At 64.8% G+C, this 57671-nt stretch carries 52 protein-coding genes and 3 pseudogenes (2 of these 55 only partly in view); 31 read left to right on the forward strand and 24 right to left on the reverse strand.

Annotated elements, in window-relative coordinates:
* The 7 genes in view from KDW55_RS22370 to KDW55_RS22400 are tightly spaced (at most 35 nt apart) and all read left to right on the forward strand, a layout consistent with a single transcriptional unit that may run on beyond the window.
* On the forward strand, positions 1-390 hold the 3' portion of the coding sequence (locus KDW55_RS22370; RefSeq protein WP_212161133.1) for a hypothetical protein. Its footprint begins 336 nt before the window's first position; the window shows 390 of its 726 coding nt (coding positions 337-726); its start codon lies beyond the left edge, outside the window; its stop codon occupies positions 388-390.
* 5 nt (positions 391-395) lie between these two features.
* A complete protein-coding gene (locus tag KDW55_RS22375; RefSeq protein ID WP_144245335.1) occupies positions 396-638 on the forward strand; it encodes a hypothetical protein in 243 nt (80 codons plus the stop codon).
* Positions 638-1369: a hypothetical protein gene (locus KDW55_RS22380; RefSeq protein ID WP_349252610.1), complete on the forward strand. Its 732-nt coding sequence runs from the start codon at positions 638-640 to the stop codon at positions 1367-1369. Before KDW55_RS22375 ends, KDW55_RS22380 begins: the two co-directional genes overlap by 1 nt.
* A 5-nt stretch (positions 1370-1374) precedes the next feature.
* Positions 1375-1617 (forward strand): hypothetical protein, encoded by a 243-nt coding sequence (locus KDW55_RS22385; protein WP_212148002.1) that lies wholly within the window; start codon positions 1375-1377, stop codon positions 1615-1617.
* Positions 1617-2342 carry a hypothetical protein gene (locus KDW55_RS22390; RefSeq protein WP_349252611.1) on the forward strand — a complete coding sequence of 242 codons (726 nt, stop codon included), beginning with the start codon at positions 1617-1619 and terminating at the stop codon, positions 2340-2342. Before KDW55_RS22385 ends, KDW55_RS22390 begins: the two co-directional genes overlap by 1 nt.
* A gap of 35 nt (positions 2343-2377) precedes the next feature.
* Positions 2378-2635: a PAAR domain-containing protein gene (locus KDW55_RS22395; RefSeq protein ID WP_040139001.1), complete on the forward strand. Its 258-nt coding sequence runs from the start codon at positions 2378-2380 to the stop codon at positions 2633-2635.
* Positions 2632-4041 carry a hypothetical protein gene (locus tag KDW55_RS22400; protein WP_040139002.1) on the forward strand — a complete coding sequence of 470 codons (1410 nt, stop codon included), beginning with the start codon at positions 2632-2634 and terminating at the stop codon, positions 4039-4041. The genes KDW55_RS22395 and KDW55_RS22400 overlap by 4 nt, the downstream gene beginning before the upstream one ends.
* A gap of 83 nt (positions 4042-4124) precedes the next feature.
* Here KDW55_RS22400 and KDW55_RS22405 read toward each other — a convergent pair whose 3' ends face one another.
* Together KDW55_RS22405 and KDW55_RS22410 are read right to left on the reverse strand one after the other, a co-directional pair.
* Positions 4125-4544 (reverse strand): hypothetical protein, encoded by a 420-nt coding sequence (locus tag KDW55_RS22405; RefSeq protein ID WP_212161130.1) that lies wholly within the window; start codon positions 4542-4544, stop codon positions 4125-4127.
* 165 nt (positions 4545-4709) lie between these two features.
* Positions 4710-5111 (reverse strand): annotated as a pseudogene (locus KDW55_RS22410) (YqiA/YcfP family alpha/beta fold hydrolase); the annotation flags it as partial.
* A 1001-nt stretch (positions 5112-6112) separates the two neighbouring features.
* Between KDW55_RS22410 and KDW55_RS22415 the strand changes: the two are divergent.
* The 4 genes from KDW55_RS22415 to KDW55_RS22430 are packed head-to-tail and all read left to right on the forward strand — an operon-like array spanning position 6113 to position 10480.
* The gene (locus tag KDW55_RS22415; RefSeq protein ID WP_249174029.1) at positions 6113-7072 is read left to right on the forward strand and encodes a radical SAM protein; all 960 of its coding nucleotides are present in this window, start codon (positions 6113-6115) and stop codon (positions 7070-7072) included.
* A complete protein-coding gene (locus KDW55_RS22420) occupies positions 7069-8481 on the forward strand; it encodes an ATP-grasp domain-containing protein (RefSeq protein WP_249174028.1) in 1413 nt (470 codons plus the stop codon). Before KDW55_RS22415 ends, KDW55_RS22420 begins: the two co-directional genes overlap by 4 nt.
* Before the next feature lie 28 nt (positions 8482-8509).
* Positions 8510-9214: a 2OG-Fe dioxygenase family protein gene (locus tag KDW55_RS22425; protein ID WP_040139005.1), complete on the forward strand. Its 705-nt coding sequence runs from the start codon at positions 8510-8512 to the stop codon at positions 9212-9214.
* Positions 9215-9220: 6 nt separating this feature from the next.
* Positions 9221-10480: an MFS transporter gene (locus tag KDW55_RS22430; protein WP_212161129.1), complete on the forward strand. Its 1260-nt coding sequence runs from the start codon at positions 9221-9223 to the stop codon at positions 10478-10480.
* A 168-nt stretch (positions 10481-10648) separates the two neighbouring features.
* Here KDW55_RS22430 and KDW55_RS22435 read toward each other — a convergent pair whose 3' ends face one another.
* The 5 genes from KDW55_RS22435 to KDW55_RS22455 form a co-directional block, all read right to left on the reverse strand.
* Complete coding sequence (locus tag KDW55_RS22435) at positions 10649-11428, reverse strand: alpha/beta fold hydrolase (RefSeq protein ID WP_069242511.1); 780 nt, start codon at positions 11426-11428, stop codon at positions 10649-10651.
* Positions 11425-12549, reverse strand: a complete 1125-nt coding sequence (locus KDW55_RS22440; protein WP_212161128.1) for a DUF3182 family protein — start codon at positions 12547-12549, stop codon at positions 11425-11427. The genes KDW55_RS22435 and KDW55_RS22440 overlap by 4 nt, the downstream gene beginning before the upstream one ends.
* A gap of 340 nt (positions 12550-12889) precedes the next feature.
* On the reverse strand, positions 12890-13069 hold the full coding sequence (locus KDW55_RS22445; protein ID WP_212161127.1) for a hypothetical protein: 180 nt from the start codon (positions 13067-13069) through the stop codon (positions 12890-12892).
* 15 nt (positions 13070-13084) lie between these two features.
* Positions 13085-14263, reverse strand: a complete 1179-nt coding sequence (locus KDW55_RS22450; protein ID WP_209825709.1) for a chromate transporter — start codon at positions 14261-14263, stop codon at positions 13085-13087.
* On the reverse strand, positions 14260-15237 hold the full coding sequence (locus tag KDW55_RS22455; protein WP_212161125.1) for a chromate resistance protein ChrB domain-containing protein: 978 nt from the start codon (positions 15235-15237) through the stop codon (positions 14260-14262). The genes KDW55_RS22450 and KDW55_RS22455 overlap by 4 nt, the downstream gene beginning before the upstream one ends.
* A gap of 187 nt (positions 15238-15424) precedes the next feature.
* Between KDW55_RS22455 and KDW55_RS22460 the strand changes: the two genes are divergently transcribed.
* The 6 genes from KDW55_RS22460 to KDW55_RS22485 all read left to right on the forward strand — a co-directional run bounded on the left by KDW55_RS22460 (position 15425) and on the right by KDW55_RS22485 (position 22342).
* Complete coding sequence (locus tag KDW55_RS22460; RefSeq protein ID WP_069242515.1) at positions 15425-15697, forward strand: metal/formaldehyde-sensitive transcriptional repressor; 273 nt, start codon at positions 15425-15427, stop codon at positions 15695-15697.
* Positions 15698-15708: 11 nt separating this feature from the next.
* Positions 15709-17004, forward strand: coding sequence for a CDF family Co(II)/Ni(II) efflux transporter DmeF (gene dmeF / locus KDW55_RS22465; protein WP_212161124.1), 1296 nt, complete (start codon positions 15709-15711; stop codon positions 17002-17004).
* A 2-nt stretch (positions 17005-17006) separates the two neighbouring features.
* Complete coding sequence (locus KDW55_RS22470) at positions 17007-17192, forward strand: DUF1289 domain-containing protein (RefSeq protein WP_174554691.1); 186 nt, start codon at positions 17007-17009, stop codon at positions 17190-17192.
* A 7-nt stretch (positions 17193-17199) separates the two neighbouring features.
* A complete protein-coding gene (locus KDW55_RS22475) occupies positions 17200-18405 on the forward strand; it encodes an MFS transporter (protein WP_212161123.1) in 1206 nt (401 codons plus the stop codon).
* Positions 18406-18663: 258 nt separating this feature from the next.
* Positions 18664-19968, forward strand: coding sequence for a dicarboxylate/amino acid:cation symporter (locus KDW55_RS22480; RefSeq protein WP_209822119.1), 1305 nt, complete (start codon positions 18664-18666; stop codon positions 19966-19968).
* A gap of 439 nt (positions 19969-20407) precedes the next feature.
* Complete coding sequence (locus tag KDW55_RS22485; RefSeq protein WP_212198041.1) at positions 20408-22342, forward strand: SMP-30/gluconolaconase/LRE-like region family protein; 1935 nt, start codon at positions 20408-20410, stop codon at positions 22340-22342.
* A gap of 55 nt (positions 22343-22397) precedes the next feature.
* Here the strand turns inward: KDW55_RS22485 and KDW55_RS22490 are convergent.
* From KDW55_RS22490 to hchA, 3 genes and pseudogenes are all read right to left on the reverse strand, one after another.
* Positions 22398-22579, reverse strand: a pseudogene (locus tag KDW55_RS22490) (GNAT family N-acetyltransferase); the annotation flags it as partial.
* Positions 22578-23098: pseudogene (locus KDW55_RS29505) on the reverse strand (MFS transporter); the annotation flags it as partial. The pseudogenes KDW55_RS22490 and KDW55_RS29505, both read right to left, overlap by 2 nt.
* Positions 23099-23375: 277 nt before the next feature.
* A complete protein-coding gene (gene hchA / locus KDW55_RS22505) occupies positions 23376-24257 on the reverse strand; it encodes a glyoxalase III HchA (protein WP_040139019.1) in 882 nt (293 codons plus the stop codon).
* A gap of 341 nt (positions 24258-24598) precedes the next feature.
* Here hchA and KDW55_RS22510 point away from each other — a divergent pair, with 341 nt between their 5' ends.
* Positions 24599-26275 carry a fatty acid--CoA ligase gene (locus KDW55_RS22510; protein ID WP_212161120.1) on the forward strand — a complete coding sequence of 559 codons (1677 nt, stop codon included), beginning with the start codon at positions 24599-24601 and terminating at the stop codon, positions 26273-26275.
* A gap of 109 nt (positions 26276-26384) precedes the next feature.
* On the opposite strand, the gene KDW55_RS22515 is transcribed toward KDW55_RS22510, so the two are convergent.
* Positions 26385-26804, reverse strand: coding sequence for a nuclear transport factor 2 family protein (locus tag KDW55_RS22515; RefSeq protein ID WP_059548965.1), 420 nt, complete (start codon positions 26802-26804; stop codon positions 26385-26387).
* Between the two features lie 346 nt (positions 26805-27150).
* On the opposite strand from KDW55_RS22515, the gene KDW55_RS22520 reads away from it, so the two are divergent.
* Positions 27151-29916, forward strand: a complete 2766-nt coding sequence (locus KDW55_RS22520; RefSeq protein WP_212161119.1) for a LuxR C-terminal-related transcriptional regulator — start codon at positions 27151-27153, stop codon at positions 29914-29916.
* Between the two features lie 36 nt (positions 29917-29952).
* Here the strand turns inward: KDW55_RS22520 and KDW55_RS22525 are convergent, their stop codons facing one another.
* Positions 29953-30816, reverse strand: a complete 864-nt coding sequence (locus KDW55_RS22525) for a LysR family transcriptional regulator (protein ID WP_040140895.1) — start codon at positions 30814-30816, stop codon at positions 29953-29955.
* A gap of 194 nt (positions 30817-31010) precedes the next feature.
* Here KDW55_RS22525 and KDW55_RS22530 point away from each other — a divergent pair, with 194 nt between their 5' ends.
* The 3 genes from KDW55_RS22530 to KDW55_RS22540 all read left to right on the forward strand — a co-directional run bounded on the left by KDW55_RS22530 (position 31011) and on the right by KDW55_RS22540 (position 33595).
* Positions 31011-32048: an NAD(P)H-quinone oxidoreductase gene (locus KDW55_RS22530; RefSeq protein ID WP_059548967.1), complete on the forward strand. Its 1038-nt coding sequence runs from the start codon at positions 31011-31013 to the stop codon at positions 32046-32048.
* 133 nt (positions 32049-32181) lie between these two features.
* On the forward strand, positions 32182-33171 hold the full coding sequence (locus KDW55_RS22535; RefSeq protein ID WP_212161118.1) for a LysR family transcriptional regulator: 990 nt from the start codon (positions 32182-32184) through the stop codon (positions 33169-33171).
* A gap of 49 nt (positions 33172-33220) precedes the next feature.
* Positions 33221-33595, forward strand: a complete 375-nt coding sequence (locus KDW55_RS22540; protein WP_059548969.1) for a BON domain-containing protein — start codon at positions 33221-33223, stop codon at positions 33593-33595.
* A 139-nt stretch (positions 33596-33734) separates the two neighbouring features.
* Here the strand turns inward: KDW55_RS22540 and KDW55_RS22545 are convergent, their stop codons facing one another.
* Positions 33735-33890, reverse strand: a complete 156-nt coding sequence (locus KDW55_RS22545; RefSeq protein WP_040139026.1) for a DUF3309 family protein — start codon at positions 33888-33890, stop codon at positions 33735-33737.
* Between the two features lie 218 nt (positions 33891-34108).
* Between KDW55_RS22545 and KDW55_RS22550 the strand changes: the two genes are divergently transcribed.
* The 5 genes from KDW55_RS22550 (at position 34109) to KDW55_RS22570 (ending at position 38893) form a co-directional block, all read left to right on the forward strand.
* Positions 34109-34783, forward strand: a complete 675-nt coding sequence (locus KDW55_RS22550) for a histidine phosphatase family protein (protein ID WP_069242524.1) — start codon at positions 34109-34111, stop codon at positions 34781-34783.
* 20 nt (positions 34784-34803) lie between these two features.
* Positions 34804-35835 (forward strand): phosphotransferase, encoded by a 1032-nt coding sequence (locus KDW55_RS22555; protein WP_069243473.1) that lies wholly within the window; start codon positions 34804-34806, stop codon positions 35833-35835.
* A 76-nt stretch (positions 35836-35911) separates the two neighbouring features.
* A complete protein-coding gene (locus KDW55_RS22560; protein ID WP_069242525.1) occupies positions 35912-36676 on the forward strand; it encodes an SDR family oxidoreductase in 765 nt (254 codons plus the stop codon).
* A gap of 34 nt (positions 36677-36710) precedes the next feature.
* On the forward strand, positions 36711-37955 hold the full coding sequence (locus KDW55_RS22565; protein ID WP_040139029.1) for an acyl-CoA dehydrogenase family protein: 1245 nt from the start codon (positions 36711-36713) through the stop codon (positions 37953-37955).
* A 32-nt stretch (positions 37956-37987) separates the two neighbouring features.
* Positions 37988-38893 (forward strand): LysR family transcriptional regulator, encoded by a 906-nt coding sequence (locus tag KDW55_RS22570; protein ID WP_059548972.1) that lies wholly within the window; start codon positions 37988-37990, stop codon positions 38891-38893.
* Positions 38894-38908: 15 nt separating this feature from the next.
* Here KDW55_RS22570 and KDW55_RS22575 read toward each other — a convergent pair whose 3' ends face one another.
* The 7 genes from KDW55_RS22575 to KDW55_RS22605 form a co-directional block, all read right to left on the reverse strand.
* Complete coding sequence (locus KDW55_RS22575; protein WP_212161116.1) at positions 38909-40030, reverse strand: J domain-containing protein; 1122 nt, start codon at positions 40028-40030, stop codon at positions 38909-38911.
* Positions 40031-40167: 137 nt separating this feature from the next.
* Complete coding sequence (locus tag KDW55_RS22580) at positions 40168-42537, reverse strand: DNA polymerase II (protein WP_209822125.1); 2370 nt, start codon at positions 42535-42537, stop codon at positions 40168-40170.
* A 384-nt stretch (positions 42538-42921) separates the two neighbouring features.
* Positions 42922-44514, reverse strand: a complete 1593-nt coding sequence (locus KDW55_RS22585; protein WP_069242529.1) for an ATP-binding protein — start codon at positions 44512-44514, stop codon at positions 42922-42924.
* Between the two features lie 358 nt (positions 44515-44872).
* Positions 44873-46519: an EAL domain-containing protein gene (locus tag KDW55_RS22590; protein WP_212161115.1), complete on the reverse strand. Its 1647-nt coding sequence runs from the start codon at positions 46517-46519 to the stop codon at positions 44873-44875.
* A gap of 454 nt (positions 46520-46973) precedes the next feature.
* Entirely contained in the window at positions 46974-47498 is a 525-nt protein-coding gene (locus KDW55_RS29510) for a hypothetical protein (RefSeq protein ID WP_226209186.1), read from the reverse strand.
* Between the two features lie 597 nt (positions 47499-48095).
* Positions 48096-48530: a phosphatase gene (locus KDW55_RS22600; RefSeq protein ID WP_212161114.1), complete on the reverse strand. Its 435-nt coding sequence runs from the start codon at positions 48528-48530 to the stop codon at positions 48096-48098.
* 325 nt (positions 48531-48855) lie between these two features.
* On the reverse strand, positions 48856-50214 hold the full coding sequence (locus KDW55_RS22605; protein WP_209822128.1) for an NAD(P)/FAD-dependent oxidoreductase: 1359 nt from the start codon (positions 50212-50214) through the stop codon (positions 48856-48858).
* 100 nt (positions 50215-50314) lie between these two features.
* On the opposite strand from KDW55_RS22605, the gene KDW55_RS22610 reads away from it, so the two are divergent.
* A complete protein-coding gene (locus tag KDW55_RS22610) occupies positions 50315-51268 on the forward strand; it encodes a LysR family transcriptional regulator (protein ID WP_040139039.1) in 954 nt (317 codons plus the stop codon).
* A gap of 39 nt (positions 51269-51307) precedes the next feature.
* Here KDW55_RS22610 and KDW55_RS22615 read toward each other — a convergent pair whose 3' ends face one another.
* Positions 51308-51523: a hypothetical protein gene (locus tag KDW55_RS22615; protein ID WP_212161112.1), complete on the reverse strand. Its 216-nt coding sequence runs from the start codon at positions 51521-51523 to the stop codon at positions 51308-51310.
* Positions 51524-51715: 192 nt separating this feature from the next.
* Here KDW55_RS22615 and KDW55_RS22620 point away from each other — a divergent pair, with 192 nt between their 5' ends.
* Together KDW55_RS22620 and KDW55_RS22625 are read left to right on the forward strand one after the other, a co-directional pair.
* Complete coding sequence (locus KDW55_RS22620; protein ID WP_059548989.1) at positions 51716-52621, forward strand: AraC family transcriptional regulator; 906 nt, start codon at positions 51716-51718, stop codon at positions 52619-52621.
* A 294-nt stretch (positions 52622-52915) separates the two neighbouring features.
* Positions 52916-53809, forward strand: a complete 894-nt coding sequence (locus KDW55_RS22625) for an NAD(P)H-binding protein (protein ID WP_212161152.1) — start codon at positions 52916-52918, stop codon at positions 53807-53809.
* Positions 53810-53960: 151 nt separating this feature from the next.
* Here KDW55_RS22625 and KDW55_RS22630 read toward each other — a convergent pair whose 3' ends face one another.
* Both KDW55_RS22630 and KDW55_RS22635 read right to left on the reverse strand, forming a co-directional pair.
* Positions 53961-55169, reverse strand: coding sequence for a benzoate/H(+) symporter BenE family transporter (locus KDW55_RS22630; RefSeq protein WP_212198042.1), 1209 nt, complete (start codon positions 55167-55169; stop codon positions 53961-53963).
* 225 nt (positions 55170-55394) lie between these two features.
* Positions 55395-56420 (reverse strand): fatty acid desaturase, encoded by a 1026-nt coding sequence (locus tag KDW55_RS22635; RefSeq protein ID WP_212161109.1) that lies wholly within the window; start codon positions 56418-56420, stop codon positions 55395-55397.
* Positions 56421-56705: 285 nt separating this feature from the next.
* Here KDW55_RS22635 and KDW55_RS22640 point away from each other — a divergent pair, with 285 nt between their 5' ends.
* The gene (locus tag KDW55_RS22640) at positions 56706-57530 is read left to right on the forward strand and encodes a PhnD/SsuA/transferrin family substrate-binding protein (protein WP_212161108.1); all 825 of its coding nucleotides are present in this window, start codon (positions 56706-56708) and stop codon (positions 57528-57530) included.
* A 38-nt stretch (positions 57531-57568) separates the two neighbouring features.
* Here the strand turns inward: KDW55_RS22640 and dbpA are convergent, their stop codons facing one another.
* Positions 57569-57671 carry the 3' portion of an ATP-dependent RNA helicase DbpA gene (gene dbpA, locus KDW55_RS22645; protein WP_069242537.1) on the reverse strand. 1295 nt of this gene lie beyond the right edge of the window, so only the last 103 of its 1398 coding nucleotides appear in the window; its start codon lies beyond the right edge, outside the window; its stop codon occupies positions 57569-57571.

Genomic DNA, 57671 nt, shown 5'->3' on the forward strand with positions numbered 1-57671 from the left:
CCGCCAAGAGCTTTTTGCGGAAACGGCGAAAAAGGTTGCGCAGTACCTCTTTGGTACTCGACGAATGGCGGGAAAACCTTCGCTACGATGATTTACATCAACAACAGCTTCGACACCTTCGAGAATTCGAAAAACTATACGGTGGTGGTCACAAGCGATAGCGTTTTCATTTCAAAAAGAATCAGTGAAACAGTGGCGGCATTTGACACCGACCGCTATCCACTCATTCCTGGATTTGTATATGGAGCAGGACGACTGCCGTTTGGTAAGCGCATTGAGTCTGACGCGAAGATTCCCAGCAACCTTCGAACACCTTCAGGCCAAGACCGCATCACCTGCGATGCATCAATCAAGCCGACTAACCCCGATGCACCGTTGGTACCCCGGTGAGGCGCATGGCCTTCATCGCAATAAAGACCTTCATCATGAAAACACCCGTATGCCTGGGCGACGCAACGACGCATGGCGGCGTCGTGAAACTGGCCGACTGGACATGGGGCTATGACAATTATTTCGAAAGTGGGGCATCCCAAAGCATCATCAAGCCATCCTGTATCGATTGGACGACAGTCGCCGACGAACAAAGCAAGGCCGAAGCAGAACAACTCCGGCAGCAGCAATGGAAAGGAGGAGCGTAGTGAGATACGCCATTGGGATAATCGCGCTGGTCGCTTTCGTGCAGGGGTGCACGGCGCAACCTCCGCAGCGCTCGACCTTCGGGCTCGGAGATTTCATGAGTTCGGCACTCAAGGTATTGCCGTATGACTCGCCGCCCCAGGTCATCTATCGGATCGACGACCACCGCTTTGTAACGTTGGAACGTTACCGGGACTGTCATCACGGTGAATCGTACTATAACGATACCCGTGCGGGAATTCGAAAGTACTTGGGGCGAGGTATGTTCGAAAATTTCCAGGGGCGTATTGTTAATGCTGACCCGACCGGAAAGAACATCGTTTTGCCGCTTGCATATCCGGATGGATTGATTTGCGGAAACGGAGAAAAAGGTTGTGCCGTGCCTCTTTGGTACTCGGCGAATGGCGGGAAAACCTTCGCTACGATGATTTACATCAATAACAGCTTCGATACGTTCGAGAATTCAAAGGATTACTCTGTTTACGTCACTAAGGACCGTCTCTATGTGGCGAATAAATGGGGGGGCGACGATGCCACCGTTGTGGAATATCCGATGGCACCCGGGATCGATTTGGACGAGCCCTATCCCCCTGGTATCAGCGGCGATAGCTTTCCCTTATCAAAGCGGCCCACTGTGTTTTCAAACCTTAAAACGCCGTCCGGCCAAGACCGCATCACCTGCGATGCATCAATCAAGCCGACTAACCCCGATGCACCGCTGGTACCCCGGTGAGGCGCATGGCCTTCATCGCAATAAAGACCTTCATCATGAAAACACCCGTATGCCTGGGCGACGCAACGACGCATGGCGGCGTCGTGAAACTGGCCGACAGGACATGGGGCTATGACAAGTACTTCGAGAGTGGGGCGCCCCAAAGCATCATCAAGCCATCCTGTATCGATTGGACGACAGTCGCCGACGAACAAAGCAAGGCCGAAGCAGAACAACTCCGGCAGCGGCAATGGAAAGGAGGAGCGTAGTGAGATACGCCATTGGGATAATCGCGCTGGTGGCTTTCGTGCAGGGATGCGTGGCACAACCTCCGCAGCGCTCAACCTTCGGGCTCGGAGATTTCATGAGTTCGGCACTCAAGGTATTGCCGTATGACTCGCCGCCCCAGGTCATCTATCGGATCGACGACCACCGCTTTGTAACGTTGGAACGTTACCGGGACTGTCATCATGGTGAATCGTACTATAACGATACCCGTGCGGGAATTCGAAAGTACTTGGGGCGAGGTATGTTCGAAAATTTCCAGGGGCGTATTGTTAATGCTGACCCGACCGGAAAGAACATCGTTTTGCCGCTTGCATATCCGGATGGATTGATTTGCGGAAACGGAGAAAAAGGTTGTGCAGTACCTCTTTGGTACTCGACGAATGGCGGGAAAACCTTCGCTACGATGATATACATCAACAATAGCTTCGACACCTTCGAGGATTCGAAGAACTATACGGTGGTAGTCACAAGCGATAGCGTTTTCATTTCAAAAAGAATCAGTGAAACAGTGGCGGCATTTGACACCGACCGCTATCCACTCATTCCTGGATTTGTATATGGAGCAGGACGACTGCCGTTTGGTAATCGCATTGAGTCTGACGCGAAGATTCCCAGCAACCTTCGAACACCTTCAGGCCAAGACCGCATCACCTGCGATGCATCAATCAAGCCGACTAACCCCGATGCACCGTTGGTACCCCGGTGAGGCGCATGGCCTTCACCACCATAAGGACCTTCATCATGAAAACACCCGTATGCCTGGGCGACGCAACGACGCATGGCGGCGTCGTCAAGACCGCATCGTCGACATTCGACCTCGACGGCCGCAAGGTTGCGCTGCTGCATGACGTCGTCACGTGTCCCGAGCATGGCGACAATCCGATCGTCGAATGCAGCGAGGGTTACAGCGAAGGCGGCCGCAAATGGGTCGTGCATATGTGCCGCACACACTGCGGCAGTCACGTGATCGCCAACAGCACGGGGATGAAAATCGCATGAGCAGGACGTGGGTGATCCCGAGCGTGGAGGAGTACCGGTACGGCAAGCCACCGTCAATCTGGTGGTGCGTGCTCGCTATCGCCGTCATTCAGACCGGGGGCATCGTCATTACGGCACTCACTTGGCCGCAGGGAAAGCCGGTGATGTCCGAGCTGTTCTTCGCGCGTGCCTTGCTGCTGCCGCTGCTGGTGTCGGGAGCCGTGTGCGCGGTGATCTATTCGGGCTACGAGGACTGGATCGAGCGCGTCGACTGGTGGAATTTCCTATGCCGCAGTGAGCGGGCGGCGTGGCGGCAATGGACGCAGGCTCACGTGGTCGTCGTCAACAGCATCACGCTGACACCGGAACCGGAACTGGCCGAGCGTCTGTTGGGACTCGAAGGCAGCGCGCCGATGCATCCCGGCAAGATTCTGGCCTTGCCCGAGACCGAGGATGCGGCGGGTGGGGCGCGGCTCGGGCCGATCCTCGAGCAGCTGGTAACGCCGTTCTCGGCCAGCCTCTCGCGCCATGCGCCGCGCCGGGTCGTCGATGTGATCCTGCAATCGAACGACAAGGATGATCTGACGGAGCTGCGAGCGGTCTGGCGGAAACTGAAGCTGCCTGATCTTGTGCAGTTCGGTTGGGTGCCGTTCGGTGCGCAGCAAACGCAAATTGATGCCTGGTTCGGCAAGAGCTGGCAATGCGATTTCCGGCTGGTGCTGGCCTGTCAACTGCATGCAGACGGTGAGGAGCCGGTTTGGTCGGAGGCGGCCGTGGCGATGCTGCTGACCTTGCCGCACGTGCTCGAGAGCTTCAAGGGAAAGCTGCGTCCGCAAGCGCGGCTGTTTCGCCCGATTGCGATGCCGTCCGATTCCGTGCTGGACGCGGTAGAAACGCTGCTGGCTGCGGAACAGACGCCGCGCGCGCGTATCCGGCATCTGTGGCTGAGTGATCTGCCGCCCCAAGGCCGGCATGCGACGCTCGGTGCGGTCAAGGAAACGGAGTTGGAACTGTCGGCGCACGATGTCGATCGCGCAATCGGCAAGCCGGGGCCGGTGAATGCGCTGTTGCTCCAGGCGCTCGCGGCGCAGATGGTGGCGCACGGACAGGGCGCGCAGATGGTCGCTACGCCGACTGCGCACAAGGTGCGGTTGAATCTGGTCGGTACACAGCCTGCGCCCGTGCCTCGCGTCGAGGCGGAGTATATGCGCTCGCTCAGCCTGTCGGTCACAGTGGGCGGATCCTGCTGCCTTCTCCTGATCATGGTGGCGCTGAATGCTTTGGGCGCTTCCTCTGGATGGTTCTGGGCGTGCCTAGCCGGGTTTGTGTTCCTGTTTCTGATCCAGATTGGCGGTTCGTTTCTGAGGCGGCGCTTGCTGGAGGACGACTTCTACCAGAAATTGTGGCGCGCAGGAGCACGGATATGAGGGGGCACGATGCATGGCTGGGTGATAAGACTGAACATGCCGCTCACTATCGATGGTGCGGAGGCGCGCGGTGTTTGATTGCATCAGGAAAGTCCTGCAATGCGTGCGGCTTCGGCCGCCTCGCTGAATTTGCCCTTCTTTAGCCAAGTAGAAATCGAAAGTATTCCCCGCAGTTGAAGCGCTGCACCGAACACCTGTTCGCAGATCCCACAGTTGGACAAATACGAGAACCGATAGATTTTCGCGGCCTCTGCCTGACCACCGAGGCTGAGTCGTAGAAACGTATACGCTGCGCACATGGCTGGATGCGTGAAGCGGCAATTCGGATCGACACCCTTTCCGAGAGCCCGACAAGTATGGTTGCTCCTCGAAATACCCGTCCCGATTCTCGTTACGTTGTCCGCGTGAATGATCATGCGTGCAACGATCATCGCCACGCAATCCTTGGCGTCACCGCAGCGGAAGCGGCGGCAGAGGCCGAAATGGATCGCGTCGCAGCGCATCCCGGGATCGTGAGTGCGTTGCGCGCTTTCGACTTGCCGGATGCGCAAGCGAATCCCGATCCACCCGCCATCGTGCCGCAATCGCCGAGCAAGGTCCCGGCCGATCCGAGCGTGCCGCGAGGATCCCGGTGGCGCATCGGGATTTCAAACAGGCCCGCGAGGCCCGCTCGCCGTATCTGACAGCCCATGATCGGCGCCTTCGATGATGCGGTACGTCATCGAGCGGGCAGACAGACACGCCTGCAGATAATTGGTGATTGCCGTGTGCGGCACGATCTGGTCGTGCTCCGATTCGACGATCAGGACGTCGCCGGCAAATCGGGCCAACGCGCGCAGCGCGCGGTTGTCGGACGCCGGCACGATCCGTTTGCGATACGCGACGAGGTCGTGTTCCACGTGCAGCGCCCGCTTCGGCGTATTCCAGCCATCGTCGAGATAGAGCGCCGGTACGCGCAGGCCCAGCCAGCGTACGGGGCGCAGCTCCGTCAGGATGGTCGCGAGGTAGCCGCCGTAGCTGCTGCCGACCACGGCGATGGCATCGCGATCGACCATCGGAGTACGGTGATTTTGCTATCAAACTGTAAGAGAGGCTGCCGTGAAATCCTCGACATGGGTATTAATGCAAATTCATCTTGATGACGGGTGTCTTCATAATTTGGGAAGGATTAATTGTTCTAGCGTCGACGGATGCATTTAACCTGACGTTTTTGCGAGGTGCGTAATACTTGAAGTGTCGAATTGATGCCGATTGGTAATTGTAAAAAACGCGAATTCACCCGACGTGTTGTGGATGGCGGGCAAAATTTTTCTTGCGCTACTTAATTTTGTTAACTTAGGATTGAGGCTCGTTGATAGCGGGCGTTTATATCGGGGACGGAAAAGCTTTCAAATCTATTCGGCGAGGCGGTGACGAGAAATGGTTTTGTATGGATGAAATTGTTCCCGGGAATCGCGACTGAGCGTGAGACGGGAACTGCCGTTTCTCGAATTCGGAAAGCATTTTATTTCAATCGATACCCATCTATGTCCGCGAGCAGGGCAGGCAGTGTAACGGCCATATTAAGCTATTGGGTAGCGCCGTGCGTTGCGTCTTCTGCCGCTACCGTATGTATGAATATCCACGACTGAATGGAATTCCGTGTGCATAAATGTGTTCGCGGCGGCTGGCGGAATGATGACGATATGGGCGCTCGACCTTTATTTATGATTAATGTATAGGCCTCATTTCGATTGAATGTGGTGTCGGGTGGATTTCTGATGGCGCTCGGATTATGAGCTGCGTCGAATTCGTGAGCCGAGCGACGCGTTGATCGCATTTCGTTGGTCTAGAGAGGGCCGAGTAAAATGTTGATTGAGATTTCTGATGGCGAAAAAAATATTCGGATAACTATCGGGGTTTCGACGTCGCGTCGGCCGAATGGCGCGACTGGCGCTGGCAGCAACGAAACACCATCCGCGAGGAAGCATCGCTGCGCGAGGCCTGCGGCGGCTGGTCTGACGAACTGAGTTCACACATTCAGAACAATCTGAACGGCCGCAAGCTCCAGATTACCCCCTATTACCTCCGCTTGATTCGCGACTCGCAGGGCGACACGGACATCATCCGGAATCCGCTCTGGCGCCAGGTCGTCCCCTTCTGGAGCGACGAAATTGTCGGCGGTTACGACGGCGAATCGGAAAATTGGGAACTCGCGCATGAAATGAAGACGCCGATCTGTCAGCACAAGTACGACAATCGCGTTATTTTGCGCATGGTCAATACGTGCAACTCGTATTGCCAGTTCTGCTTCGAGGCGCTCCGCACGCTTGAAGTCAATAGCGAAAAGACCAAGGCCAGCCGGGACACGTTCGGCGAAAGCGTGGCCTATATCAAGCAGAATCCGGCGATCGAGGAGGTCATTCTGAGTGGCGGCGATCCGCTGATGCTCTCCGACGCCAAGCTCGACGAGCATCTCTCCGCCCTCCGCGATATCGGACGCGATCTCCTGATCCGGATTCATTCCAGATCGCTCACCTTCAATCCGTACCGGGTCACCGATCAGTTGGTCGCAATGCTCGAACGGTATCGGGTGAACTCGTTCGGCGTTCACGTTTGCCATCCGGACGAACTTAGCCCGGCCTTCACGGACGCAGTGAAGCGGATTCGCTCGGCGGTGCCGATCGTCTTTTCCAACATGCCGTTCCTGCGCGGCATCAACGATGACGAGGAGACGCTGCATCGACTCTTCATCGAACTGTATCGCCGAGGCGTCAAACCGTACTACCTGTATCACTTCATGCCGTTCTCGCCGGGCGCGTCGGTCTACAAGGCCTCGATCCGCGACGCCATTCGCATCATGAACCGACTGAAGCGGCGCGTTTCGAACGTCGCGATGCCGGAGTACGTGCTGCCTCATGCGAAAGGGAAGTTTACGGTGCCGCTGTTCGAAGACGAGGGCGACATCCCGCAGTTTGTGGAAACCGGCGAACAACGCATCTACCGGTTCGTCAACTGGCAGGGCGAAACGTGCGACTGGATCGACAGTTGAACGGGCGCCAGGCGGTGTGCGGACTGACTCCTCATCCAGGTGAAAACATGCGACAAGACGCGGTTTTGTTTGTGCAAATCGAGGGCTCCTTGCTGTCGTTGACCAGCTATCGCGATTATCACTTCGAGGTCGCTCGCAAGATGGGGCTCGCGTGCCTGACGGCTGTCGTGTGCCAGCACGTGCAGGCGGACGGCGATGCAGGCGCGGGGCACGACGACACGTGGCGGCTCGATTCACTTTCCGTCGAATCGCTGCTGAGGTTGCTCGAGCGTCTCGACGCGCACTATGACGTGAAGGCGGTCTTTTGTTATGCCGGGCAGGCGTCGGCCTATGGCGAAGTCGGCGCGGTGGTCGCCGAGGTTTGCAGGATGACCGGCCGAGTCCATTCTCCGCCGGCGGCCGTCGCCGCCTGCAACAACAAATTCCTGATGCGTGCGACGCTGCACGAACGGGGGGTACGGTCGATTCGGCACGCAATGTGCAGCGATATCGACTCATTGCGCGAAGCCGCCGACGCAGTGGGCTATCCGCTGATCGCGAAACCGCCGTACGGCGCGGGCTCGGCCTTTACCGCCAAATGCCGCGACTGGGACGAATTGCGCGATCACTATCAGCGATTCACGGCGCAACATGGTCAGGCAGTGGTCTCGGACTACTACGGCATGCCGCACGACGTCCGCGCCGGTGACGGTGCCCCGGTTCACTATGAGCCGGGCAAGAGCATCTTGCTTGAACAGTACATTGACGGCGTCGAAGGCAGCGTCGAATGCGTGATCGTGGACGATAAGGTTTATCCGGTGCTGATCAACGAAAAGCTGATCCTGACCGAGAAGCTCGGCACTGTGCTGGAAAATCTGCTGATCTCGCCGCCGGTGTCCTTTCCGGCGCCCGCGATCGCCGAGATCAATCGGTATGCGGTCGATTGTCTCGAAGCGATCGGCTTGCGCAACGCGATCGTGCACCTCGAGTTCCGCCTGTCGGCCGCCGGCCCGATTGTCATCGAGATCAATCCGCGGCTCGGCGGACTTTATGTGAACGCGGCGCTTAAGGACATCGCCGGCCTCGATCCGTACGAGCTCTATCTGCTGATGCTGACACAGGCGTCCGGGCTGCACGAACACATGCGCAGCGCTTGCGCGCGCGTGGCGGACGGGCGTCAGCATTACTCGATGTTCGCGCTGTTTCCAGAGGCGAGCGGAACCTTCAACGGAATCCACGGGCTCGATTCCGTAGTCGCCGATCCCGCGATCATCGAATGCAAGGTCGCTTGCCCGGTAGGTAGCCAGGTTCGAGCGGACATCGAGGAAAACTATCTGCTGAAGGGCTGGGCGGCAGTGAATGGACGCGCTCATGCGATCGACCTCTATGATCGGATCGTGCGCGAGCTCGAGCCGGAAATCGTTTCGTGAACGAATGGCTCGACGCACGGAAGACACCATGTCCATCGATACAGTCATCGACGATCTGAATCGCAACGGCTATTGCCATGCGCCGCGCCTCCACGGTGCGATCCTCTACGATGACGACGAGGCCGTCGCGTTCAAGCGTCACTGGGAGCGCCTTGTCGTCGACGAGAACTACAAGCGCTACACGCGACGCGAGCGGCGCTTCCTGCTGTATCGCTTCACGCCGGGCCAGCCGCTGGAAGTTGACCGGAACACGAATTTCGAACCAGCCGCGACCTACGACGTCGACTACGTGCCCGGTGTCAATCGCCTGACCTACGCGGAGGACTCCTTCATCGACAGTGCGATTCTCCACCAGTTGCTGGACGTCGACATCGCCATTCTCGGGGATCGGTTGATTGTCGGGCGGGAATACAAGATCGATGTTCATCTGTTCCGGATCATTGCGGAACGAGGTGAGGTCAGTCCGACCACGTCCGGGATTCACCAGGACGGGCTGGACTGGGTGTTCATGCATTTCATCGACAGTCGCAATATTCGCCCGGTCGTGTCGGAGATCCACGCGTCGAAGGATTCCGCGGTTCCGTTGTTCGCACGGCCGCTGACGGATTTCCTCGATACCGTGGTTGTGAACGACGCCGTGCTGTACCACAGTGCCAATGCCGTTCAGCAAGCCGACCCTGACGAACCCGCATTCCGGGACATGTTGCTGATTTCCTTTTCCTCAGCGAGATAAGCTGTCATGAAATCCGAGCTGGTTCTAGAAAAACGCGCTTCGTCTTCGTTGGCGCAGTTGTATGTGTGGTTGTCGTTCAAGACGATCTCGGACATCAGTTCGACGATGATCAGCATCGTTCTGGCGACCTACGCGCTCGAGGTCACGGGCTCCGCCGCGCTGCTCGGCTTGACGATGGCGTCGCGCCTGCTGGGTGCGGTCGTGGGCGGCGCCGCGGTGCCGCGGCTTAGCCGGTTCTCGCGCCGTACCCTGATCTTCGTCGCGGAAGCGGGCAGTGCGCTGGCGATCGGCATGCTGGCTACGTCCTCGCGGGCTGCCGACGCGTCGCTCATCTATTTCGTGCCTTTCTTCATCGGCCTTTTCCAGGGGATATACCGCGTATCCATCATGTCCGAGGTTCCGGAAATGGTCGGGCAGGCGGGCCGGCATCGTTTCAACGCGATTCTCAGTGCGACCGACGGCGTGTCGGTGGTCGGCGGCAGCCTGCTTGCGTCGGTGATCACGAAGTACCTGACCTACAAGAGCGTCTTCCTGATCGATTCGATCACGTTCGCGATCTCCGCCATCGCGTTTCTGATGCTGGTGGGCAACATGCCGCGCCGACATCGACCGACCGAGGAGACACACGCTGCTGCCGAGGCGGGCGCACTGCCACGCGCGGCACGTTATCTGCCGGTCGTCGTGATGCTGGTGATCGGCGCGCGCTTCGTCGAAGCGTTCGGCTCCGGTACGCACAATGTCGGCTTCCCGATCAAGTCGCAGCTGTTCGACGCGAATCAGCCCGCGTTTCTGTATGGCTGGCTGATGGCGGTGTGGGGCGTCGGACGGCTCGTCTCCGCGGCGGGGACGCCGCGCTTGCTGGAGCGTCTCGAATCGCGTCAACAGCCGCTCGAGCCGTACTTCATCGTATTGCTAATCCTGACCTTCGCATGCTTCCTCGGCGTGTTCGAAGTGGGCGGCATGCCGGGAATGTTGGGCTTCGTCTTGCTGGCAGGCATTTTCGACGCCGCCACGGAGACAATCTACTATTCGCTCCTGCAATCGACACCGGCCGCGTCGCGCGATCGCGTAATCGGCATCTCGTACGTTGCCGAGCGCACCGGCCTCGGATTGGGCATGCTGGTGGTCGGGTTCGTGTTCTCGCGCCTCGGAACGGACGTTACGGCGCTGCTGTTCTATTGTGGATCCATCGCTCTGGCCGGCTTGGCGTTCGCGGGCGTCAAAAGACGACTGGCACAGGGGGCAGCGGTCCGGCAGATCGACTAATTTCGGATGTTTTCCTTGATGCGAATGGTGATGGTATTCGGCGCAGGCGGCATGTGACGGCGCCGGAGCCGTCACGTCTTGCAGGCGCAGGAACGACCAGAAATTGGGTTTCGTAACTGAATTTCGAACGAAGCTGACAATTACGCTGATCGAGCCGATGGAACGTCCTTACCCCCCCACCGGCCCAGCCTCAGCCGCACCGCGTACCCCCGCCCGCCGCCCGCCGATCATCTCGGCCAGCCACTTCTCCACGAGCGCCGTATACGCGTGCTGACTCGCCGTATCCGACAGCCCATGATCGGCGCCTTCGATGATGCGGTACGTCATCGAGCGGGCAGACAGACACGCCTGCAAATAACTGGCGATCGCCGTGTGCGGCACGATCTGGTCATGCTCGGATTCGACGAGCAGGACGTCGCCGGCAAATCGGGCCAACGCGCGCAGCGCGCGGTTGTCCGACGCCGGCACGATGCGTTTGCGATATGCGACGAGGTCGTGTTCCACGTGCAGCGCCCGCTTCGGCGTATTCCAGCCGTCGTCGAGATAGAGCGCCGGTACGCGCAGCCCCAGCCATCGTACGGGACGCAGTTCCGTCAGGATGGTCGCGAGGTAGCCGCCGTAGCTGCTGCCGACCACGGCGACGGCGTCGCGATCGACCAGCGGATGATCGACCAGCGTGTCGTAAGCGGCGAGCAGGTCGCGAAGATGGGTCTCGCGCGTGACGTTTTGCTGTTGCTCGAACGTGCGCCCGTGCCCGGTGAGATCGAACGTCAAACAGACGCAACCGAGCGCCGCCGCCTGCCGCGCTCGCTCGAGATACTGTTCCTGGCTGCCGCCCCAACCGTGCACGAACAGAACGCCGGCCACGGTGGTCTTCGGCGCGAGCACGGTACCGTCGAGGTAGCCGTTCTGGACTTTGATCTGCACGCGATAGTGCTCCGCTGTCATGTCTTGCTGCTCCTTCGTATCGGATGGCGGTCGACCGTGTAGTACTTGGTGATCGCGCCCGCCCGGGGATCTACTCCGCGATAGACGACGCGCGCGCCAGCCGGTATCGCCGGATTGTCGCCGTAGATCTCGCGGGTCGATGCAGCCACGGCGTCGACCTGCGGATCCGCCCTGAACATGCGCAGCGCGCCGATCTCCGCACCGGTTGCGCCGCCGATCCGCCACGATTGCTCGAGCACGCCGCAGTGCCGCACGCCGTGCACATCGTTGCCGAACGCGACATCGTAGTTGCGCCTCGACGCGAAAAATCCCGCGTAATCGCGCTGCACCGCGGCGTCGAATGCGCATGCTCGCCCGATCGCGTCGCGCACGTCGGGCGTGACGTCGAGCTGTGCCAGCACGTCGAAGCCGCCGCGCGCGACGACGAGATCGGTGCCGCCGTAGACGTGATGCCCGTGGTTGTTCACGGTCAGATGCTGCACGCCCCAGTAACTCGCCACCAGATCGTCCAGCATGACTTGCCCGACGCTCAGCGTCTCGATCGCGTCGAGATTGCGCTCGACGACAACGCCGCCTGTACGCAGCGCGCGGTCGTCGAGCGCGGCAAGCTGGGTTTCCGCTTCAGCCATGTCGGTCACGAGCGCCTGGCCCGTTCCGCCGATCCCATCGGGCCGCTTGATCCGTACACGCCCGTCGTTCAGCAGCAGCCGTACGGCGGTGCGCGCATCGTCGCGCGAAAACGCCGAGTAACCCGGCAGCGTCAGCGACGCAGTGCTTTTGGCGAATGCAGCGGACCAGCCGGGGGGCTTCGCTTGCGCGCCTTCGACGAGACGATGCGCGATGACCTTGGTCGCGACGAACGGAAACGGGACGACGCCCCCGAACAAATCGCGTACCGATTTCACCCCGAGCGTGTGCGCCTGGGCCAGTGTGAGCGTATCGTCCGGGATCATGTATCGGTGTGCAGGGTAACGCTGCGTCGGACGGAACACGCCCGCAAGCCGCGTTCCCTTGAGTTCGGCGATCTGCGCACCGAGTTGCCGCAGCGTGTCGGCCACATGGCCGACATGGTCGGCCTCGTCGTCGCGAAAATGAACGAGGACGACCGGGAGTGCCGGCATGACCGGCACACGATGGCTGAGCGGCTTCAAATTGCCCCCTTTTCGCGCGGAGCGCGCGATCGTCGCGGCCGCACGCCGAGGCCGTTCGTGGCAGTGACGGAGCAAGTTTCGTTCGCGGGTGTTCCCGTTCGGGTGTGCTGGCGCGGGCGCCGTGTTCGGGGACAGTCAGCACGGCGCCGCGCGGAACGGCGCGGACGTGAACGTTCGTCAGCGGAAAGTACAACGGGTGCGCGTCCGGGCCGAATGCCACGACGCAAGCGCCGGGCGTTTGGCTGCGCGCAAGGCGTCCGCGGCCAAGACGCAGCAAACTGATGCGCACCGCGATCGGCCGGGCAGCCGGTCACGCCGACGCGATCCGGGCGAACTCGGCCCGCTCACGCGCAATCCGTTCTTCGCACATCTCATCGCCGCGGGTCACCACGTGCGCGCCGAGCGACGGGTTGACCGCGATACCGCGCCCGCCCGGAAGCCGCTGTCCGCGCTCTCCGCCGAACGCACGGCGTCCGGCACCGGCGAACATCGCCGCCGATGCAGATCAGTGATGCAGCAACGGATATGCGACGAGCCCGAACAGCGCGGCCGCCGTGACGATGACCGGCTCCTGCAGCTTCTTGAAGCGCCACAACAGCAACACGGTTGCGATGGCCACGACGGCAGTAGGCACGTCGACGATCGAGCGTTTCGCGATGACCAGCACGGAGCCCGTGATTGCGCCGACGGCCGCCGCCGTGATGCCGTCGACGAACGCCTTGACGCCGGGCAAGTGCCCGTACTTCTTCACGTACGGTGCGGGGATCACGGTAAACAGGTAGCACGGCAGGAACGTGCCGAGCGCCGCGACGATCGCGCCGGGCAGGCCCGCGACCAGATAGCCGATGAAGCCGACGGTAATCACGACCGGCCCCGGCGTGATCATTGCAACGGCGACCGCATCGACGAACTGCTTGTCGTTGAGCCAGTGATGCTCGGTGACGACGCCGCCGTACAGGAACGGCACGATCGCGAGCCCCGACCCGAACACGAACGCGCCGGCCTTCATGAAGAACGCGCCGATCTGCACGAGCTGCGGCACGTCGATGCCGGCCAGCAGGCCGCTGGCTGCGGGCAGGTTCGCGGCGGCGACCGCATTCAAACCGCCCTTGTTCAGCCATTTGGGCGGCGCGCGCCACAGCCAGCCGACGAGCCCGGCGACGATGAACAGCCACGCGATTTCCGATTCCGTGATGAAGGTCACGGCGGCAAGCGTCAGGAAAATCGTCCACAGCAGTTTGTCGCGGCCGACGGTTTTGGTAGTGAGCTTGTACGCGCTCATCGCGATGATTCCGACCACCGCCGCGCCGACACCGTAGAAGACGGCCTGCATCCACGACAGACCGCCGAAGTGCGAGTATGCAAATCCGAGCGCGAGCACCATCAGGAACGACGGCAGCACGAACGCGAAACCGACCAGCGTCGCACCGAGCACCCGATAGTGGACGAACCCGAGGTAGATCGCGAGTTGGGCGGCCATCGGCCCCGGTGCGAGCTGCGCGAGCGTGAGGCCTTCCTTGTAGTCCGCTTCGGTAATCCATCGGCGCTGCTCGACGAGATCCCGCCGCATGTAGCCGGCCAGCGCGACGGGGCCGCCAAAGCCGAGCGCACCGAGCCGCAACATGTATCTGACCAGTTGGCCCAGCGAGTAACCGGGCGCCTGTGCCGTTACCGTCGTGGTCATGACCGTCCTCCGGTTTCGCTTTTTGCGCTCGCTGCGAAATGCGCGTGAAGCGCATCGAGCACCGCGCTCATCTGGTCGAGCAGTTGATCGTCGTTGTCCGTGCGTTGACGCGTGCCGGCCATCACGGCCTCGAAGCCGTCCGCTTCGGGCACGGCCGGGCCGCCTACGTCGAGCGAATGCACGAGTTGTCCGATTCTGAGCAGGGCTGGATCCCGGGCAAGCCCGAAGCTCGCGAGCAGAACCTCGAACGTCACGCGCTCGCCGACATGGGTGAACGCCGCGCCGTCGAAATCGAAGCCAAGCGCGTCGGCCGGACAGTCCGCCGGCGATGCGAGCCAGACGAACCGTGCTTGCGCGTCGATAAAGCGGCGAATCAGCCACGCGCTGGCCACGCGATCGACCCACATGCGCTGGCGCGTCGCCCACGTGCGCCCCTGGTAGTCCGCGATCGCCAGCGGACGGATCGCGCGCTCGGCGGCGTGCGGTTCGCCCGGCGACAGCACGGTGTCGACGAGCGCGGCGAAATCCTGCAGAGCGACTTCCGCGCGGGTGGACGCATCGTTGGGGAAGTAGTCGATTGCGCGGAGCGTGTCGAAATTCTTGCGTACGCGGCGCAGCAGCCGGGCAAGCTCGGGCGCGGACTGTCCCGCGAGCGTCTTGCGGGCGTCTGCAAGCGCCTGCGTGAAGGCGGCGTAGTCGTCGCCGCGATCGAACAGTGTGCGGAATTCCCGCTCCTGCGACGCGTCCAGGCTCGGTGCATGCAACAGATGCGCGGCGCCGCCGCTCTCGGCAATCGCGGCGGCCAGCTCGCGAAGCGTGTCGTCGTGCGTTTCGGTGCACGGCAGCAGATACACGCCATCGCGCAGCACCGCGCAGCCCTTCGACTTCAGCGCACGCCAGAACCGCATCCGCGCCGTGGCGTTTTCGGTCGGAAGGGTCAGCACGAGGAGCGACCAGGTCGTCAGTGTATTCATGTAGCAAATGCTACTCATGAGTGATGACTTCTACAAGATTGCGTTGATCGTGCGTGCGACGTGGACCCAGCCGCCCCCGCGGACTGCACGCGACTCGCATTCGTCCGATGTACGCGGATATACCCCTCCCCCCTATACGGAAGCGCAAATTGCGATATAGTCCCCCCCGGTATATGAAGGGATCCCCATGAGCCACACCATCAAGGAAAAGCAGAAGCTGCTGAATCGTGTCCGCCGCATCAAGGGACAGGTCGAAGCGATCGAACGCGCGCTCGAGGACGAGCGCGGTTGCAACGAAATCCTCCGTCTGATCACGAGTGGCCGCGGCGCGATGAACGGCCTGCTCGCGGTCGTGCTGGAGGATCACATCCGCAGCCATCTGGTCGATGCCGAACATCACGAAGACGAAGGCAGCGCGACCGAGCAGCTGATCGAAGTCGTTCACAGCTATTTCAAGTAACCGAGGGCGGAATGAGCAATTTCAGCGACGACGCCTTCGGCGCGGGGCACGATCACATCTTTCTCGGCGCCGCGCACGAGCAGAACGAACGCAGGACCTGGATGGTGATTGCGCTGTGTGCGGCGATGATGGTGGCCGAGATCGTCGGCGGGTCGATTTTCGGCTCGCTGGCGCTGATCGCCGACGGTTTGCACATGTCGACCCATGCCGGCGCGATGCTGATCGCCGCGCTCGCCTATACCTATGCGCGCAAGCATGCGAACGACCCGCGCTTCGTGTTCGGCACCGGCAAACTCGGCGATCTGGCAGGCTTCACGAGCGCAATCGTGCTCGCGATGATCGCGCTGCTGATCGGCTACGAGGCCGTCGCGCGCCTGCTCGCGCCGGTGCCGATCCACTTCGGCGAGGCGATTCCGCTCGCGATTGCCGGGCTGCTCGTCAACATCGCCAGCGTGTGGCTGCTGAGCGGCGACCATCACGGCCATAGCCATAGCCACGGCCATGATCATCACCACGGGCACGCGCATGAAAATCATCACGACCACGACGATGAAGCCGAGACGCATCGGATCTTCGATCGGCACGGTGCGTTCGTCGTATCGGTGTTCGAGGATGGCGTGCCGCCCGTATTTCGCATCGCGCCCGCGACGCACGACACGAAGCCTGTCGATGCGAGCGCTGTGTCGGTGACGACGATCCGTGCCGACGGCACGCGCCGGACGTTCGCGATGCGCGATCGCGGCGGCTACCTGGAATCGATGGAAGCGATTCCCGAGCCGCACGCATTCAATGCGATCGTCCGCGTGAACGGCCGCGAGCATGAGCTGGCGTTCGACGAACACGACCATGACCACGGCGCGACCGCGGCGGCAGCACGCGATCACAACATCCGCTCGGCCTACGTCCACGTGATCGCCGATGCGGCCGTGTCCGTGCTGACGATCGTCGGGCTGCTGCTCGCGCGCGCGTTCGGCTGGGTGTGGATGGATCCGCTCGCCGGCATCATCGGCGCGCTCGTGATTGCAAACTGGTCGTACGGGCTGATGCGCGACACGGGCGCCATCCTGCTCGACATGAACCCGGACCGGCGTCTCGCCGACAACGTGCGCGGCGCAATTGAAGGCCACGGCGACCGCGTCGGCGACCTGCACGTGTGGCGGCTCGGACCGGGACACATGAGTGCGGTGGTGTCCGTGACGACGGACGATCCGGCGCGGGACGCGCGCTTTTATCACGGCGTGCTGCAGCGATTCCGGAACCTGTCGCACGTCACTGTCGAAGTCGTGCGAACGGCGCGGGAGCGATGAGCATGGCGGTCAAGTCTCCTTGCGTCGACGTCTGTTCGTTCGACGGCCGCACCGGTTACTGCGTCGCGTGCCTGCGAACGCGCGAAGAAGCGCGCGGCTGGAAGAAGATGACGGATCACAAGCGCCATCAGATCGTGAACGACCGCGCGCGGCGGCATGCAAAGCTCGCGCGGGACACGACGGACTGACTCCATCATGAGCACACCGTCGCGGAGTGCCGGAAAGCCGCCGATTCCACGAACCGTATGGGCGCTGGGGCTGGTGAGCCTGTTCATGGACCTGTCGTCCGAGCTGGCCCATGCGCTGTTGCCGATCTATCTGGTGACGACGATGGGCATGAGCGTCGCCGCCCTCGGCGTGCTTGAGGGCGCGGCCGAAGCTACTGCGATGATCGTCAAGGTATTCTCCGGCGCGATCAGCGACTGGCTCGGGCGCCGCAAGGGGCTGCTGCTGCTCGGCTACGGGCTCGCGGCGTTGACGAAGCCGTTGTTTCCGCTGGCCTCCACGCCGGGCGTCGTCGTGACGGCTCGCCTGCTCGATCGTGTCGGCAAGGGAATTCGCGGCGCGCCGCGCGACGCGCTGGTGGCCGACGTCGCCCCGCCTGAAATCCGCGGCGCGTGCTTCGGGCTGCGCCAGTCGATGGATACCGTCGGCGCGTTTCTCGGCCCGCTGCTCGCGATCGGGCTGATGCTGTGGTTCGGCGACCGCATCCGGACGGTGCTGTGGTTCGCCGCGGTGCCCGCGTTCATCGCGATCGCGCTGATTGTCTTCGGCGTGCGCGAACCCGACCGCGACACGCCGGCGCGCGGATTCCGCTCGCCGCTGCGCTGGCGCGCGTTGACCGGGTTTCCGCGCAACTACTGGTTCGTCGTCGCGGCCGGCGCGACCTTTACGCTTGCGCGCTTCAGCGAGGCGTTCCTGGTGCTGCGCGCGCAGCAGACTGGGCTCGATGCCGCATGGATCCCGGCCGTGATGGTTGCGATGAGCGTCGCGTATTCGTTGTCCGCATGGCCGGTCGGCATCCTGTCGGACCGGCTCGATCGCCGCGTGCTGCTCGCCGTCGGCATGCTGCTGCTGATCGTGGCCGACCTGCTGCTCGGTATCGGCGCGTCTACGCTGTCGATGTTCGCGGGCGTGGCAGTGTGGGGCCTGCACATGGGCTTTACGCAAGGCATTCTCGCCGCGATGGTGTCGGAAACGTCGCCCGCCGCCTTGCGCGGCGCCGCATTCGGCGTGTTCAATCTGATCGGCGGCATCTGCATGCTGCTTGCGAGCAGCATCGCCGGCACGCTATGGGTGCGCTACGGTGCATCGGCCACGTTCATCGCCGGTGCCGCGCTGGTCGTGGTGCCGCTGTGCCTGTGCCGGTTCATGCCGCGAACGGGCTCGCCTGCGGCGTGACGCGTCGCCGCCCGGTGTCGCGGGCAGCCTCCTGCCGTCGCGCTTGACCTCTTTCCGGGGCCACTCCCCACTTGTCGCTTTCATGTCTGAAAGATTGTGCGGCGTTTGCGATAGAATGCCGACCCTGTTCGCGTTGGCGCTGCCCACCGACGAGCTCCGGTACTTGACGCGGCCCGCGCCGCGCGCGGCATTCCGCCCAATTCAATACCGGCGATTGACCTGCCGTTGGAAACACACGTTCTGTAATCTGGATTGCTAATGAAGAAGAAGCACAACATCACCCGGTACATCGTCATCGCGATGGTGCTGGGTATCGCCGTGGGCTACGCCTGTCATAGCGCGTTTCCCGACCCGAAAATGGCCAAGGAAGTCGCCGGCTACGTGTCGCTGCTGTCCGACGTGTTCCTGCGCCTGATCAAGATGATCATCGCGCCGCTGGTGTTCGCGACGCTGACGGTCGGCATCGCGCAGATGGGCGACAGCGGGTCGGTCGGCCGCGTGGGCGTGAAGGCGTTCGGCTGGTTTTTCATCGCATCGGCCACGTCGCTGGTGCTCGGGCTCGTGACCGCGACGGTCCTGCAGCCGGGCAGCCACCTGAGCCTGCCGCTGCCGGCCGCCGATGCCACGCTCAACCTGAAGACGAGCGCATTCACGCTGAAGGACTTCGTCGTCCATCTGGTGCCGAAGTCGATCGCCGAGGCGATGGCGAACAACGAGATCCTGCAGATCGTCGTGTTCTCGATCTTCTTCGGTACCGCGCTGTCGGCGCTCGGCGAAGCCGGCAAGCGGCTGACTGCCGTGATCGACGATCTCGCGCAGGTCATGCTGAAAGTGACCGGCGCGGTGATGGGCTTCGCGCCGGTCGCGGTGTTCGCCGCGCTGGCGTCCACGGTCACGACGGAAGGGCTCGGCATCCTGCTCACGTTCGCGAAGTTCATGGCGAGCTTCTATCTCGCACTCGCGCTGCTGTGGGGCGTGCTGACGCTCGCCGGCGTGACGTTCCTCGGCAAGCGCGCGTTCACGCTGATCCGGTTGATTCGCGAGCCGTTCCTGCTGTCGTTCGCGACGGCGAGCTCCGAGGCCGCGTATCCGAAGCTGCTCGACGCGCTCGACCGGTTCGGCGTGAATCGCAAGATCTCGAGCTTCGTGCTGCCGATCGGCTATTCGTTCAACCTCGACGGCTCGATGATGTACTGCACGTTCGCGGTGCTGTTCATTTCCCAGGTGTACGGGATCGACCTGCCGCTCGGCACGCAAATCACGATGCTGCTGATGCTGATGGTCACGTCGAAAGGGATGGCCGGCGTGCCGCGCGCGTCGCTCGTCGTGATCGCGGCGACGCTCAACCAGTTCCATCTGCCGGAAGCCGGGCTGCTGCTGATCATGGGCGTCGACATGTTCCTCGACATGGGCCGCTCTGCGACCAACGCGGTTGGCAACTCGATCGCGGCGGCCGTGGTTGCGAAGTGGGAAGGCCAGCTCGGCGATTCGCGCGACGACGCGGACGCGGGCGGCGGCGGGATCAAGCAGGTGGAGGTGCGCGACACGGCGACGTCCGCGTGATTTTCGCGTGTAAATGATGTTTGCCGGCCTGAATTCGACAGCGATTCAGGCCGGCGCGATATTTTCACGTGGGTATTTCGTTACCCTTTTCCGGCGATTTTCCGCTTCGCCGACATCTCCTCCGCCCTTCCAGTCGCACCGCATTTGAGCCGGTGGCATCAATCCCCGCGCTAAAGCCCGGTCTTCCCGATATCGGCCGATATGCGTGAGTGAACATTCACTGTCGTGTCGCGGCACTCGCTGCTACGCGAGCACTCCGCAATTTTTTTCGATTTATATGAAGTTATTGTCGGCCGTGCGGTTACCGGACTAACGCGCGATGTCGATGTAATACCGACCGCACCGCATGATCGACCGGAAGTATTTGCGTATCGCCGATTGCCGGATCGTGCGGACGCGTCTCGTGTGAATGACTTCACCATTCAGGAGAGTCTCAGCCATGGTCGTCAGAAAAGCGCTTCAGGCGGTGCTGCTGGCCGCGGCGATTGCGGTGATCGCGCCGGCCGGAAACGCCGGCAACACGACCGACTGGATCGCGAACACCTACGGCACGCTCGCCGCGCACGTCGGCAACGTCGCGCGCTCGATGTGGGTCGCGCCCGAAGGCGTGATCTACACCGCGTCGATGTGGGACGAGTTTGAAGGCGGCGTTGCGATCTACCAGAACGGCAAGAGCGCCGGCTCGATCGGCACGCACTCCGAATTCCAGGGCAGCGCGATCACCGGCAATGCGACGTCGCTGTTCGTCGCGCTGCAGCCCGGCAGCGGTTACGGCAGCGGTGCGGTCGGGCGCTACAACCGCGCGACCCATTACCGCGACAAGCTCATTCAGATCACCGCGGCGACCAACCAGCCGCGCATCGATGTCGTCACCGGGCTCGCGACGGCTGGCTCGTTGCTTTATGCAAGCGATTTCTACGGCAATCGCGTGCGGGTGTTCACGACCGATGGCGTGTGGCAGCGCGACATCGGCGTGTCGTCGCCGGGCGCGTTGGCCGTCGACGGCGCGGGCAACGTGTGGGTCGCACAGAAGAGCACGGGTTCGATCGTCGAGTTCAGCCCTTCCGGTGCGCTGCTGAACACGATCCGGCTGGCCGCCGGGGCGCGGCCGTCGGCGCTCTTCTACGATGCGGCGGCCGCGCAGTTGTTGATCGGCGACGAAGGCCCCGACATGAACATCAAGCGCTATACGGTGTCGGGCCGGCCGGCACTTGCCGGCACGTTCGGCGTGCGCGGCGGCTATCTCGACACGACGACGGGCGCCAAGGGGCAGGTCGGCGCGCAGCGCTTCACGCGGATTGCCGGCATCGGCAAGGACACCGGCGGCAACCTGTACGTGCTCAACAACCCGTGGGGCGGAAGCTGGGATCTCGGCCGCAACGGCGCAACCGACATTCACGCATACAGCAGCACCGGAAACCTGCGCTGGACGCTGCAGTCGCTCAACTTCGAAGGGATCGCCGCGCCGGATCCGGTCACCGACGGCGCGCTGTTCTACAGCGGCACGCACATATATGGCGGCGCCGCGGGAGGCACATTCGTCGCGAACACCGTCGATCCGTTCACGTATCCGTCGGACCCGCGCATCAACATGAGGGACACGCAGCGCGACGAGCACTTCGGGCTGCTGACGGCGGTCGGCGCGAACCGGATTCTTGTTGCGGCCGGCCAGAATCCGCCCGTCTACTACTTCTTCCACTTCAACGCGGCCAACGGCTACGTCGCGATTCCGGATGGATCGATCCCCGGCGCCGCGTTCAATACGACGCGGCGCGTGTCGGCCGGTTTCAGCGTCGACAGCAAGGGAGGTGTATGGGCCGGCCTCGACAAGACCGGCGCCATTTACCACTATCCGCTGACCGGCTTCGATGCGAGCGGCAAGCCGTCGTGGGGGCCCGGCGTGCCGACGCCGATTCCGGCGAGCATCCAGCCGCTGACGCGGATCGTCTATCTCGCGGACAGCGACACGATGGTGCTCGCGCAGGGCGTCGTCGGGAGTACGGACTGGACGTCGATCGGCACGCGCATCGAGGTGTATCACGGCTGGCTCGCGGGCAACACGACGAAGCCGAATCCGGTGATCACGCTGCCGCACGGCGGCGCGAAAGCGATCGACGCGGCCGGCAATCATCTGTTCGTCGGCTACTGGTTCAGCAGCAGCGGGCCGCTGTGGCCGAACATCGATGCGTTCAATCTGGATACAGGCAATCTCGATACGACGCTCGTCAACACGAGTCCCGCGACCGTCGATACGAGCAGCGCGATCGACGCGATGTACAGCGTGCGGGCGTATCGGCGTGCGAACGGCGAATACGTGGTGACGAAGAACAATGTGAAGGGGAACAGCATCACCGTTTATCGGTGGACGCCGTGACGGGGCGGAGCGCGTCGGCGCATGCGACGGCGCGGCGTCGAAACACAGAACGGCTTCACGGACGCCAGATCATGCTTGCGCTCGCTTCCGTTTCCGATACGACGGTGAAGCCGACGCGCGCGTAAAGCCGCCGTGCGGATTGCCGCGCAGTACGGCGAGCGATACGGGTACGTGCGCGCGTGCGGCGTCGGTCATCAGGTGGCGCAGCACGGCTTCGCCGATGTCATGGCCCTGTCGCACGGCCGCGCTCGCGATCGGGAAACCACTGGCTGACCATCGTCAGCACGACGGGCAGCATTCCGCCTTCGGCGACGCCGACATGAACCGGAGCGTCAGGAGTTGCCACGTATGGGTGACGAGGCCGGTCAGCACCGACAGCACGGCCCAGCTTGCGCGCAACCATGCGATGAACGTCGCGCCGCTGCCGCGCCCCTGCCGCCAGCGCGCGGCGAACAGCAGCGCGAGGCTGTGCACGAGCCCTGTCATGAACGTCGATGCGACCCAGATCAGCCCGCAGCCGATCAGTGTGATGCGCGAGCCGGAGCGGTCGGCGATCCATCCGCCGAAGATCTGGCAGATCGCATATGAATACGCGAACGCGGAGAACGCGATGCCGAGCTCGGTGTTGGACAGCCCAAGTTCTGCCTTGATCGCGCCGGCTGCGGTTGCGAGGTTGACGCGGTCGACGTAGAGGATGAACGACAGCGCGCACAGTAGCCAAAGCGTGTGGCGTCGTTGACGGTGATCGGTAGGCATGTGTCTCGCTCCAGGTTCGTGCGCGGCGTTGCAATGACGCCGCGTTCACGGGCCGGCCCAGCATCGCGCGCCGGACGACACATCGTCTATTGAATCTTTTCGATCAATTGATAACCGGAGGTGTTCGGTTTAATGGGTTCGGCGGCCCAAAGCGTGCGCGGTGCGGCTTTACGGCAGCCGATCGCGGATGGCAGGAGTGCCATCCTCGCGTCGCGCGCCGACGAGCGGCAAGCCGCGCGCCCGGGCGGAACACCGCCCCGGCGCGCGGCGCACGACGTCAGTTCCCCACCTCCTTCAGCAACGCGGCGGCGGCGAGCTTGCCGACACCGTTGGACGCGAGCGGACTGTCGCCCGTGATCAGTTTGCGGTCCTGATGGCAGCGCCCGGTCATGTCCTTGTTCAGCACGTTGGCGCCGAGCTTCTGCAGACGGTCTGCGACGAGCCACGGCAGCGGGCCCGGCATGTAGCCGATGTCGAGATTCGGACCGGTGTCGAGCGCATCGGGAAACACGCACATCTCGTAGTCCTTGAACGGGTAGTGATCCGGCGCCTCGTCGATTGCGGCGGACAACAGGCACGCGGGACCGTGGCACAGCGTGACGATGTACCGGTCGTTGTCGAGCGCCCAATTGAGCGTGCGCTTGACGTCCTTGCTGTACGGAATGCCGGCGAGCACGCCGTGGCCGCCGGGAATGAACACCGCGATATACGGCGAATCCTTGCCGAGGTTCTTCTCGAGCACGTCGGACAGCTTCAGCGGTGTCTTGAGCTTCTGCAGGTACTTCCGGTACGTGCTTTGGACGGCTTCGTCGTCGTTCGGCATCGCCCACAGTTCCAGCTTCGCCGGATTGCCCGAGAGCGTCGCGACATCGACTTCGAAACCGGCCTGGTCCATGTGATGCATCGGCAGCAGCATCTCGACCGGATGATTGCCGGTCGAAAACATCTTGCCGTTCGTCATCAGCACGTAGCGCTCGTCGGTCGCAATCATCAGAACCTTCCACTTGCCGCCGGTGTACGGGTTCGGGTAATTCGCGCCGTCGAAATCCGTCTTCGAAGACGTGTATTGCGACAGCGAATACGGCGACGGAAAGAACGCATTGTTCTCGGCGGGGTCGGGAGTGGGCGTTCGGTCCATCTGCGTCGTCTCGGAAGTCATGGTTGCTCCTTTTCGGGGATGGGTGCAGGGCGCGGCCCAGGTAGGCGGCGTGCGGTCTCGATGCGCATGGCCGAGCCGGCCGCGTCGGCCTTCCGCTGATGCGCCGACGTGCGAACGGGGAACCCGCGACGCGGTTACACGCTGCGATGAATCGTACAACGCCGTGGTGCGGCGAACGCCCCCCCGAACAGGTGGGGCGTTCGCCGCGGCCGCCGCGATGTTCGTACGAAAGGCCAAACGCGGAGCCATTTCACGGACGCCCCTCCCCCTGAACAGGGGGGGCGCGAAACCCGACCCGTCCGGTATCGTGGCCGCAATCGTGACGACCGGCCAGGTCGCTTATGGAGGCATTCATGAATTCGTCAGACCAGACGCCGGACGATGCGGTGGTCCCGGCTGCGCAGGCATATCCGCTGCTGATCAAGCAACTGCTGCATGCGCCGCTCGCGACGCGGCCCGAGCAGGAGATCGTGTTCGGCGATCGGGTCCGGCACGACTACTGGACGTTCCGGCATCGCATCGGTCAGCTCGCGAGCGGGCTCGCGGCGCTCGGGGTCGGCACTGGCGACGTCGTGGCCATGATGGATTGGGACAGCCACCGCTACCTCGAGTGCTACCACGCGATTCCGATGATGGGCGCGGTACTGATGACGGCCAATGTCCGGCTGTCCCCGGATCAGTTGTTGTACACGCTCAATCATTCGAACGCGCGTGTCGTGCTGGTGCACCGCGATTTTCTGCCGTTGCTGGCGGGCATGCGCGACCGGTTGACCGCCGTGACGCACTTCGTGCTGATCGCGGACGGCGACGACATCGACCTGCGCGATGGCTTCGCCGATGAATACGAGCGACTCGTCGCGGGCGGTTCGCCCGATTTCTCGTTCCCCGACTTCGACGAGCAGACGCGTGCGACGACGTTCTATACGACGGGCACCACCGGGCTGCCGAAGGCAGTCGCATTCACGCATCGGCAGCTCGTGCTGCATACGCTGGCCGGCATGGCCGCGTTGTCGAGCGCTCGCGATCGCGGGCGCGTGCACCGGGACGACGTTTACATGCCGATCACGCCGATGTTTCACGTGCATGCATGGGGGATGCCGTATATCGCGACCGCGCTCGGCCTCAAGCAGGTTTACCCGGGGCGCTATTCGCCGGAGGGCCTGCTCGCCTTGATCGCGCGCGAAGCAGTGACGTATTCGCACTGCGTGCCGACGCTGCTCGCGATGATTCTCGACAGCCCGGCGGCGGCGGCGACGGACCTGTCGTCGTGGAAGGTGATCGTCGGTGGCTCGCCGTTGCCGGAAGGACTGGCACGGGCGGCGCTCGCGCGCGGTATTGAGGTCTACACCGGATACGGAATGTCGGAAACGTGCCCGCTGATGACGATCGCACAGATCGATCCGCCGCGTGCAGCCGCCGACGGGCCCGCGGACGATATCGCGCGCCGGACGAAAGCAGGGTTGCCATTGCCGCTCGTCGACCTGCGTATCGTCGACGCGCAGTTTCGCGACGTGCCGCACGACGGGCGATCGGCGGGCGAGGTCGTCGTGCGGATGCCTTGGGCGACCCAGGGCTATCTCGGCGATGCACAGGCGTCTGCAGCGCTGTGGGCGGGCGGCTACCTGCATACGAACGATATCGGCGTCATCGATTCCGAAGGCCGGCTGCAGATCACCGACCGGATCAAGGACGTGATCAAGACGGGCGGAGAATGGGTATCGTCGCTCGAACTCGAGGACATCCTGTCGCGCCATCCCGCCGTGCGGGAAGCGGCGGTGATCGGCGTGAAGGATGCGCGCTGGGGTGAGCGGCCGCTCGCGCTCGTCGTGCTCGTTGACGAGCATGTAGGCCGCGTCGAACCGGCGGAGTTGCAGGCGCATGTGAAGCAGGTGGCCGATCGCGGATTGATTTCGCGCTACGCGGTGCCGGAGCGCCTGATGATCGTCGACTCGATCGAAAAGACGAGCGTGGGCAAGATCAACAAGCGCGCACTGCGCGAGCGCTACCAGCCGGAGTGAGCGGCCGGCGCGGAGCGCGCGCGCCGGCCGCGCGCACCCGCATGGCGCAGCTGGCGGCGCGTCGGGCTTTCCGGTGTGCGCCACGCTGAAGTGCGTCATCCGGAGGTCCTTACCCAAGCGACGTCTTGCCGAGATCCTCGAACAGCCGCACGTTGTCCCAGTAAGCGGCAAGCCGCGTGACGCGGCCGTCGGCATCGAACTCGAACACGAACGCATGTCGGAGCGAGAACGCCCGCCGGCGGTTCTGGATCCCGGCGAATTCTCGCGCCTGGGTGCCGCCAATTGTCACTTCCGCGGTGGCATGACGGCCGGCTTCGTCCGCATGGATCGCATCGACCTCGTTGCTCAGGTCCGGAAACGCATCGAGCAGCGCTGCCCAGATGGCTTTGCCTTCCAATACTGCCGGGCCGGTCACGGCGATCGGCACGTAGTCGAGCGTGGCATCCGGCGCGAACAGCGCGAGCATGCCGTCGACGTCATGCTGGCGATATCGATCGAAAAACGCGGTGACGACGTTGCGACGGTTCATGGCAACTCCCGAACGGAAAGTACTGCAACGGCGACGGTGGCCAGCGCCGGCCACCACCGTGTGTGGTGCGTCGAGGATGAAGCGACTTCTCCGCGCAAGGTAGCCCCCCGAATGGGGGGCTGAACAACCGGCATTCGTTCGAGAACAATGCGGGTCCTTCACCGTGGCTCGTGACGCGGCGCGAGCAGCGCGCCCCGGTCCGGGCATCACCTACTTATGACGGGCGGGGCCGAATCGCTATGCTGTTTCGGCGTGCAGCGCACCTCGGCCGGGCATCCGGCCGCGCCGCGGGCGCCGCTTTCCGGGTCGACGCACATGCGCACAGCGCGAGGAGAACGGGAACAGCATGACGCCGAGGAACCGCAGTCAACCGGCCGCCCGCGCGGACGCCGACACCATTGAAGTACTGGTGCGCACCAAGCTCGCGCCAGCGTCCGCCCGAGGCATCGTGTCGCGCATCGCGCGGTTGGGACGGCTCCAGCGCGCGCTCGACCGCCGGCTGACGCTCGTCTGCGCGCCGGCCGGCTACGGCAAGACGACGCTGCTCGCGGAATGGCGCGGCGCGCTCGTCGCATCGGACACGAAGGTCGCGTGGGTGAGCCTTGACCGGGACGACGACAATGCGTCCATCTTCTCGTCGTATGTGGTGGCGGCGATCGTCGATGCGACCGGCGGCGTCGGCGTGCGCGCGCAGGGGTTGCTGCGGGACCGCGCGCTGATTCCGCTGAAGACCGTGTTCGACGAACTGCTCAACGAGCTCGAGCATTCGGGCATCGAGCTGTTCGTAATGCTCGACGACTTCGATCGGCTGTCATCGCCGGTCGTCCACGACGCGATGTTCGAACTGCTGCGTTATGCGCCGTCGAACCTGCACGTCGTGCTGGCGTGCAGATCGCTTCCGGCGCTGCCGCTCAGCTACTTCGAATCGCGCGACCAGCTCGTGCGTATCGACGAAAACGATCTGCGCTTCGACGATACGGAGACGCGCGCCTTCTTCGAGCGGATCGCCGGCAAGCCGCTCAACGCGGAAAACGTCGAACGCCTGCGCGTGGCCACCGAAGGCTGGGTGTCGGGCTTGCAACTGGCGGCGCTCGCGCTGCAAGGCGACAGCGACGCGGCGCGCGTCGCCGAACAGGTGAGCCACGCGCGCGCGGGCATCGCAACGTATCTGAACGAGAACGTAATGACGCAGGTGCCGGACACGATCCGGCACTTTCTGCTGTATACGGCCGTGCTCGATCGGCTCACGCCGGCATTGTGCGACGCGTTGACCGGCCGAGACGATGCGCTCGACTGCCTCGAATGGCTGAGCGCACGCAACCTCTTCATCCGGTCGATCGACGGCGATCGCCGGCGCTATCGCTATCACGCGCTGTTTTTGCAGTATCTGCGCGACGAACTTGCGCTGCGCGAGCCTGCAGCGGTTGCCGTCCTGCATCGCCGCGCAAGTGCGTGGCACGCAGCCGAGCGGCAGTGGCCGGACGCTGTCCGCCACGCGCTCGCGGCCGGCGATTTCGACACGGCCGCCGGTTGGGTCGAAGCATGTGCGATGAAGCTCATCGCATCGAGCGACGTGCGCACCGTGCTCGACTGGGTGTCGCGCCTGCCTGTTGCAGCGCTCGCCGGCCGCCTGCGGCTGCGTATTGCGCACGCGTGGGCGCTCGCGTTGTCGATGCAGATGATCGACGCGCGCCGCGCGCTCGAGGCGCTGGAGAGCGACGTCGGCGCGGGGCGGCTCGATACCGACGCCGTCACCGCAACCGAGCTGCTGGCGGTGCGCTCGCTCGTTACTGCGCTGTCGGACCACAGCACCGCCGCGCTGCACCTCGGCGAACGCGTGCTTGCGGCCGAGCCGCCGGCGGGCTCGTGGATCGAGCAAATCGGGCAGACGACACTGAGTTTCGGCCTCGCCTACGCAGGACGCCTCGACGACGCGCTGGCGCTCCGCGCACGCGCCGAGCGCGCGGCGTCCGGCCACGAGCCGTTGTTCGCGAACGTGTATCGCCAAAACATGTCCGGTCTCGCGGAATTCGTCGCGGGTCGCCTGCATGACGCGTCGAAGACGTTCGAAGCCGCGCTGCGTGCCGCGGAGCGGGCGGCGGGACGCCTGTCGGCGGCCACGGCACTGTCGGCCGGTTACTTGTCGGCAATCTACTACGAGTGGAACGACTGGCCGAAAGTGCGCAGCGCGCAGGCCGACCGCTTCGACATCGCGATGCAGGCGTGCTCGCTCGGGCCGCTGCTGCGATTTGTGCAGATCGCCGCGTTGCTGCAGTTCCAGTCGGGGAACGACGCGCGTGCACATGAGCTACTCGACGAGGCCGATCACATCGCATCCAGTCGGCAATGGCTGCGGCTGCGTGTCGGTTGTATGGCGACCGGTGTGCGTCTGCATCTAAGCGCGGGAAAGCCGACGCAGGCACATCGCGTGGGGCGTGCGCTCGCGTCGCTGGTGCCCGCGACGGCGCGGGACGAGACGTCGAGCGAGGTCGAGACGTGGCAGATGGCCCGATCCGCGCATGCGCGGCTGCTGCTCGCCGACGCCCGCGCGAACGAAGCCGCGCAGGTCATGGCGGACGTGCACGACGTGCTCGCCGCACGCGGATTCGACTGGCAAGCGGCGCAGGCGGCGGTGTTGCGCGCGGTGGCATGCGAACTGGCAGGCGACGAGGAAGCGGCGCTCGCGACGCTCGCCCGCGCACTGGAATACGGCCAGGGCAACGGGCTCGTGCGCACCTTCGTCGACGAGGGCGCGGCGGTAGAGCGGATGCTCGCGCGGGTGCAGAAGCAGATCGACCGCTTTCCTGCGCTCGGCGCATGGTATCCGCGCGAACTGTTGCGCGCGTTCGACGCGCAGCGCGCCGCGAGCGCGACACCGGCGGGCCGCCCGGGCGCGGCCGGCAACCTCAGCGTGCGCGAGGCCGAGATCCTCGACTACGTGGCGCGCGGGCTGTCGAACAAGGAAATCGCGCGAGCGCTGCGCGTCGCGCCCGAGACGATCAAGTGGCATCTGAAGAACATCTTCGAAAAGCTCAACGTCACGTCGCGCATCCAGGCTGTACGCAGCGGGCTAGCGCTCGATGCGTCGCGCGTGCGGCCCGACGATGAATGAGCGGCCACCGTCCGTGCGCGGCCGGCGTCAGCGATGCTAGGCGAACGACGCCGAGATTTCGTCGATCGTCGCGCGAATCCGCGCGGTGTGGCGCAGGTCGCGATGGGTGACGAGCCACACTTCGTACGGCGCCGCGCGAACGCGCTCCGGCCACACGCGCGCGAGCCCGTCGCGCGCGCCCATGTGAACCGGAATCTCGCCGATCCCGAGGCCCGAGCGCAGTGCGGCACGCATCATCAGGTTGGAGGTCGTGCGCGCGACGATCCGGCCGCCGCGGATCGGCTCGCCTGCGATCGTCGGGGTTCGGCTCGCGTCGATGTACGGCTGGTAGACGACGAGGTCGTGCCCCGCGAACGCGTTGCCGCGCTCGGGTTCGCCATGCCGGTGCAGGTAGTCGTGCGACGCGAACAGACCCATGTCCCAGCGTGCGAGCCGGCGGGCGACGAGATCGGGATTTGCGGGCCGCACCGTGCGTATCGCGATATCGGCTTCACGCGTTGCGAGGTTGAGGATCTGCGTCGACGTGTTCAACGCGACCGATACGTCCGGATGCTTCGCGTGCAGTCGTGCAATCGACGGCATCACGAATTCGAGCGCGAGTGCGTCGGTGGTCGTGATCTTCACTTCGCCTGCGAGCCTGCGGTCGACGCCGTGTGTCAATCGCACCAGCTCGTGCGCATGCTGCTCCATCGCTTCGGCGGCGCGTAACGCGAGTTCGCCCACTGGCGTCGTCAGATAGCCTTTCGATGAGCGCAGGAACAGCGTCGCGCCGAGCATGTGCTCGAGCGTCGCGAGCCGTCGCCCGACGGTTGCCTGATCGATGCCGAGCGTCTGCGCAGCGCGGCGCAGGGTGCGCTCGCGATGAATCGCGAGAAAGACGCGCGCATCGTCCCAGTTCATCGTATGTCCCGACTGATGCATTTTTGCATTCCCCGACCGGCAATTCGCTGCGTGTGCGCGCGCAGCATCGCCCCTAGACTCCGTTCACACACCTTGCGATGCCGCGATTCCGGGAAGGCCCGTGAACTGAGCGCGCATCGACGAACATTGAGGATCATATCGTGATTGATGACGTGAAACCGCTGCCCACCGACATGACTGCGATCGAGATCGTGCGTCCCGGCGGCCCCGAAGTGCTCGTGCCGGCTACCCGTGCGGTGCCGTCGCCCGGTGCCGGCGAAGTGCTGATCCGCATTCACGCGGCTGGCGTCAACGGCCCGGACGTGTTCCAGCGCAAGGGGCTGTACGATCCGCCGCCCGGCGCCTCCGACATTCCCGGCCTCGAGGTCGCGGGCGAAGTAGTTGCGGTCGGGCGCGACGTCACGCGCTTCACGGCCGGCGATCGCGTGTGCGCGCTGATTCCCGGGGGCGGCTACGCGGAATACGCCGTCGCGAACGAAAGCAATACGCTTGCGATTCCGGAGGGGCTGGGCATGACGGAGGCGGCGGCAATGCCGGAGACGTTCATGACGGTGTGGCTGAACCTGTTTCAGCGCGGCGGGTTCAAGGCCGGCGAAAGCGTGCTGATTCACGGCGGCGCGTCCGGCATCGGCACGACGGCGACGATGTTGGCGAAGGCGTTCGGCGCGTCGAAGATCATCACGACCGTGGGCGCGGACGCGCAGCGCGACGCGAGCTTGCGTCTCGGCGCCGATCATGCGATCGACTACCGCAGCGAGGATTTCGTCGATGCGGTCGCGCGCTTTACCGACGGCCGCGGCGTCGACGTGATCGTCGACATCATCGCCGGCGACTACGTTGCGCGCAATTTCGCGGCGGCCGCGCTGAACGGCCGCATCGTGCAGATCGGCGTGATCAACGGCCCGGCGAAGGAACTGGACCTGTTCCCGATGCTGACGAAGCGGCTGACGCACATCGGCTCGACGCTGCGCTCGCGCACTTACGACGAGAAGGCGCAGATCATCCGCGAGCTGGAGCACGCCGTGTGGCCGCTGATCCGGCAAGGTGTCGTCAAGCCGCAGGTGTTCCGGCTGTTCGAGCTGCGCGATGCGCGTGCCGCGCACGAACTGATGGATTCCGGTCGTCATATCGGCAAGATCGTTCTGGTGACGCCCGCGGCGGAGCCATCGCTGCAGGCCGCCGTCGATGCAAACGTCAAGCATTCCACGTGACGTGCACACACTTCAGCCCCCCGCTCGGGGGGCTGAAGATGCGGCACGGATTGCCCGACAATCGGTACCACTGAATGCGTCGCCGCTCCGGCGGCAGCGCGCCGCGTGGGCGCCGTAAGGACGATGGGTCGAAATGGACATGCTCGAGAACATGCGGACGTTCGTGCGCGTCGTGCAGGCCGGCAGCTTCACGGCCGTGGCGAAGCAGACCGACGTCGCCACCGCGCAGGTGTCGAGGGCCATCGCGAGCCTGGAGGCGTACGCTCGGATCCGCCTGTTACACCGGACTACCCGGAAGATCGCGCTGACCGACAGCGGGCGCCGCTACTTCGAACGTCTGCTGTCCATCCTCGGCGACGTCGATCGCGCCAACGACGAGGCGCGCAACGCGCTGGTGCGTCCATACGGGCGCCTGCGCGTGCATACGATGCCCGGCCTCGGGCAGAGCCATGTGACCGCGGCAGCCATCGCGTATCAGAGGAATTTTCCAGAAGTCGCGATCGAGATGACTTATTCGCAACGCATGCCGAATCTCGTCGAGGAGGGCTACGACGTGTCGATCGTTACCGCGTCGAGCCTGCCCGACTCCGGCTATATCGCGCATTCGTGCGGGACGTCGCACAGTGTGCTGGTCGCGTCGCGTGCCTATCTGGAGCGCCACGGCGCTCCGGCGACACCGGCCGATCTCGCGAACCATACCTGCCTGCGTCTCGACACGCCCGCCGAGGCACACGGCGAATGGCGGCTGCACGGCACGGCGGGCGATACGATCGCACATACGGTGCCGGATGCGCCGTTCCAGGCGAATGCGCCGGAGTCGCTGTCGATTGCGCTGCATGCCGGACTCGGCATCGGGTCGCTCGCGATCTATTCGGTCATCGACGATCTGCGCAGCGGCCGGCTCGTGCGCGTGCTGCCCGACTATCGGCTGACGATGCTCGACGTGTACGTGATGTATGCATCGCGCCGCTTCGTCGATGCGAAGGTCCGCACATTTGTCGATCACGTGCGCGCGACGCTCGCGCTCGCGCTGCACGCCGACGAACGCGCGCTGACTGCGCTCGCGGTGCCGCGCGGCCGGGATCGCGGCCGCGTGCACGCGTTGACAGGCGCCGCCGCCTGAACGCTGGCGATCTGCCATTTTCCGTTTGTTACCGTTGAGGAGAAATCAGATGACGCACCGTTTTGCCATCGTCGTTGCAGGTTTTGTGGCGCTGTCGCCGATGCTCGGTCATGCACAGTCCGATACCGCCGCCGCCGTTGCGTCCGCGTCGACGCCGAACGCGTCGCCGCGCGCAGCAAAGAAGGCCGAGCGGGCTGCCGATCGCGCGTTCGCAAAGAAGGTACGTCAGGCCGTGATGAAGGCGCCTGGGCTCGGCAACGCCGAGATCACGGTGTTCGCGCGGGCGAGAACGGGCGACGTGACGCTGGCCGGGCTGATCACCGATGAAGCGCAGGACCGCGCTGCGGTCGAGGCGGCCCGCCAAGTGGCGGGCGTGACCTCGGTGAAGAGCCGGCTCCAACTGCGGCTGGAAGGCGGTCAGTGACGGGCAGGGGCGTGCGGTAAGCTGCGTATCCTTGCCGACCCTGTCGTGTAAAGAAGCCACGACGCAAGGTTCGGCAGGGAAGCGCGGGCGACACGGCGCGAGCTGCTCGTCTCTCACCGCCTGCCGGTGGTGGAAGCCGTCAGATCCGCCCCATCAGCACCAGTATCACGACGATGACGACGACCAGCCCGAGGCCGCCCGACGGCCAGTAGCCCCACTCGCGGCTGTGCGGCCACGCCGGAAACGCTCCAATGAGCAGCAGAATCAGAACGATGATAAGAATCGTACCGAGCATCGCATCCCTCCTGAACGTGGTGACATGACGGGGGCGAATGTCGCAATTCGCGTGCCGCGACGCGGAGATGCCGAAAGGAACTGCAAGCGCATTGTCTGAATACGCTCCAACTTGCCAATTCACAGGATGAATACTGAACGATTCAGAAAATAAATTTCAAAAATGCGGACCGGGTCGCTATGCTGGGTCTTCGGTTTCCTCACGCGGCAGGCAGGCAAATGGCTGAACTCTTTCTGGTACGGCATGGGCAGGCGTCGTTCGGCACGGACGATTACGACCGGTTGTCCGCCGCCGGCGAGCAGCAGGGCGCGTGGCTCGGCGAATACTTCGCGCGGCAGGGGCTGACGTTCGACCGCGTGATTTGCGGGACGATGAACCGGCATGCGCAGACGATTGCCGCGATCCTGCGCGGAATGGGCAGCAAAGGCGTGCACGTCGATCGCCATCCGGGCCTGAACGAATACGACTTCCACGGGTTGTTCGCCGCCGCGGCGAGCGATTATCCGGAGATTGCGCGGCTCGCGGGCGGCTCGATGAAGGAGCATTTTCGCGCGCTGCGGCAGGTGCTGCACTTGTGGGCCGACGACAAGCTTGGCAACGCCGCGCCCGAAACCTGGGCGAACTTCCAGCGGCGCGTGGCGGACGCGCGCGCCGCGATCCGCACCGGCGGCAGCCAGCGCGTGCTCGCGGTGAGTTCGGGCGGCCCGATCGCGGTGACCGTGCAGCAAGTGCTTGCCGCACCGCCGTCGAGCGCGATCGCGCTGAACCTGCAGATCCGCAACAGCAGTCTTTCGCAGTTTTTCTTCAACGCCGACGCGTTCCACCTGGCGTCGTTCAACGGCATCCCGCATCTCGAGGATCCCGAACGACATGCATGGCGCACGTACGGCTGATCCTACGAACGATCGCGACGATGACAAACGCTTCCCAACCCCTCGACGCAGCCCGCCTCACGCGCTATCTGGAAGCGCACGTGCCGGGTTTCGAAGGCCCGCTCGACATGGAGAAATTTGCCGGCGGCCAGTCGAACCCGACGTTTCTGCTGCACGCGAAGAGCGGCCGCTATGTGCTGCGCCGCCAGCCGCCCGGCGAGCTGCTGAAGTCCGCGCATGCTGTCGATCGCGAATTCCGCGTGCTGAGCGCGCTGTCGGGCACCGCGGTGCCGGTCGCGCGTCCGTATCACCTGTGCGAAGACCGCGACGTGATCGGCAGCCTGTTCTACGTGATGAGCTTCGAGGACGGCCGGATCTTTTGGGACCCGGCGCTGCCGGAGTTGCCGAAGGCCGATCGCGCGCTTTGCTACGACGCGCTGCTCCGCACGATGGCCGCGCTGCACGACGTGGACGTCGACGCGGTCGGTCTTGCCGACTACGGCCGCCCGGGCAACTACTTCGAGCGCCAGATCGGCGTGTGGACGAAGCAGTATCGCGCGGCGGAGACGGAACGCCTCGATGCGATGGAGGCGCTGATCGACTGGTTGCCGAAAGCCTGCCCGGACGACACGGGCCGCCCCGCGCTCGTGCACGGCGACTTCAGGATCGACAACCTGATGTTCGCGCGCGACGACTATCGCGTGCAGGCCGTGCTCGACTGGGAACTGTCGACGCTCGGCAACCCGCTCGCCGATCTCGCATATTTTTGCATGTGCCTGCGGCTGCCGTCGGGCGGGCAGGTGCGCGGTCTCGCGGGCCAGAATCGCGCGGAACTCGGGATTCCGGATGAAGCGGCGATCGTCGCCCGCTATTGCGAACTGCGCGGGATCGAGCCGATTCGCGACTGGCATTTCTATCTCGCGTTCAGCTTCTTCCGGCTCGCCGCGATCGCGCAAGGCGTGAAGGCGCGTGCGCTGCAAGGCAACGCATCGAGCGAGCAAGCGCTGCGCGTCGGCGCAATGGCCGGCCGGCTGGCCGAGATGGCCGTCGGCGTGATCGACCCGCATCGCTGAACGCGCGGACATCGGCAGCGTCGCCAGCGTCGCGCGGCCGCGACACGACAACACATCAATGGAGGAGCACAGCAACATGGCAACGAACCTGTTCGACCTGACGGGCAAGATCGCGCTGGTGACGGGCGCGAGCCGCGGCATCGGCGAGGAGATAGCGAAGCTGCTCGCGCAGCAGGGCGCGCACGTGATCGTGTCGAGCCGCAAGCTCGACGACTGCCAGGCGGTCGCAGATGCGATCGTCGCGACGGGCGGCCGCGCGGAGGCGCTCGCGTGCCACGTCGGGCGTCTGGAGGACATCGCCGCGACGTTCGAGGCGATCCGCGCCAGGCACGGCCGGCTCGACATCCTCGTGAACAACGCGGCCGCGAACCCGTATTTCGGGCACATCCTCGACACCGATCTCGCCGCGTACGAGAAGACCGTCGACGTGAACATTCGCGGCTACTTCTTCATGTCGGTCGAAGCCGGCAAGCTGATGAAGGCGCAGGGCGGCGGCGCGATCGTCAACACTGCGTCGGTGAATGCGTTGCAGCCGGGCGACCGGCAGGGCATCTACTCGATCACGAAGGCCGCGGTCGTCAACATGACGAAGGCGTTCGCGAAGGAATGCGGGCCGCTGGGCATCCGCGTGAACGCGCTGCTGCCGGGCCTCACGAAGACCAAATTCGCGGGCGCGCTGTTCGCCGACAAGGACATCTACGAAACCTGGATGACCAGGATTCCGCTGCGCCGCCACGCGGAGCCGCGCGAGATGGCCGGCACCGTGCTGTATCTCGTGTCGGATGCGGCGAGCTACACGACCGGCGAATGCATCGTCGTCGACGGCGGCCTGACGATCTGAACGAACGGAAACACGGAATCTCGAGGAGTCGATCATGGACTTTGGCTACACCCCCAAAGTAGAAGAACTGCGCGAACGCGTGCGTGCATTCATGGACGCGCACGTCGTGCCGCGCATCCGGCAGTGGAACGACGAAGTGCATGCGGGGCAGTATCCCGTGTCGTTCATGGAAGCGCTGAAGGAACGCGCAAAGGGCGAGGGACTGTGGAATCTGTTCCTGCCGCACCTGAAAGACGACGAGCCGGGCACGGGGCTGACCAATCTCGAATATGCGCCGCTCGCAGAGATCATGGGCCGCGTGAGCTGGGCGTCGGAGGTGTTCAACTGTAACGCGCCGGACACCGGCAACATGGAGTTGCTGCACATGTTCGCGACGCCCGAGCAGCGCGAACAGTGGCTGCTGCCGCTGTTGCGCGGCGAGATTCGTTCGGCGTTCGCGATGACGGAGCCCGACGTCGCATCGTCGGACGCGACCAACATCACGACGCGCATCGAGCGCGACGGCGACGACTACGTGATCAACGGCCGCAAGTGGTTCATTACGAACGCCGCGCACCCGAACTGCAAGATCTTCATCGTGATGGGCAAGACCGATCCGCAAGCGGAATCGCACCGGCAGCAGAGCATGATCCTCGTGCCGCGCGACACACCGGGCGTTACCGTCGTGCGCAACATCACGGTTGTCAATCACCATGCACCGGAAGGTCACTGCGAAATCACGTTCGACAACGTGCGCGTGCCGGCGCGCAACCTGCTCGGCGAAGAAGGCAGCGGTTTCGCGCTCGCGCAGGCGCGCCTCGGCCCGGGCCGCATCCATCATTGCATGCGCTCGATCGGCGCGGCGGAACTCGCGCTTGAACTGATGATCGACCGCGCGCAGTCGCGCGAGGCGTTCGGCAAGCCGCTGAACCGGCACGGCACGATCGGCGAATGGATCGCCCGCTCGCGCATCGAGATCGACCAGGCGCGGCTGCTCGTGCTGAAGGCCGCATGGATGATCGACAAGGTCGGTGCGAAGGCGGCGCGCAAGGAAATTTCGATGATCAAGGCGCTCGTGCCGACCGTGTACACCGACGTGTGCGACCGCGCGATGCAGGTGTTCGGCGCGATGGGTCTGAGCCCCGACACGCCGCTCGCCGATCTGTGGACCTGGGGCCGCGCGCTGCGCTTCGCGGACGGTCCGGACGAAGTGCACCTGCAGGCGATTGCACGGATGGAGATCAAGGACGCGGTGCGCGGCTCGACGGAACCGTACCTGACGCGGCCGCCGCGCGGTTGAGCGGCGCGGCGTGGGCTCCAGGAGATCCGGCGATGCGGCTATCCAAGATCGATCTGAACCTGTTCGTCGTGTTCGACGCGATCTACAACAAGCGCAACCTGACGCGCGCGGCGGAGGTGCTGAACCTCACGCAGCCGGCCGTCAGCAACGCGCTGGCGCGGCTGCGCAAGACACTGAACGATCCGCTGTTCGTCAGCACACCGGGCGGGATGATGCCGACGCCGCTGGCCGAGAACATTGTCGGCCGCGTGCGCGAAGCGCTGCAACTGCTCGATTCGAGCGCGCACGAAGGCGACGTGTTCGATCCGGCGTCGTCCGAGCGCGTGTTCCGCTTGAGCATGAGCGACCTGACCGAAGCGCTGCTTCTGCCGGCACTCGGCGAGCTGTTGCTCGCGCACGCACCCGGCATGCACGTGCGCAGCTACACGATGGACCGCCGCGAAGTGGCCACCGCGCTCGCGAACGGCTCCGTCGACATCGCGATCGACGCGCCGCTGATCGGCGATCCGCACCTGCACCAGGCGCTGCTCGTGCGCGACCGCTACGCGTGCATGATCCGCGACGACCATCCGTTCGACGGCGACACGCTGACCATGGACGACTATCTGTCGATGGGGCACATCCACGTGTCGAGCCGCCGCAAGGGCAGCGGGCATGTCGATGCGGAGCTGACGCGGCTCGGGCTGCGCCGCACGATCCAGATGCGCGTGCAGCATTACATGGTCGCGCCGCTGATCGCGATGCGCAGCGATCTTGCGCTGACCGCGCCGCTCCGGCTGCTGCAGCGCTATCCGGCGCGGATTCTCGAACTGCCGTTCGAGATGCCGGCGCTCGAATATTTCTGCTACTGGCATCGCAGCGCCGATCAGGATCAGGGCAGCCAATGGCTGCGCGAGCAGTTGATGATGCTGATGGGCGGCATCGGCGACGTGCGGTGACGCATGCGCGGCCAGTCAATACGCGTCGTCGTCGAAGCGTGACGATGCAGGCCGCCGCTTCATGTCCTTCACCCATTGGCGGACGTTGTCCGGATCCTCGAATTCTCGCAGCGCGACGGCCAGATCCTGGTTGCTGCGCTGCATGCCGGCGATGTCGCGCGCGAGCATCCGCATCACGGTGTCGGGTGCGACCTTGGTGGATGAAGCGATGCCGTAGGTGCGCCGGAAATCGTTCTCGACGTGCTGAAGCTCCTGATCCAGTTCGCGCAGCTGTTCGTCGAGGATCCCGTTGTAGCGCATCAGTCGGGCTTCGCTGAGGCCGTCGATCGCACGCCGGTCGATCTGTTCGATCTCCAGTTGCAATTCCAGCAGCTGCAGCAGTTTGCCGTTGTCGTAAGCGTGATTGACGCGCTGCATCAGCGCGGTCTTGCGAGCCTGTTCGTTCGGATCGGATTCGCGATCGGGATGCAGCGCGCTCGCGAGCTTGCGATAGATCGCGCGGATCGATTTGTTCGATTCGGCCCGCTCGGCTTCGATCCGGGCCTGTGCCGCCGATTGCTTCGGCGCTTTCTTGCGTTGCGCGCGCTGCGCTTCGCGGGCCGCGTGAGCGGCCATGTCGCGTTCGAACTGCGCGTCGAGTTCCGCTTGCATCCGCGCGGCGAGTTCGTCGGGAGACAGCGAGTCCAGATCCGCGGCCGGTTTCGGATCCGCGTCAGGCGCCGGCTTTGCCGGTTCGGCATCGATTGCCGCGTTGCCGCCGTGCTCGACCGCGCGATGCCGGTCGTAGACGGCCTTTAGCGCCGGGTCGTCGCTGACGTTCAGCAAGTCGCCGGCCATGTCGGCGATCAGGTCCGACAGCGTGCGTTGCTCGGCCTTGCTCAAGCCTTTCCGCAGGAACGCGTCGTCAAGCAGCTGGATCAGTTTGATCCGCAGCGCCGTCGATTCCCGTTCGAGCGGCAGCAGCGTGTCGACGAACTTCTTCTGGAACGCCGGCGTTACCGCTTCCCACGCGCCGAGCCGCTCGCGCCGCTTTTCGATGTGCTTGACGAGCGTGTTGAACGTTTTCTGGGCCTGGGACAGGCTGGCTGTCTCGTGACCGGGCGCGATCGTGACCGCGGCACCGCGACGTGCGGTCATGTGAGTGTCCTCCGGCCGCGGCGGGAGGCGCGGCAGCGCGGTATTTTAGCTGGACGGGCGTGCTGCCGGCACGGTGGCCGTTTACGTCCCGGCTTCAAGCGGCGCGCCGCAAGCCGGGCGCGGGCCGGCCGTTGGCGTCAGAACAACTGCCCTTGCCCTGAAATCACGCGTTCGAAGTCGTCGCGCAGGAACGGCAGGATCGCGTCGGCAACCGGCTGCAACTGGCGACTCACGTAGAACGCGTAGTCGATCGGCGAGCGCATCGTTTCGAGCGGCTCCGGGCCGGCCGTCGTGATCACGTAGCTGATCCAGCCGCCGCGCTGATATTGCAGCGGCCGGCCGTGCGCGTGGTTGAACTCGTCCGCGATTCGCGCGGCGCGCACGTGTGGCGGCACGTTGCGTTGGTATTCGCTCAATGGCCGCCGCAGCCGCTTGCGGTAGATCAGTTGCGCATCGTATTCGCCGGCGAGCGTGCGCCGCACGTAGTCGCGAATGAAATCCTGGTACGGCTCGCGCTTGAACACGCGCCGGTACAGCTCGCGCTGAAATTCCTGCGCGAGCGGCGTCCAGTCGGTGCGCACCGTTTCGAGCCCCTTGAATACGAGATCGTCGCCGCCGTTCGCCGCGCGAGCGAGGCCGGCGTAACGCTTCTTGCTGCCTTCCTCCGCTCCGCGCACGGTCGGCATCAGGAAGCGGCGGTAATGGCGCTCGTATTGAAGTTCGAGCGCGCTTTCGAGCCCGAAGCGATCGCGCAGATGCGTGCGCCACCAGTGATTCACGTGTTCGACGAGTGCGCGCCCCTTCGCGGCCGCTGCGTCGTCGTCGTGCTCGCGGCCGAGCCACACGAACGTCGAATCGGTGTCGCCGTAGATCACTTCGTAACCCTGCGCCTCGATCAGCTCGCGCGTCCGGTGCATGATCTCGTGGCCGCGCATCGTGATCGACGACGCAAGGCGCGGATCGAAGAACCGGCAGCCGGTCGAGCCGAGCACGCCGTAGAACGAGTTCATGATGATCTTGAGTGCCTGCGACAGCGGCGCGTTGCGTTGCCGTTTCGCTTCGTCGCGGCCTTCCGACACGCGCCGCACGATGTCGGGCAGGCAATGCGCGGTGCGCGAGAAGCGCGCGCCAAGAAAGCCGGGCACGGACGCATCGTCGCCCGGATGCGCGAGCCCTTCGATGAGCCCGGCAGGATCGATCAGGAACGTGCGGATGATCGACGGATAGAGGCTCTTGTAATCGAACACGAGCACCGAGTCGTACAGGCCGGGCCGCGAATCCATCACGAAGCCGCCGGGGCTGTTCTGTCCGACGACGTCGCCGAGGTTCGGCGCGACATACCCGAGCCGATGCATGCGCGGCAGGTACAAGTGCGTGAACGCGGCGACCGAGCCGCCGGTCCGATCGGCCGCCAGGCCGGTGACGGTCGCGCGTTCAAGCGCGAACGACAGCAGGTCGGCCTTGTCGAAGATGCGCGTGACGAGTTCGCAGTCCTTCAGGTTGTAGTGTGCGAGCGCGGGCTTGTCGTGATCGAAGCGCCGCTGGATCTCGTCCATCCGCTGATACGGATTGTCGATCGACTTGCCTTCGCCGAGCAGCGACTGCGACACGTATTCGAGGCTGAACGACGGGAACGTCCACGTCGCCGATTTCAGCATGTCGATGCCGTCGAGGATCAGGCGGCCGGCCGCGCCCGCGAAGAAGTGGTCGGGCTGCTGGCCGTGCGCGCGGCACTCGAGCACGCTGCCGTCGCGCCCGAGCTTCAGCGGCACGCCATATTGCTCTGCGTGCGCATGCAGGATGCGCAGATCGAACTGTACGAGGTTCCAGCCGATCACCGCATCGGGATCGTGTTCCGCGAACCAGTCGTTGAGCCGCGTGAGGATCTCGGCGCGGCTGTCGCAGTAGTCGAGGCGGAAGTCGATCCCGCGCCGCGCGTCGCCGTTCGGCGGCCCGAGCATGTAGACCTGCCGCTGCCCGCAGCCTTCGAGCGCGATCGAATAGAGCTCGCCGTGCACGCTCGTCTCGATGTCGAGCGACACGCAGCGCAGCGTCGGACGATAGCCGGTCGCGGGTTTCAGTTCGCCGTCGACGAGCGTGCCGTCGCGGCTCGCCGTGCCGCGAAACAGCACGGGTGCGGTGATGAAGCGCTCCATCGTGTAGCGGTCGGGCGGCTGGATGTCGGCTTCATAGACGTCGATGCCGGCTGCCGACAGGCGTTTCTGCAGCCCGGACAGATGGCGATAGCGGCGGCAGTAGAGTCCGACGACGGGGCGCTGCCGGAAGTCGCGTAGCGCGAGCGGGCGCAACTCGGCATCGCGTTCGCCGGCCAGCGCGTGTTCGGCGAGCGCCTGCTGGTCGGCCGGCACGAACGCGACGGCTTCCTGCGGGCGCAGCCGTACGCGGCGCGGGCCGTGTTCGGTTGCCAGCCAGAACTCGATCTCGATGCCGGATGCGGTGTCCCGCCAGTGGCGGGTGAGAATGAAACCCTGCTCGAACTCCGTCAAAACGCTTGCTCGTCGTGGATGCCCAGGCCGCGGATTTTAGCGCCTGCGCCCCGATCCCGCCGAACGCGGCGTCGATGGCATCAGGCGGCAGGAAGTCGCCGCGCCCCGCGCCGCGGTGCGGGAATGGTCGACCGCACGAACGCGTCGGCGGCGCACGGTGACCGGATGGCGCACGGAGGTGACGTATCCGTCGGCAGCAAGTTCGTGTGCGTTGCCTTCGAGCGGCGACAGCGTCGCCGTTGTGTCTTGTCCATCCGGGAATTCGATCACCGCGGCGCGCGTCGTGCGGGATGCGCGCCGGTACGTTCCCGCCCGTGACGATACTGCCGGTATGCAGATGCCAATGCGCGGCGCGCAGCAGGATCGCAATGGGCGCGCGCATCGTCAAAGCGTGCCGCGGCGCCGCGCATCGTCCTCGACCCGCGCAAGCAAGCCGTCGAGCGAATCGATCGGAATCGGCTTCGCGAAATGATCGTGGAAGCCGGCGTCTTCGGTATCCTTGCGATCCGACGAACGCACGTGGCCGGACAGCGCGACATACATCGCATCAGGCGCGGCGCCGGTCGCCTTCAACTCGTGCAGCAGCTCGAACCCGGTAACGTCGGGCATGCTCAAATCGATCAGCATCAGGTGCGGCGCGAACTCGCGCGCCAGCGGCAACGCCTCGCGCGCGTGGTATGCGACGCGGGTCGTGTGCCCTTTGATCTGCAGCAGGATGCCGAGCGTATCGGCCGCTTCGTGATTGTCGTCGACGATCAGGATTCGCAACGGGTGCGCTGCCGAAGCAATCGGCGGAGCCGGTCTCGAGTCCACACCTTCGTGCTGCCGCGCGATCGGCAGCCGAACGGTAAACGACGATCCCTTGCCGATGCCTGCGCTGTGCGCCGTGATGCTGCCTTCGTGCAGTTCGACGAATTTCCGGCAAATCGCGAGGCCCACGCCGAGCCCGCCGGCCGCGTAGCGTCCCGCGCCGCTCTGTTGTTCGAACAGGTCGAAGATCGACTCCTGCGCGCCGGGCACGATGCCGATCCCGCGATCGACCACATCGATCGCCGCCGCATCTGCCTCGGTGCGCACGTGGATTTCGATGCGCTCGCCGTTCGCGGAATACTTCGACGCGTTGTCGAGCAGGTTGTATAGCACCTGCACGAGGCGCGCGTCGTCGCCGTTCACGATCACGGGCGCCGGCGGCAGCCGCACGAAAATCTGCTGGCCGCGCGCATCGACTTTCGGCTGAATGCCCTGCACGCTGCGATAGACGATATCGCGTACGTTCAGCGGCGCCTTCTTCAGTTCGACCTTGTCGGACTTGATGCGGCCAATGTCGAGCAGATCGTCGACGAGCCGCACCAGTTGGCCGATCTGGCGATCGGCGATGTCCTTGCATTGCGTGAGCGTGGGACCCAGTTCGGACGGCGGCAGGCTGTGCAGGATCCCGATCGTATGCCGCAGCGGCGCGAGCTGGTTGCGCAATTCGTGCGCGAGCGTCGCGATGAAGACGTCCAGCCGTCGCGTGGCCGTCTCGAGTTCCTCGACGCGCTTGCGCTCCGTCATGTCCCGCGTGATCTTGATGAAACCGCGCAGCTCGTTCGACTCGTCGCGCACGGCGGTGATGGTCACGCTGGCCCAGAAGCGCGACCCGTCCTTGCGCAAGCGCCAGTTTTCGTCCTGGAAGTGGCCGTATGCCGCTGCTGCCTCGAGCGCATGCGCGGGTACGCCGGCGGCGACCGCATCTGCCGGATAGAAGCGCGAAAAATGGGTGCCGATGATCTCGTCCCCGCGGTATCCCTTGATGCGTTCCGCACCGGTATTCCACGTCGCGACGTTGCCGTGCGGGTCGAGCATGAATACCGCGTAGTCGGTGATCGAGGCGACGACCGTCTGGAAGCGGAATTCGGCGAAACGGTCGAGCAGCGGCTGGTCGTGCGCGGCCGGCTGATGATTCGAAACGGGGGGGAGCGGCTGGTCTGGCGTCATCGGAGAACTCGTTCTACGTAGCTATTGCGCTGCGAATTCCATGACAGCGCCAGGGGTTCATGCTCGGTCGTGCGTCGATCGGGATCGGAAAAGAAGAGCGCCGCGGAAGCGGCGAAGCAAAGCGGACGCGCCCTCATTGCGGCGTGCCGCGACGCGGACACGCGGCGGCAAGGTTTATGCGAATGGCACAGGCCGGCATGCGTGACGGACGTTGATGGAACCGTTCGGCGCGGCAATGCGCGGCCTTTGCGCGCGGCGCTGACGGTGGGCGTCAATGTTCGAGCATTCGCGTGACGTTGCCGACGCGACATCGCCGAATCGATCCCGCTGCCGCGATGCGCGGCGCGCCGGGCGTCGCTCAGACCGGCATCGCGATGCCGTCCCGCTTCAGGTGTTCCGCGCGTTGCGGCCGCTGATACAGATAGCCCTGCGCATACTGGATGCCGACCGCATGCAGCGCGCGGTGCTGCTCTTCCGTTTCGACGCCTTCGGCAATGATCTTGAGGCCGTAGTGGTGCGCGAGCGCGGCGATCCCTTCGATGAGCCGCGCGTTGCCCGTCGTCAGCTGTGAGATGAACTGGCGATCGATTTTCACGTAGTCGAACGGAAAGCGCGACAGCATGTCGAGATTGCTGTGATGCGTGCCGAAGTCGTCGATCGCGAATTTCGCGCCGGCCGCGCGCAGTGCGGCAAAGAGCGCCGTGGTGCGCGCATTCTTTTCGAGCATGATGCGCTCGGTCACTTCGAGCACCAGCGTGAAGCCTGGCGGAAGCCGGCGAATCGCGTCTTCGACGATCGATGCGAAGCGCGGCCGTTCCAGATCCTTCGGCGCGATATTGATCGCGATGCGCAGCGGCATCGGCGGTGCGATGTCGGTCAACTCCGCGACGGCCGTGCGCAGCACGAATTCGGTGATCTTCGGCAGAATCGCGCTCGATTCGACCTGCGGGACGAACACGGCCGGGCTGATGGATCCCCATTTCGGGTGCTGCCAGCGCAGCAGCGCCTCGACGCCGACGGTGCGTCGCGTGCGCACGTCGACGATCGGCTGATACACGACATGGAATTCGTTGCGGTTCAGTGCATTGCGTACGGCCTTCAGCAGCAGCCGGCGCGGCGCCATCGCGAGCAGGTAGGTCACGGCGACAAGCCCGTTCAGCAGCAGTGCGATCGTGATGCAGGTCAGCCGATAGTGCCGGGTCACTTGCGATACGTACGACTGCGACGACGTAACGGACACCGTAAACGGCCACGTACGCGAAGCGATCGCGCTGCCGCCGTTCGGCGCAGCGCCGAACGGCGGCACGAACCCGCCATGCTGATCGATGCCGCCCGCGCCGTCGACCGTCAGCGTGGCCGTTTCCGCACCGAAGCGCGTGCCGTGCGCGAGCATGTCCGCGACATAGTCGCCTTCGACCAGGTAGAGCACGCCCGAGCGGGGGGCAGTCGCGCGAAATGCCGCGAGCACCGGCGTTTGACGCTGAAACGGCGTTTGCGGAATCAGCGCGACGGCCGTCATTCCCGGCTCCGGAGCGTGCAGGTATGCGTCGAGCGGCACGTCGATCGGCCCGAGCGCCGACGAACACGTGACGCGGCCGTCGTTGGCGAGCGCGACCGCGCGTAGATACCGCAGGTGCGTGCCGATTTCGGCCAGCGTGCGGAAGATCGCCGTGCACGGTCGGCCGACCAGCGCATTCAATTCGTCCGGATGCCGCGAGCGAATCCCGTCGAGGATGTGATTGACGGAGACGACGATGTCGTTTGCTACAACCCGTTCGTGCCGTGCAACCGATTGGCGCGCCAGACGCTCGGCCACGATGAGCGCCAGCACGAGCACCAGCATGCAGGCGACCACGGTAACGAGCAAGACGATATGCGGCCACACGCCGCTGCGCTCGAATGCCGGCTTCGAGCCCGGCGTCGGCGTGGAGGTTCCTCGGGTCGTATTTGTTGTTGTACGCATGGGAATGCAGGTCGAACCGGTCGATGGATGGACGCGAAGCATTCGCCGTACCTGGCCGGGGCACGGTAATGCGCGCCGCAATTGGCGCGCGGGACGACTCCACGCTCGCGCATCGTATGACGCGGCATCGCGGCGGAATCGTCGAGGTCGATGCGTTTCTCCCTAACATACATCGATTATGCATGTATATTGGCGTCGCACATCGAAAAAAACCCCGACCGCATCGTTGTACGGTCGGGATCCAAGACACCGTCTCTTGGCACGAGGAGGGTGCGCGGCAAGTATATGCCGTGATGCTCGATTACGAAATAACAATATTCAACAAATGGTGTCGGCGGTCGATTGATGCTCAACAGGAAATATTTGCGTAGCACGTCACCTCCAGCGACCAAGCTCGCCGGGGCGCCGAATCGGCGCCAGCGATGTTCAGCAGCGCGCGGAGCGGCTTTTGCTGACGGGCGTGTCGGGCAGATGCGGGGTGCCGGGCGGCGCCGGTTCAGAAGTCGTCGCGCATTTTGCGGAGCAAGTCGCGCGGTGACTGATGCGTATCCACGGCGGTGAGTACGTCGGTGATGAACCACGGCAGGTTCAGCTGCGTGTCGGAATCGCCTGCACATACGCGAATCGGCGGGGCTTTCGATGCACCGCGGGTGTCGGACGTGTTGCCGGACGACGTACGCGACGGCACGCAGTTTTTCAACTGCTGCGGTGCCTGCGTGGCGGTGCCGCCGATGGTCGTGCCGGCAGCGGCCGGCAAGCTCGCAGCAGCGAACAGAATCAGGATCGCGAACGATACGGCGTGTTTCATGGCGCTCTCCGACGATGCTGGTTCGACATCGTCGCCGGATCGGAGTTCGCGGTTCGCAACGGATCTGCATTCGAGGTTTAACGGCCGGCGGATGCCACACTTGAACGATGCCGTTTCAAGCGTGCACGAAATTCGCGGGCCGCGACCGTTATCGGCCGTGCGGCTGCTGCGAGATCGCGCGGCAACAGACCAAATGCGCACGTGATGTTTCAAACGTTAAGAATCGTTCGACTGGCCGTTTGAACGCTTGCGATCGCGAATGCCGTCATTTATCGTGCGGCCACGACCGCGCCGACACCGCGCGTCAGGCCAGATCGCAAGGAGCATCCGTCATTACCGCATTCAATCGTCGCACGCATATTCGTGCTTTTCTCGTCGCATCGATTGCCTGTTTCATGCTGTCGCATCCGGCATCGGCCGCATACACCGAATCGTGGATGAGCGACCATGATGTCAAGACATACGCCGAACAAACCAGGCGAGCGCCTGTCGCAGCGAGCCATGCGGTCGCCGTGAAACCCGCGCTGCACCGCGTTCGCTCGAAGCCGAACATGCCGGCCGTCGCACGTGCCCACGCGACGGCCCGGACAAAATCGCAGCCGGCAACCGCCAGCGCAAAGGCGCCCACGGTTCAACATGCGGCGGTCGCCACGACAAAGGCTCGCGTCGCCGCGCAGCCGAAGGCGAACCCGCTCGCACGCGCGAGCACGCCAGTTCAGCATTGAGCGGCAAGCAAGCATGCGCGAAGCGCAGCTTCGCGGGCGTGCGTCAGGTGGCCGGTGCGACCCGGCCCGGACGAACGCGCGACGATCAGTGCAGGTCCGCCGAGGCGATCGAGCGCACCGTATCGCTGATGCGCACGCATCGCGAAAGGCCGAACGTCTCCGCTTCGCGACGCTCGGGTTCGCTGCTTGCCACGGCTACCGCGCGCTCGGGCGGCACGCCCAGCGCCTGCAGCGCGACGTCGAACGGATGCTGCCTTGCCATGGAGTCCTGCTGATGAGCGTCCGTCACGACGACCGAGAAGCGGTCGAGGTTAGCGCGGCCGAACTGGCCTTCGAACATGTCGCTGAGCCGGGCGGCCGGCAGCGTCGTGACGAGGCCGAGCCGATATCCTTGCTCCGCTGCGCTGTCGAGCCACTGGATGATCGCATCGCGCTGATTGCGCGATTCATGTGAATCCGGTGTCGCCTCGATCTGCGCGAATGCGGCATCGAGACGGGTGACGATGGCTTCAATGACCACGGTGATTCCTCTCCTGACACGTGACGATCCGTTCGCGGACGGGAATGCCACACACCTTAGCGTCGATCCCGAAAATACGACTAATTAATATTTATATGTGACTCATACGCTCCGGCTAATGAGTCATGCACCCAGCCCGAGTGCGCGCGGGTTACGGCGCGATGCGCGGATCGCGCGCGTTGTATGTCGTATCGACTCGCTTCAATGCGATGCACCAGAAACGCGCACGATACGAATGCACCGTCCATGCGCGGACATAAAAACGGCATATCGGGCGAGACGTGCCCGATATGCCGTGACGAAGGCGCCGCGTATCGGCCGCGACTCAGTGCAGCTTGATCGACGGCTGGTTGCGGCTTTGCAGCCAGTGGCTCAGCGACTGGAACAGCGCGCGCTTGAGCCCGTACACGCTGAACAGATGCTTGCGGTACAGGAACTTGTACAGGCCGATCGCGGCCAGCCCGTCGACGATCAACGAGCGGGAACGCATGCCGAGATCGCCTTGATACACGGCGCCAGCGTGGCCGAGCGACACGACGGTGCCCGCATCGCGGAACGTGAAGCGCGCGACGGGCTTGCCGGCGAGGCGGCGCGCGAGCGCATCGCCCAGATACACGGCCTGCTGGTGCGCGACCTGCGCGCGCGGCGGCAGGAATCCGCTCGCGTCGGCCGACGGGCATGCGGCGCAGTCGCCGAACGCATACACGTGCGGATCGTCAGGCGTTTGCAACGTATCGGTCACGATCACCTGGTTCGACCGGTTGAGCGCGATGTCCCCCAGTTCCCGCAGGATCGCGGGGCCCGCGACGCCGGCCGCCCAGATCGTGATGTCGCTCGGCAGCCGCTCGCCGGTTGCCGTCGTGACCGCTTCCGCGCCGACTTCCGCGACGCGCGTATCCGTCAGCACGTCGACGTTCAGCGTGCGCAATTGCGCGTGCATCTTCGCCGACAGCCGCGCGTCGAGCGCCGGCAGAATCCGCGGGCCGCCTTCGATCAGCCGGATGTGCACGTCGCGCGCCGATACGAGCGCCTTGAAGCGATACGTCGTCAGCTGCTGGATCGCGTGACGCAGCGCCGCAGCCAGTTCGACGCCCGTCGCGCCCGCGCCGATCACGTTGATGCAGATCGGTGCGGCGCGTCGTGCGGGCTGCTGCTCGGCCGCATGGTTCGCCTTCGTGCACGCCGCGAGGAACTTGCGACGGAAGTCCTCCGCCTGATCCAGGTTCTCCAGCGGCAAGGCGTGGCGCGCGGCGCCCGGCACGTTGAAGAAGTTCGTCACGCTGCCGACGGCCAGCACGAGATCGTCGTAGCCAAGTTCGCGCTGCGGCAGGATCTCCGTGCCGTCCGCATCATGGACCGCGGCGATCGTCGCCGTGCGGGCTGCGCGGTCGACCCGCTCCAACGCGCCCTGCACGAAGCGGAAGCCGTGGCGCTTCGCCTGCGCAGCGTATTCGATCGTGTGGGATGCCGGGTCGCGATGGCCCGATGCGGCTTCATGCAGCAGCGGCTTCCAGAAGTGCGTCGGATAGCGGTCGACGAGCACGACGTCGGCTTGTCCGCGGCGTCCGACCGTGTCGCCGAGGCGCGTGGCGAGCTGCAGGCCGCCGGCGCCGCCGCCGACGATCACGATGCGCGGCGCGCGCGCTGCGCGCTCCGTGGCAAGGGTAGGCGTGATGGTGTCCATGTTGTGGCTCCCGCTGATGACGATTCGGATGACATTGCTCAAGAACCGACGATATAGTTTCGAACCTACGCGAACAATTTAATGTTTATAAGCGACTCATATGTATTCACTTATAGGAAAGACTGCGACGTTTCGGCAACTGAAGGCGCTGGACATGATCGCGCGGCTGGGCAGCGTGTCGCGTGCCGCCGAGGAGCTGAACCTGACGCAGCCGGCGGTTTCGCTGCAGGTCCGCCTCCTCGAAGAGGCCGTGGGCGCGGCGCTGCTGCAGCGGGTGGGGCGCGGCGTGCAGTTGACCGCCGCCGGCGAAATCGTCGCGCGGTATGCGCGCGAGATCCTCCATCTGTGGAGCGAGGCGGGCGACGAAGTGGCGGCGCTGACCGGCGATCTCGGCGGCACCTTGCGGATCGGTGCGATCACGACGGCCGAGTACCTGATTCCGCCGCTGCTTGTGAAATTCACCGCGACGCGTCCGCACGTGAAGACGTATTTCAAGGTCGGCAATCGCGACGACATCATCCGCATGCTCGCGACGCATGAAATCGATCTCGCGGTGATGGGCAGCGCACCGAAAGAACTGCGCACGCATGCGGTCGAGTTCGCGAAGCATCCGATGGTGTTCGTCGCCGCGCCGGGCCATCCGCTGATGCAGCGCAAGCGCGTCGCGCTGAAGGATCTCGAATCGGCGCATCTGCTCGTGCGCGAGCGCGGCGCCGGCACGCGCTCGACCGTCGAGAGTCTGTTCAAGACGGCCGGCTACCGCTTCCATGTGGGATCCGAACTGTCGAGCAACGAGGCGATCAAGCAGATGGCAGAAGCGGGCCTCGGCGTCGCGTTCCTGTCGTTGCACGCGTGTGCACTCGAACTGCGTACCGGACTGCTTGGCCAGCTGCCGTTTGCCGGCAACCCGATCGTGCGCGAGTGGTACGTGATCACGCTCGCCGACCGGCGCATCTCGCAGGTGACGGGGCTGTTCCGCGATTTTCTGATCAGGCAGGGCGCGCCGGTGATCGACGGCGCATCGGTAACGCCGCACGAGCGGCGTCGGAAGTAGCTGGACGAGATTTGCGTGTGCCCCGGGGCGTTTTCCGGCTCACGCGATGCCGAAATCGTCGTTGCTGTCGGGAATCGACGCGAGCAGCCGCTCGAGCCGGTACCAGCCGATCGTGCGAAGGCACCATCCGGCAACTGCACCGCGGATGCGCGCTAAACGGGAATCGGAAAGCGCGCGCGGACGTGACGTGGCAGGCGTCGCGCGCGACGGCGGCGGTGCGGTGAACGGCGCGCGACGCGGGCAGCAATCGGGCATGGCAGGCTCCGTAGGTGTCGGATGAAGCCAGCGTACGCGTATCGGCGGCCGCCGGCGCGCATGCCCGGATCGGCGTGAGCAAAAACGGATGATCTTTTTCGGGCCGGTGCCGCAGCGGGCGCGCGGGTTCGGCAAGTGCGCCGAAAAAGCGTCACAATGCGCGTTCGACACCCGATCTGGTGGAGGGGAACCATGAGCGATCCGATTCTCGCGGCGCCGGCCGACAACGGCGTGCCGGTCAGCCTGCGCTCCAGCCGCGGGCTCGGCTGGCGCGGTTTCGGTGCGTCGCTGCTGCAGATCCGCGCGGGCACCTACCGGATTCCGGCTGCCGACCATCACCGCATCGGCGTGCATATCGGCTCGCCGGTTCGCGCGGATTGCGTGTGCGACGGCGAGCGCGTGTCGCGCATCCAGGCGCACGGCGACGTCGACGTGATTCCCGCCGGCCTGCCGGGCCAGTGGACCGACAGCGCCGATTGCCGGATCTTGCACATCGCGCTCAGCGACACCTTCGTGCGGCGCACGTTCGAGCAACTCGAATTGAAGCCGGCGCAGGCGCAGATCCGCCGGCGGCTGCAGGTGCGCGATCCCCGGCTGCAGCACATCGCTTGGGCGATGGCCGCGGAGCTCGAAGCGGAAGACGCCTCGGATCCGCTCTATGCGGAGAGCCTGTGCACGGCGCTCGTCGCGCGGCTCGTCGACAGCCAGCCGGCGTTCCGCGAGCGCAGGCGCACGCTTGCGCCGAAGGCCGCCGCGCGCGTGATCGACTATGTCGAGGCCAATCTGGAACGGCGGATGACGCTGGCCGAACTCGCGGCGCTCGTGTCGATCAGCGTGCCGCACTTCAAGGTGCTGTTTCGCGAGACGCTCGGGATGCCGGTGCATCAGTATGTCGTGCGGCGCCGCGTCGAGCGCGCGAAGACGTTGTTGCTCGAGGGGCGTCTGAGCATCAGCCAGATCGCGCTCGAAGCCGGCTTTGCGCATCAGAGTCACATGGCGAACTGGATGAACCGCGTGCTGGGCGCGACGCCAACCGAGATCGCGCGCTCCGGCGCGCGCGGCGGGCTGAGGCTCGCATACGGCGGTAACGACGATTGATCGGCCGTTGAACACGATCGATGCACGGCGTCGGCGGGCGCTTGGCTGATCCATCCGCGATCGGCGATATGTCCGGCGCGCATCGTTCCCCGCGCGTCGATGTGTGCGGTGAAGGCGGGCCCGGGCACGGACGCCATCTTCCGACGGCTTGCCGATGAAATGCCCCGGCCGGCCGCACGCGGCGCGCAAGCCTGCTGTTCCGTCATCCGTTCCTGTCCGGATCATCCATCCGTGTGCGTCGCGTCGGCCGTGAGCGCCGACAATCACGTCACCTTCATCCCCCGGGAGCGGATCGTGTTCGTGATATTCGGAGCATCCGGCAACGTCGGCTTGTCGACCGTGACGGCACTGCGTCACGCAGGCCAACCCGTGCGCGCCGTATTGCGCGACGCACGCCAGCGCGAGCGCTTCGCGCAACTCGGCTGCGACGTCGCGATCGCCGACCTCGCCGACGCACGTGCGGTCGCTGCGGCGATCGACGGCGCGCAGGCCGTGCAAATGCTGTGTCCGGTGCCTGACGCCGACAGCGACCCGGCCGCGACGATGACCCACACGATCGACGTCGTGACGGGCGCCCTCGCGGCGAACCCGCCTCGGGCGCTACTTGCGCTGTCGGACTATGGCGCGGAGCGTGACGGCAACACGGGCATCACGCGGCTCTTTCGTCGTCTGGAAGAAGAGCTGAAGACTGTTCCGACGCGGCTCACGCTGCTCCGCTCGGCCGAGCACTTGCAAAACTGGGCGCGTGTGCTGCCGGTTGCGCTCGCAACCGGCGTGCTGCCGAGCTTTCATCACCCGGTCGACAAGGTATTCCCGGCGGTCTGGGCGCCCGATGTCGGGATCGCGGCAGCGCGGTTACTGGCGGATCGGGCCGAATCCGGAAGCGGGCTGCGTATCGTCAGCGTGGAGGGGCCGCAGCGCGTGAGCGTGCAGGACATCGCGGACATGCTCGGCGCGGCGGCGGGTCGACGGATCGTCGCGCAAGCGCTTCCGCGCGACGCCTGGACCGCGACGCTGTTGCGCGCCGGGCTCAGCGAACGTCATGCGCAACTGATCGTCGATCTGTACGACGCGCACAACGCCGGGCAGATCGATGTAGAGGCCGGCGTGTCGGAGCAGGTTCATGGTGAGACCGGGCCGGCGGAGGCGTTCGCTGCGCTGGTGCGCGCGCGTGCGGCGCACGCGTAATGCGAGCCCGATGCGCGCGGCGTCGATCATGCGTCGATATCGATAGACCAGGTCGGCACGCGCAGGATCTGCCGACGCGTGCATGGCCCGATCGCGTTCTGACGGCACTTATGCGGCTCGGTGCCCGTGTGAGGGCAGACGTTGCACCCGCTCAGTTCGCCCGCCGCGCCCTTACCCTGCTCAACACCGCATACGAAACCGATCCGATCGCGATCCCCCAGAACGCCGAACCGAGCCCGAGCCACGTCATCCCCGACGCGGTCGCGAGAAACGTGATCACCGACGCTTCGCGATGGTCTTCGTCCTCGAAGATCCCGTGCACGTTCGCGCCGATCGCGCCAATTAGCGCAAGTCCGGCGAGGATCGCGACGAACGCTTTCGGCAGCGCGAAGAACAGTGTGACGATCGTCCCCGCAAAGAAGCCGCCGATCAGATAAATCGCGCCGCTCGCGATGCCTGCGACGTAGCGGCGATCCGGATCCTCGTGCGAATCCTTGCCGGTGCACAGCGCGGCCGTGATCGCCGCGACCACGATCGTGATTCCGCCGAAGCACGCGACGACGAGCGACATCACGCCGGTTGCCGCGATGATCGGCCGCGCGCTCGTGTGATAGCCGGACACGCGCAGGATCGTCATCCCCGGCAGGAACTGGCCGGTAAGACTCACGACGACGAGCGGCAGCGCGAGGCTGAGTGTGGTGCCGAGCGTCCACTCTGGCGCGATGAAGATCGGCCGCGCGAAGCTCGGCGTCACGTTGCCGACGTGCGTCATCCCGAGCAGCGTCGCGAGCGCGGCGCCCGTCAGCAGCACGAGCACAATGCTGTAGCGCGGCAGGAGGCGCCTGAAGAGCACGTACGCGGCGATCATCCCGAAGCCGAGCACCGGCTGCGCGGTCGTGGCCAGGAACGCATGCATGCCGAACGGCAGCAGGATGCCGGCCATCATCCCGCATGCGAGGCCGCGCGGAATGTGCCGGACAAGCCGATCGAAATAGCCGGTGACGCCGATCGCGAGGATGATCAGCGCAGCGGTGATGTATGCGCCGACGGCCTGGTTGAGCGTCAATTGCGGAAAGAGGCCGACGAGCAGCGCGGTGCCGGGCGCCGACCACGCGGTCACGACCGGCACTTTCAGTTTCCAGCTCGCGAACAGCCCCGACACGCCGGCGCCGATCGAAATCGCCCAGACCCATGACGTGACCATTTCGTTGGACGCATGCGCGGCCTGTGACGCCTGGAAGAAAATCGCGAGCGGGCCCGCATACGAAATCAGCACCGCCAGAAAGCCGGCGGTGATCGCGGAGACGGACCAGTCGTTGCCCATCGAGCGAATTGCGCCGGGCGAGGGATTCGGTTGCATCGTCGTATGGGGAAGGGCGGCGCGGCCGCGGGACCCGGCGCGAACCGTTGTCGCAAGCTCCGGACGAGCGGTCATTCTGGACATTGCCGGCGCAATTGGCAATTCGCCGATCTTGCTTCGCTGTCAGGTTTTCGTAAGGAGCGCGCGCGAAATCTGCGTCGCGGCCATGCGAACGCCGCCAACGGAACGGGCGGCTTCACGGCGAAGCAAAACGGAGCGATCGGTTCACGTACTGATCTGCAGGCAACCGTCGACTGCGGCGACCTTCACGCCTCTCCCGGTCGACAGCGACGCGGTGCCGTGGTCGAACGGATGCACCGGTGCGTCGGTCGGTGTCCACGCATGGCGGGTCAGCAGTTCGCGATAGCCGCCGCGAATCACGAAGCCGCCGCATTTTTCCGCATACGCGTCGCGCCGCATCCGGTACGCGCGCGGCAGGTCGTACCACGGCAGCTTCGGCAGGTCGTGATGAACGAGGTGATAGTTGTTGTTCAGGTACAGCAGCCGCATCGCGAGGCCGGCCTCGTTGATCACGATGCGAGCCTTCGGATGTCGCGCGGCGCGATGCTCGAACAGCGAACGGATCATCGCGATCGACAGCGCCGGCCATGTGACCGCGAGCAGGTAGTACCACCACGGTACGCCGATTTCCCGCTGCAGCCACGCGAGCAGCGCGACCGCGCATACGGCGTGCGTCACCCACATCGGCAAATAGCGGAAGTCGCCGCGCCGGAACGTGCGCAATGCGTCGGCGAACATCGCAGCGATGCTCGTCGGCGGCCCGAATACGAATCGTCCGATGAAGGTTGTGCGCGCAACGACGAGCGCACGGCGCCAGGTCGGCAATCGCCCCCACTGTGCACGCGATACGTAGTTCGATTCAGGATCGACGCCGGGAACGGTGAGATCCTCGTCACGGTGATGATCGAGATGTGTGTCGCGATAGAGGGTGTACGGATACCAGATCGTCAGCGGCGGAAAGCCGAGCAACCGGTTCACGAACGCGGAGCGCGTGGGATGGCCGTGCAGCAGTTCGTGTTGCAACGACATGTGCCACGCGCCCAGCACGATCAGCAGCGGTGTTGCGGCTCCGAGCGACAAGTGCGCGCGACGCACGAGCAGCGGCACGGCGAGCCAGCCGCCGTAGATCGCGATAACCAGCAGCCAGGTCGGCCACTCGGTGCGGGCGGTGAGGCGGGCGCCGAGCGTAGCGATCGCGCGCGCGTGGTCGACGTCGAAGTATTCGGCCATGATGCTCAGGCGGGACAAATCGGGCGGTACGGGTGATACGGACAGCGGACGATCGCGCCCTGGTGCAGGACGCGATGCGATTGGCCGACGGGTATCGCGACTCGCGCAAGACGATCGCGATACTGGAACGCTAACCGTGCCGGTCGGTCGCGCCAACCAAGCAATTTGCATTTGCTTATCGCTGCGCGGTCGATAAGCATGGGAAGCCGCGACTGGAAGCCGGATTCGGCGCGAAATGCCCGAACCGTCCTCGTCGAATCCGGGATCGATGCGTAGAATGCGCGCATGAGCCAATGGATCGCCGCCCTGCCGATGTACAACGTGACGCCGCGCCACGCCGCGCTGTGGCGCGCGCTACTGCATGACGCGCTCGCTGCGTTCGAGCGCACCGGTGGCCCCGGCGGCGTGGCGCTGCTCGACGAGCCGTTCGGGGATCTGCACGCACTGTGGCGGCGCAACGATCTGCTGTTATCGCAGACGTGCGGTTATCCGTACCGGATGCTCGGCTTGCGCGATGCCGTGCACCTGATTGCAACGCCGGCCTTCGATGCGCCCGGCTGCGACGGTGCGTGCTACAGCAGCGTGCTGGTCGTGTCGGCGCACGTGCATGCGGAAGGCGCGACGACGCTGGCAGCCTGTCGAGGATTGCGCGCTGCATTCAACGGCGCGGATTCGCACAGCGGGATGAACGCGTTGCGGCACGCGGTTGCGCCGCATGCGTCCGGCGGCCGTTTCTTCGGTTCGGTACAGTCGTTCGGCTCGCACGCGAACGTGTTGCGCGCGCTGGCCGACGGCGATGCCGACTGCGCGGCGATCGACTGCGTGACGTTCGCGTATGTGCGCGACGCGCTGCCGGAATGGTTGAACGGGATCCGCGTCATCGGCGCGACGGCTTCGGCGCCGGGGTTGCCGCTCATTGCGTCGAAGACGCTAGAGGAAAGTCGGGTGGAGGCGTTGCAGGATGCACTCGACCATGCAGTCGCGGTCGATGCGGAACGGGCGGTGGAGCTGCGGCTGAAGGGCTTCGCACGATTGCTGCCGAGTGCATACGACGCGATCGAGCGGCTCGCGCGCGACGCCGCCGCGCACGGATATCCCGAGCTGGCGTAAAGGCGGCGCGGCCGCCGTGACGGCCGCACCGCTTGCGATCACTCGTCGTCCATCAACCGGACCTTGACCCGCTTGCCCTTGATCTTCCCCGCATTGAGCTTGCGCAGCGCATCGCGCGCGACGCCGCGCTCGATCGCGACA

The organism is Burkholderia sp. AU19243 (genome assembly GCF_018148075.1).
Taxonomy (GTDB): Bacteria; Pseudomonadota; Gammaproteobacteria; order Burkholderiales; family Burkholderiaceae; genus Burkholderia; species Burkholderia latens_A.

Excerpts from the sequence above, each read along its gene's own strand:
- KDW55_RS22450 (WP_209825709.1), bottom strand. The coding sequence starts at position 14,263 with ATGACCACGACGGTAACGGCACAGGCGCCCGGTTACTCGCTGGGCCAA.
- KDW55_RS22620 (WP_059548989.1), top strand. The coding sequence starts at position 51,716 with ATGAGCGATCCGATTCTCGCGGCGCCGGCCGACAACGGCGTGCCGGTC.
- KDW55_RS22630 (WP_212198042.1), bottom strand. The coding sequence starts at position 55,169 with ATGCAACCGAATCCCTCGCCCGGCGCAATTCGCTCGATGGGCAACGAC.
- KDW55_RS22555 (WP_069243473.1), top strand. The coding sequence starts at position 34,804 with ATGACAAACGCTTCCCAACCCCTCGACGCAGCCCGCCTCACGCGCTAT.
- KDW55_RS22425 (WP_040139005.1), top strand. The coding sequence starts at position 8,510 with ATGTCCATCGATACAGTCATCGACGATCTGAATCGCAACGGCTATTGC.
- KDW55_RS22400 (WP_040139002.1), top strand. The coding sequence starts at position 2,632 with ATGAGCAGGACGTGGGTGATCCCGAGCGTGGAGGAGTACCGGTACGGC.
- KDW55_RS22550 (WP_069242524.1), top strand. The coding sequence starts at position 34,109 with ATGGCTGAACTCTTTCTGGTACGGCATGGGCAGGCGTCGTTCGGCACG.
- KDW55_RS22560 (WP_069242525.1), top strand. The coding sequence starts at position 35,912 with ATGGCAACGAACCTGTTCGACCTGACGGGCAAGATCGCGCTGGTGACG.
- KDW55_RS22395 (WP_040139001.1), top strand. The coding sequence starts at position 2,378 with ATGAAAACACCCGTATGCCTGGGCGACGCAACGACGCATGGCGGCGTC.
- KDW55_RS22440 (WP_212161128.1), bottom strand. The coding sequence starts at position 12,549 with ATGCCGGCACTCCCGGTCGTCCTCGTTCATTTTCGCGACGACGAGGCC.
- KDW55_RS22535 (WP_212161118.1), top strand. The coding sequence starts at position 32,182 with ATGGACATGCTCGAGAACATGCGGACGTTCGTGCGCGTCGTGCAGGCC.
- KDW55_RS22455 (WP_212161125.1), bottom strand. The coding sequence starts at position 15,237 with ATGAATACACTGACGACCTGGTCGCTCCTCGTGCTGACCCTTCCGACC.
- KDW55_RS22610 (WP_040139039.1), top strand. The coding sequence starts at position 50,315 with ATGTATTCACTTATAGGAAAGACTGCGACGTTTCGGCAACTGAAGGCG.
- KDW55_RS22480 (WP_209822119.1), top strand. The coding sequence starts at position 18,664 with ATGAAGAAGAAGCACAACATCACCCGGTACATCGTCATCGCGATGGTG.
- KDW55_RS22585 (WP_069242529.1), bottom strand. The coding sequence starts at position 44,514 with ATGACGCCAGACCAGCCGCTCCCCCCCGTTTCGAATCATCAGCCGGCC.
- KDW55_RS22515 (WP_059548965.1), bottom strand. The coding sequence starts at position 26,804 with ATGAACCGTCGCAACGTCGTCACCGCGTTTTTCGATCGATATCGCCAG.
- KDW55_RS22385 (WP_212148002.1), top strand. The coding sequence starts at position 1,375 with ATGGCCTTCATCGCAATAAAGACCTTCATCATGAAAACACCCGTATGC.
- KDW55_RS22640 (WP_212161108.1), top strand. The coding sequence starts at position 56,706 with ATGAGCCAATGGATCGCCGCCCTGCCGATGTACAACGTGACGCCGCGC.
- KDW55_RS22470 (WP_174554691.1), top strand. The coding sequence starts at position 17,007 with ATGGCGGTCAAGTCTCCTTGCGTCGACGTCTGTTCGTTCGACGGCCGC.
- KDW55_RS22545 (WP_040139026.1), bottom strand. The coding sequence starts at position 33,890 with ATGCTCGGTACGATTCTTATCATCGTTCTGATTCTGCTGCTCATTGGA.
- KDW55_RS22570 (WP_059548972.1), top strand. The coding sequence starts at position 37,988 with ATGCGGCTATCCAAGATCGATCTGAACCTGTTCGTCGTGTTCGACGCG.
- KDW55_RS22565 (WP_040139029.1), top strand. The coding sequence starts at position 36,711 with ATGGACTTTGGCTACACCCCCAAAGTAGAAGAACTGCGCGAACGCGTG.
- KDW55_RS22435 (WP_069242511.1), bottom strand. The coding sequence starts at position 11,428 with ATGACAGCGGAGCACTATCGCGTGCAGATCAAAGTCCAGAACGGCTAC.
- KDW55_RS22605 (WP_209822128.1), bottom strand. The coding sequence starts at position 50,214 with ATGGACACCATCACGCCTACCCTTGCCACGGAGCGCGCAGCGCGCGCG.
- dmeF (WP_212161124.1), top strand. The coding sequence starts at position 15,709 with ATGAGCAATTTCAGCGACGACGCCTTCGGCGCGGGGCACGATCACATC.
- KDW55_RS22460 (WP_069242515.1), top strand. The coding sequence starts at position 15,425 with ATGAGCCACACCATCAAGGAAAAGCAGAAGCTGCTGAATCGTGTCCGC.
- KDW55_RS22375 (WP_144245335.1), top strand. The coding sequence starts at position 396 with ATGGCCTTCATCGCAATAAAGACCTTCATCATGAAAACACCCGTATGC.
- KDW55_RS22405 (WP_212161130.1), bottom strand. The coding sequence starts at position 4,544 with ATGCGCTGCGACGCGATCCATTTCGGCCTCTGCCGCCGCTTCCGCTGC.
- KDW55_RS22615 (WP_212161112.1), bottom strand. The coding sequence starts at position 51,523 with ATGCCCGATTGCTGCCCGCGTCGCGCGCCGTTCACCGCACCGCCGCCG.
- KDW55_RS22575 (WP_212161116.1), bottom strand. The coding sequence starts at position 40,030 with ATGACCGCACGTCGCGGTGCCGCGGTCACGATCGCGCCCGGTCACGAG.
- KDW55_RS22475 (WP_212161123.1), top strand. The coding sequence starts at position 17,200 with ATGAGCACACCGTCGCGGAGTGCCGGAAAGCCGCCGATTCCACGAACC.
- KDW55_RS22510 (WP_212161120.1), top strand. The coding sequence starts at position 24,599 with ATGGAGGCATTCATGAATTCGTCAGACCAGACGCCGGACGATGCGGTG.
- KDW55_RS22540 (WP_059548969.1), top strand. The coding sequence starts at position 33,221 with ATGACGCACCGTTTTGCCATCGTCGTTGCAGGTTTTGTGGCGCTGTCG.
- KDW55_RS22530 (WP_059548967.1), top strand. The coding sequence starts at position 31,011 with ATGACTGCGATCGAGATCGTGCGTCCCGGCGGCCCCGAAGTGCTCGTG.
- KDW55_RS22635 (WP_212161109.1), bottom strand. The coding sequence starts at position 56,420 with ATGGCCGAATACTTCGACGTCGACCACGCGCGCGCGATCGCTACGCTC.
- KDW55_RS22525 (WP_040140895.1), bottom strand. The coding sequence starts at position 30,816 with ATGAACTGGGACGATGCGCGCGTCTTTCTCGCGATTCATCGCGAGCGC.
- KDW55_RS22445 (WP_212161127.1), bottom strand. The coding sequence starts at position 13,069 with ATGTTCGCCGGTGCCGGACGCCGTGCGTTCGGCGGAGAGCGCGGACAG.
- hchA (WP_040139019.1), bottom strand. The coding sequence starts at position 24,257 with ATGACTTCCGAGACGACGCAGATGGACCGAACGCCCACTCCCGACCCC.
- KDW55_RS22430 (WP_212161129.1), top strand. The coding sequence starts at position 9,221 with ATGAAATCCGAGCTGGTTCTAGAAAAACGCGCTTCGTCTTCGTTGGCG.
- KDW55_RS22520 (WP_212161119.1), top strand. The coding sequence starts at position 27,151 with ATGACGCCGAGGAACCGCAGTCAACCGGCCGCCCGCGCGGACGCCGAC.
- KDW55_RS22590 (WP_212161115.1), bottom strand. The coding sequence starts at position 46,519 with ATGCTTCGCGTCCATCCATCGACCGGTTCGACCTGCATTCCCATGCGT.
- KDW55_RS22485 (WP_212198041.1), top strand. The coding sequence starts at position 20,408 with ATGGTCGTCAGAAAAGCGCTTCAGGCGGTGCTGCTGGCCGCGGCGATT.